Source organism: Microbulbifer maximicatervae (SeqCode) (genome assembly GCF_052466985.1).
Genome location: NZ_CP174298.1, coordinates 1,040,588 through 1,098,258 on the forward strand (window position 1 = coordinate 1,040,588; position 57,671 = coordinate 1,098,258).

Annotated in this window: 48 protein-coding genes (2 of these 48 running past the window's edge); 22 read left to right on the forward strand and 26 right to left on the reverse strand. The window is 45.0% G+C overall.

Going from position 1 to position 57,671, the window contains the following annotated elements; genetic code table 11:
- A protein-coding gene (locus tag ACJJI3_RS04605; protein WP_444941638.1) for a hypothetical protein crosses the window boundary here: on the forward strand, positions 1-676 show its 3' portion. Its footprint begins 59 nt before the window's first position; only the last 676 of its 735 coding nucleotides appear in the window; the start codon falls outside the window, past its left edge; it ends in the stop codon at positions 674-676.
- A gap of 765 nt (positions 677-1,441) precedes the next feature.
- Positions 1,442-2,323, forward strand: coding sequence for a DMT family transporter (locus ACJJI3_RS04610; protein WP_444941639.1), 882 nt, complete (start codon positions 1,442-1,444; stop codon positions 2,321-2,323).
- A 127-nt stretch (positions 2,324-2,450) separates the two neighbouring features.
- On the opposite strand, the gene ACJJI3_RS04615 is transcribed toward ACJJI3_RS04610, so the two are convergent.
- From ACJJI3_RS04615 to ACJJI3_RS04635, 5 genes are all read right to left on the reverse strand, one after another.
- Positions 2,451-3,407 carry a histone deacetylase family protein gene (locus ACJJI3_RS04615; protein ID WP_444941640.1) on the reverse strand — a complete coding sequence of 319 codons (957 nt, stop codon included), beginning with the start codon at positions 3,405-3,407 and terminating at the stop codon, positions 2,451-2,453.
- A complete protein-coding gene (locus ACJJI3_RS04620; RefSeq protein ID WP_444927951.1) occupies positions 3,404-3,907 on the reverse strand; it encodes a hypothetical protein in 504 nt (167 codons plus the stop codon). Before ACJJI3_RS04620 ends, ACJJI3_RS04615 begins: the two co-directional genes overlap by 4 nt.
- A gap of 353 nt (positions 3,908-4,260) precedes the next feature.
- Entirely contained in the window at positions 4,261-6,456 is a 2,196-nt protein-coding gene (locus ACJJI3_RS04625; protein WP_444941641.1) for a hypothetical protein, read from the reverse strand.
- 741 nt (positions 6,457-7,197) lie between these two features.
- A complete protein-coding gene (locus ACJJI3_RS04630) occupies positions 7,198-8,181 on the reverse strand; it encodes a right-handed parallel beta-helix repeat-containing protein (RefSeq protein ID WP_444941642.1) in 984 nt (327 codons plus the stop codon).
- Positions 8,182-9,080: 899 nt separating this feature from the next.
- Positions 9,081-9,911, reverse strand: coding sequence for a sulfite exporter TauE/SafE family protein (locus ACJJI3_RS04635; RefSeq protein WP_444941643.1), 831 nt, complete (start codon positions 9,909-9,911; stop codon positions 9,081-9,083).
- 618 nt (positions 9,912-10,529) lie between these two features.
- Here ACJJI3_RS04635 and ACJJI3_RS04640 point away from each other — a divergent pair.
- Positions 10,530-11,219, forward strand: coding sequence for a YopT-type cysteine protease domain-containing protein (locus ACJJI3_RS04640; RefSeq protein WP_444941644.1), 690 nt, complete (start codon positions 10,530-10,532; stop codon positions 11,217-11,219).
- Positions 11,220-11,913: 694 nt separating this feature from the next.
- Positions 11,914-13,059, forward strand: a complete 1,146-nt coding sequence (locus ACJJI3_RS04645) for a hypothetical protein (protein ID WP_444941645.1) — start codon at positions 11,914-11,916, stop codon at positions 13,057-13,059.
- A 63-nt stretch (positions 13,060-13,122) separates the two neighbouring features.
- On the opposite strand, the gene ACJJI3_RS04650 is transcribed toward ACJJI3_RS04645, so the two are convergent.
- The gene (locus ACJJI3_RS04650) at positions 13,123-13,995 is read right to left on the reverse strand and encodes a glycosyltransferase family 2 protein (RefSeq protein ID WP_444941646.1); all 873 of its coding nucleotides are present in this window, start codon (positions 13,993-13,995) and stop codon (positions 13,123-13,125) included.
- 547 nt (positions 13,996-14,542) lie between these two features.
- Between ACJJI3_RS04650 and ACJJI3_RS04655 the strand changes: the two genes are divergently transcribed.
- A complete protein-coding gene (locus ACJJI3_RS04655; protein WP_444941647.1) occupies positions 14,543-15,388 on the forward strand; it encodes an alpha/beta hydrolase family protein in 846 nt (281 codons plus the stop codon).
- Between the two features lie 74 nt (positions 15,389-15,462).
- Positions 15,463-16,350, forward strand: coding sequence for an SMP-30/gluconolactonase/LRE family protein (locus ACJJI3_RS04660; protein ID WP_444941648.1), 888 nt, complete (start codon positions 15,463-15,465; stop codon positions 16,348-16,350).
- Between the two features lie 59 nt (positions 16,351-16,409).
- Here the strand turns inward: ACJJI3_RS04660 and ACJJI3_RS04665 are convergent, their stop codons facing one another.
- Positions 16,410-16,802, reverse strand: coding sequence for an allophanate hydrolase-related protein (locus tag ACJJI3_RS04665; protein ID WP_444913137.1), 393 nt, complete (start codon positions 16,800-16,802; stop codon positions 16,410-16,412).
- Between the two features lie 34 nt (positions 16,803-16,836).
- Entirely contained in the window at positions 16,837-17,304 is a 468-nt protein-coding gene (locus ACJJI3_RS04670) for an allophanate hydrolase-related protein (RefSeq protein WP_444941649.1), read from the reverse strand.
- A 148-nt stretch (positions 17,305-17,452) separates the two neighbouring features.
- On the opposite strand from ACJJI3_RS04670, the gene ACJJI3_RS04675 reads away from it, so the two are divergent.
- The 6 genes from ACJJI3_RS04675 (at position 17,453) to ACJJI3_RS04700 (ending at position 25,339) form a co-directional block, all read left to right on the forward strand.
- On the forward strand, positions 17,453-18,019 hold the full coding sequence (locus ACJJI3_RS04675; protein WP_444941650.1) for a DUF1993 domain-containing protein: 567 nt from the start codon (positions 17,453-17,455) through the stop codon (positions 18,017-18,019).
- A 214-nt stretch (positions 18,020-18,233) separates the two neighbouring features.
- Positions 18,234-19,943, forward strand: coding sequence for an alkaline phosphatase D family protein (locus ACJJI3_RS04680; protein WP_444941651.1), 1,710 nt, complete (start codon positions 18,234-18,236; stop codon positions 19,941-19,943).
- A 252-nt stretch (positions 19,944-20,195) separates the two neighbouring features.
- Positions 20,196-21,626, forward strand: coding sequence for an aldehyde dehydrogenase family protein (locus tag ACJJI3_RS04685; protein ID WP_444941652.1), 1,431 nt, complete (start codon positions 20,196-20,198; stop codon positions 21,624-21,626).
- Between the two features lie 255 nt (positions 21,627-21,881).
- Positions 21,882-23,075 (forward strand): DUF3592 domain-containing protein, encoded by a 1,194-nt coding sequence (locus ACJJI3_RS04690; protein ID WP_444941653.1) that lies wholly within the window; start codon positions 21,882-21,884, stop codon positions 23,073-23,075.
- Positions 23,076-23,358: 283 nt separating this feature from the next.
- Complete coding sequence (locus ACJJI3_RS04695; RefSeq protein WP_444941654.1) at positions 23,359-23,730, forward strand: BlaI/MecI/CopY family transcriptional regulator; 372 nt, start codon at positions 23,359-23,361, stop codon at positions 23,728-23,730.
- A complete protein-coding gene (locus tag ACJJI3_RS04700; RefSeq protein ID WP_444941655.1) occupies positions 23,723-25,339 on the forward strand; it encodes a M56 family metallopeptidase in 1,617 nt (538 codons plus the stop codon). Before ACJJI3_RS04695 ends, ACJJI3_RS04700 begins: the two co-directional genes overlap by 8 nt.
- 126 nt (positions 25,340-25,465) lie before the next feature.
- Here ACJJI3_RS04700 and fghA read toward each other — a convergent pair whose 3' ends face one another.
- Together fghA and ACJJI3_RS04710 are read right to left on the reverse strand one after the other, a co-directional pair.
- Positions 25,466-26,317 carry an S-formylglutathione hydrolase gene (gene fghA / locus ACJJI3_RS04705; RefSeq protein WP_444941656.1) on the reverse strand — a complete coding sequence of 284 codons (852 nt, stop codon included), beginning with the start codon at positions 26,315-26,317 and terminating at the stop codon, positions 25,466-25,468.
- Between the two features lie 56 nt (positions 26,318-26,373).
- Complete coding sequence (locus tag ACJJI3_RS04710) at positions 26,374-27,504, reverse strand: S-(hydroxymethyl)glutathione dehydrogenase/class III alcohol dehydrogenase (protein ID WP_444941657.1); 1,131 nt, start codon at positions 27,502-27,504, stop codon at positions 26,374-26,376.
- Positions 27,505-27,644: 140 nt separating this feature from the next.
- Between ACJJI3_RS04710 and ACJJI3_RS04715 the strand changes: the two genes are divergently transcribed.
- Complete coding sequence (locus ACJJI3_RS04715) at positions 27,645-28,514, forward strand: LysR family transcriptional regulator (protein WP_444941658.1); 870 nt, start codon at positions 27,645-27,647, stop codon at positions 28,512-28,514.
- 43 nt (positions 28,515-28,557) lie between these two features.
- Here the strand turns inward: ACJJI3_RS04715 and ACJJI3_RS04720 are convergent, their stop codons facing one another.
- Positions 28,558-29,358, reverse strand: a complete 801-nt coding sequence (locus tag ACJJI3_RS04720; RefSeq protein ID WP_444941659.1) for an alpha/beta hydrolase — start codon at positions 29,356-29,358, stop codon at positions 28,558-28,560.
- Between the two features lie 28 nt (positions 29,359-29,386).
- Positions 29,387-29,689 (reverse strand): putative quinol monooxygenase, encoded by a 303-nt coding sequence (locus tag ACJJI3_RS04725; protein WP_444908198.1) that lies wholly within the window; start codon positions 29,687-29,689, stop codon positions 29,387-29,389.
- 108 nt (positions 29,690-29,797) lie between these two features.
- Between ACJJI3_RS04725 and ACJJI3_RS04730 the strand changes: the two genes are divergently transcribed.
- Both ACJJI3_RS04730 and ACJJI3_RS04735 read left to right on the forward strand, forming a co-directional pair.
- Positions 29,798-30,796, forward strand: coding sequence for a GlxA family transcriptional regulator (locus ACJJI3_RS04730; protein ID WP_444941660.1), 999 nt, complete (start codon positions 29,798-29,800; stop codon positions 30,794-30,796).
- A gap of 127 nt (positions 30,797-30,923) precedes the next feature.
- On the forward strand, positions 30,924-31,619 hold the full coding sequence (locus ACJJI3_RS04735) for a hypothetical protein (RefSeq protein ID WP_444941661.1): 696 nt from the start codon (positions 30,924-30,926) through the stop codon (positions 31,617-31,619).
- A 194-nt stretch (positions 31,620-31,813) separates the two neighbouring features.
- Here ACJJI3_RS04735 and ACJJI3_RS04740 read toward each other — a convergent pair whose 3' ends face one another.
- From ACJJI3_RS04740 to ACJJI3_RS04785, 10 genes are all read right to left on the reverse strand, one after another.
- Entirely contained in the window at positions 31,814-32,383 is a 570-nt protein-coding gene (locus ACJJI3_RS04740; RefSeq protein ID WP_444941662.1) for a DJ-1 family glyoxalase III, read from the reverse strand.
- A 674-nt stretch (positions 32,384-33,057) separates the two neighbouring features.
- Positions 33,058-33,942 carry a homocysteine S-methyltransferase family protein gene (locus ACJJI3_RS04745; protein ID WP_444941663.1) on the reverse strand — a complete coding sequence of 295 codons (885 nt, stop codon included), beginning with the start codon at positions 33,940-33,942 and terminating at the stop codon, positions 33,058-33,060.
- A 298-nt stretch (positions 33,943-34,240) separates the two neighbouring features.
- Positions 34,241-34,699 (reverse strand): nuclear transport factor 2 family protein, encoded by a 459-nt coding sequence (locus ACJJI3_RS04750; RefSeq protein WP_444941664.1) that lies wholly within the window; start codon positions 34,697-34,699, stop codon positions 34,241-34,243.
- A gap of 760 nt (positions 34,700-35,459) precedes the next feature.
- Positions 35,460-35,804, reverse strand: a complete 345-nt coding sequence (locus tag ACJJI3_RS04755; protein WP_444941665.1) for a hypothetical protein — start codon at positions 35,802-35,804, stop codon at positions 35,460-35,462.
- A 26-nt stretch (positions 35,805-35,830) separates the two neighbouring features.
- Positions 35,831-36,214, reverse strand: coding sequence for a hypothetical protein (locus ACJJI3_RS04760; protein WP_444941666.1), 384 nt, complete (start codon positions 36,212-36,214; stop codon positions 35,831-35,833).
- Between the two features lie 203 nt (positions 36,215-36,417).
- Entirely contained in the window at positions 36,418-36,801 is a 384-nt protein-coding gene (locus ACJJI3_RS04765; protein ID WP_444941667.1) for an SMI1/KNR4 family protein, read from the reverse strand.
- 328 nt (positions 36,802-37,129) lie between these two features.
- A complete protein-coding gene (gene dbpA / locus ACJJI3_RS04770) occupies positions 37,130-38,518 on the reverse strand; it encodes an ATP-dependent RNA helicase DbpA (RefSeq protein WP_444913898.1) in 1,389 nt (462 codons plus the stop codon).
- A 257-nt stretch (positions 38,519-38,775) separates the two neighbouring features.
- A complete protein-coding gene (locus ACJJI3_RS04775; protein WP_444941668.1) occupies positions 38,776-41,916 on the reverse strand; it encodes an efflux RND transporter permease subunit in 3,141 nt (1,046 codons plus the stop codon).
- On the reverse strand, positions 41,910-43,448 hold the full coding sequence (locus ACJJI3_RS04780) for an efflux RND transporter periplasmic adaptor subunit (protein ID WP_444927918.1): 1,539 nt from the start codon (positions 43,446-43,448) through the stop codon (positions 41,910-41,912). The genes ACJJI3_RS04775 and ACJJI3_RS04780 overlap by 7 nt, the downstream gene beginning before the upstream one ends.
- 197 nt (positions 43,449-43,645) lie before the next feature.
- Positions 43,646-44,047 (reverse strand): hypothetical protein, encoded by a 402-nt coding sequence (locus ACJJI3_RS04785; RefSeq protein WP_444941669.1) that lies wholly within the window; start codon positions 44,045-44,047, stop codon positions 43,646-43,648.
- Between the two features lie 199 nt (positions 44,048-44,246).
- Between ACJJI3_RS04785 and ACJJI3_RS04790 the strand changes: the two genes are divergently transcribed.
- The 4 genes from ACJJI3_RS04790 (at position 44,247) to ACJJI3_RS04805 (ending at position 48,380) form a co-directional block, all read left to right on the forward strand.
- Positions 44,247-45,140 carry a hypothetical protein gene (locus tag ACJJI3_RS04790; protein ID WP_444941670.1) on the forward strand — a complete coding sequence of 298 codons (894 nt, stop codon included), beginning with the start codon at positions 44,247-44,249 and terminating at the stop codon, positions 45,138-45,140.
- A gap of 73 nt (positions 45,141-45,213) precedes the next feature.
- Positions 45,214-45,771: a hypothetical protein gene (locus tag ACJJI3_RS04795; RefSeq protein ID WP_282932883.1), complete on the forward strand. Its 558-nt coding sequence runs from the start codon at positions 45,214-45,216 to the stop codon at positions 45,769-45,771.
- A 222-nt stretch (positions 45,772-45,993) separates the two neighbouring features.
- Entirely contained in the window at positions 45,994-46,821 is an 828-nt protein-coding gene (locus ACJJI3_RS04800; RefSeq protein WP_444941671.1) for an SDR family NAD(P)-dependent oxidoreductase, read from the forward strand.
- Between the two features lie 356 nt (positions 46,822-47,177).
- Positions 47,178-48,380 (forward strand): DUF418 domain-containing protein, encoded by a 1,203-nt coding sequence (locus ACJJI3_RS04805; RefSeq protein WP_444941672.1) that lies wholly within the window; start codon positions 47,178-47,180, stop codon positions 48,378-48,380.
- Between the two features lie 273 nt (positions 48,381-48,653).
- On the opposite strand, the gene ACJJI3_RS04810 is transcribed toward ACJJI3_RS04805, so the two are convergent.
- The 4 genes from ACJJI3_RS04810 to ACJJI3_RS04825 all read right to left on the reverse strand — a co-directional run bounded on the left by ACJJI3_RS04810 (position 48,654) and on the right by ACJJI3_RS04825 (position 54,029).
- A complete protein-coding gene (locus ACJJI3_RS04810) occupies positions 48,654-50,006 on the reverse strand; it encodes a lectin-like protein (protein ID WP_444941673.1) in 1,353 nt (450 codons plus the stop codon).
- Between the two features lie 463 nt (positions 50,007-50,469).
- A complete protein-coding gene (locus tag ACJJI3_RS04815; RefSeq protein ID WP_444941674.1) occupies positions 50,470-51,441 on the reverse strand; it encodes a methyltransferase in 972 nt (323 codons plus the stop codon).
- A gap of 61 nt (positions 51,442-51,502) precedes the next feature.
- Positions 51,503-52,693, reverse strand: coding sequence for an AMP-binding protein (locus ACJJI3_RS04820; protein WP_444941675.1), 1,191 nt, complete (start codon positions 52,691-52,693; stop codon positions 51,503-51,505).
- A gap of 118 nt (positions 52,694-52,811) precedes the next feature.
- Positions 52,812-54,029 carry a CaiB/BaiF CoA transferase family protein gene (locus ACJJI3_RS04825; protein ID WP_444941676.1) on the reverse strand — a complete coding sequence of 406 codons (1,218 nt, stop codon included), beginning with the start codon at positions 54,027-54,029 and terminating at the stop codon, positions 52,812-52,814.
- A gap of 323 nt (positions 54,030-54,352) precedes the next feature.
- Here ACJJI3_RS04825 and ACJJI3_RS04830 point away from each other — a divergent pair, with 323 nt between their 5' ends.
- From ACJJI3_RS04830 to ACJJI3_RS04840, 3 genes are all read left to right on the forward strand, one after another.
- Positions 54,353-55,477 (forward strand): mandelate racemase/muconate lactonizing enzyme family protein, encoded by a 1,125-nt coding sequence (locus ACJJI3_RS04830; RefSeq protein WP_444941677.1) that lies wholly within the window; start codon positions 54,353-54,355, stop codon positions 55,475-55,477.
- Between the two features lie 13 nt (positions 55,478-55,490).
- Positions 55,491-57,050: a BCCT family transporter gene (locus ACJJI3_RS04835; protein WP_444935829.1), complete on the forward strand. Its 1,560-nt coding sequence runs from the start codon at positions 55,491-55,493 to the stop codon at positions 57,048-57,050.
- A 536-nt stretch (positions 57,051-57,586) separates the two neighbouring features.
- A protein-coding gene (locus tag ACJJI3_RS04840; protein WP_444941678.1) for a hypothetical protein crosses the window boundary here: on the forward strand, positions 57,587-57,671 show its 5' end (the start). The gene runs 674 nt beyond the window's last position; 85 of the gene's 759 nt are visible here — the first part of the coding sequence; the start codon lies at positions 57,587-57,589; its stop codon lies beyond the right edge, outside the window.

The window sequence follows — 57,671 nt, forward strand, 5'->3', positions numbered from 1 at the left end:
GGTAAGCCATGCTGCTATGGATGGGCGCTCCTTATTACTCTTGGTTAGAGATTTGGATCGGTACTTGAGAGGGGGTTCAGAAGATAAACCCTCTGCTTCGATAATGCAAAAATCGGTGGTGGACTATATTGGATCAATAAAACATCTCAAAAAAACGCAGTCGGCAATTAGTAGTGATAATTGCGCTCTCCCAAAGTGGTTAGTAGAGCAGGCGGCAGATGCCTCACATCGAAAGGGATGTTCTATTTACCGAGTCCTCCCCAAGAAATTATGTGAGCAATTGTACTTGCGTTCAAAAGATAAGAATGTTCAGGTTACCTCTATCTATGATGCTGCTGCTATTATTGCTGCTCGGTCACTACCCGGTTTCTGCTCCACCACAGAGTTAATGTTGCCTATAAATGCCCAGTACTTATGTAAACACCAAATAGATCGGGATGTTATTGGAGAGTGTACAACTACATTAACTGTATCCTTGTTATCAAATGAAACTAGTCTCGCCTTGCTGAGTCTCGCGCATTTAATTCAAAAAAAGTCTATATGCAGTTTAGATGTGGAAATTTCTTTGAGCCTTCACTTGTACCCGATTACAATCTCGAAGAGATCGAACAGCTGGCTAAAGATTCTAGCTCTGCGAAAGATTACTTTCCCTCTGGAATTTGCGTATCCAATGTAGGGGATATAGGTGAGTATACGGGCCCTTTGACGTTCTTTGACTTTGGTGTGGTTATGACCGTTCAAACACATGGAGAACACCCCATAATGCTAGTGACTTGTACAATAGATGGAGAAGGGGTGTTTGTTTTTGGATATTGCGAACCGCTAGTTAGCAAAGAAAGCGCTCTAAAGTATGTAGAAAAATATATGAAGACACTAAGAGAATTTTCCGAGAGCGGTGATATTTATACAAGTTAGCGATCGGCAAGGCATAACGCGAGTTTAATAAATAGGGTGTAGGTATAATCTCCATATTCAAGCGAGCGTCTATAGATTCTTACGCTCCACCGTCAATTTGAAGTAATTTAGGGCTACCAACCAGCTTTGTGGGATAAAGCCCATAGGGTTTGATATAAACCGCAAGGAGAAGTAACGAGATATTGGGTTGGGATTAGGTCTGGTGGAAAGGAAGTGCCGACAGTCGCTTACGCTGTATATCTGTTGAGGTAGAACTGGGGACAGGATTAATACTCTTGATCTAAAAGTGGTCAAAACTCAGCTTTCATATTATGACGTTCATATTTTTTGTAACAGGGAAACTGATGCCGGCAGGCAAATAATTACTGCGCCAAAATCTTTGGTCAGCCCAATAGGAAATGAATCAATCGGAGGGCTAATGTTACATAGTGCTCTGCTCTGTAATGACCTGCCCGATGCATAAATGGAGGCATCATTATTGCCTCTCAGGCAGGTTTGACCTCTATTTGCTAAAGGTAGTGACAGTTTGCCATCTACTTATCAAAATCATTCCCTGGGTGTTGGGTTAGCTCTTCTCGGCGGAGTGTTGATGGGGTGTCTTGGTATTGCCGGTAAGCTGGGTTCTGGTGCAGGCCTTAGCCCATTTCTGCTATTGGCTGCACAGGTCATATTGCTTGCTCCATTGTCCGGTATGTTTCTTCTGATGCGACAAGGGGTGGCGGGGATAAGGCCGGTGAATCCCCAGGTCCTTATCCTTCGCTCCATATCAGGTTTTGTCTATTTTGCTGCCTTCTACTGGGCGGTCAAGGGCATACCCATCGCAGATGCCCTGGTGCTGGAAAGCACGAATCCATTCTTTGCCATGTTGATGGCCCGAGTATTCCTCGGTCACCGGGTTAGTATCGCCACTATCTTTCTTGCGATACTGGCATTCTTGGGCGTATGCCTCATTTTGATCCAGCACAGTGTTCAGGGCATTTTCAATCCCTACTCACTCCTTGCGTTGCTGGCGGGAGTAGCGCGTGCAGCGGGTAGTATCACAACCGGTGTCGCAGGCCGGACCGAGCCACCTGAGCGCATCATGTTCTATTTCGCTGTTGGGATGTTGGTCTTTAGCTTATCTATTGTATTCTGGGAGGGGGCGAAGGTAGAGACATCGTCGCTATGGATTCTCGCGATTCCCGCACTGCTGTTTGTTCCACAGAATCTTGCTTACACGATCGCTAATCGTGTTGCACCTGCTTACCTCGTTGGGGCACTGTTTTACAGTGCGATCCTCGTCGGTGTGTTAGCTGATCGTTTTATGTTTGGCACAGAATTCGGTATCCGTGGTGTGATAGGCATGGGTATTACGGTTGCCGCTGGTCTCGGGTTGGCTTGGTTGCGAGCGAAAGAGCTCAAAGAGTAACTTGGTGCTCAGTACTCCAGCGTCAATCAAGTACCTAAATACTCAAAAGTCTTTGAAAAATTTGGTGGGTTAGGGAGCGGTTGTTTACTAGGCCACTTTTCTCAATGACAGAGGCCTCTCCAGAGCTTCAACTTGTTACCTTTTTTGCCTGGTAAATCGCCAAGTCAGCTATTAGACGATAGGAGTTTTCGGAGTAGCCGCCACTGGTTACGGTGACCATAGGCACATCCAGCGATTGAATCTGGTCAACCAGCCATTGGTCCCTTTTTCTGGCCCCATCGATACTGACCTGGAGCCCCCCCAGCTTGTCCTGGGCAATAATATCTGTGCCTGCATTGTAGATAACCAATTTAGGCAGCGGACTCTGCTTAATGAAGTCCGAAAATTCCGACTCCAACCGACTGAGGTAACCTTCAGTATCTGTTCCTTGCTTTAGGGGGACTAAAAATGGCCAGCGAGATTCCTGCTCATCGGGGTGCAAGCCGGGGTAGGCTTGCATATTGTACATATCAAAGATATGTATATTGGGGTCCTCCATGGCCCAATCAGCAAACCCATTCCCTCTATGGGCATCAAGGTCAATTACCCAGATATTGTCATCTGGTGAGAGCAGGTGCTGTTCGCGGGCACGATTAATAGCAATGGCTACATCGGCGAAAGCACAGAACCCTTCACCGTGACCAGCGAATGCATGGTGATAACCTCCACCGAGATTCAAAGCAGAGGTTTTCTTGCTCAAGGCTTCCCGTACCGCCAAGCAAGTGCCTTCTGCTGCAAAGCGCATTGGCTTCATGAAATATTTATTTAATACGCCTGCGGGCAGCAAGCGCAGTAGCGGCATCTCTATAACGCGAGCCAGTGTTTTCGATTGATGCAAGCTATCTAAATAGGGTTGCGTATGTACAGATAACAGCCAGTCTTGACTAAGAGGCTCTGAAACAACTTTTAACTCAATGTTCGCTTCTGACTCGGCATTAATCAGTGCCAATGCTTTCTCATATTTACAGCCATCAAAAGGATGCAAGCTGGAAAGCAGCGGCAAGCTGATGTTGTAATTTGGCGAGTAGAATAGCGGTAGGTTCATGAGGTTATCTGGCTTCGAATTTGTAGCGCATAAGCTAACACATCATTGGGTGTCCACATATCAATATGATTACCGAAAAAGCGCAACTGGAAGAGAATACGGTGAATAGGGCTCGCTGCCCAGTCACTGATTTTGATTCCTCCTTTTCCAGGTGATGCGAACCCTGAGCCAGTCTCAAGTAGCCAGGCAACGACCGTCGAGCAATTCTGATCCTTCATATTGTAATGCTTCTGTTCGCCCTTGAAGTTTTCCCAGGCTTCAATCATTTTTGTTTCATTCAGCCCATCGATAAGAATGTTCTGATCCGCATCACCACCCTCGAGGCGCCTATCAACTCGATAACCACTTGGAAAGGAAGGGCTGTGCGATCGCCCGATTTTAAAGTCCTTTTTCCCTGCCGCTGAAGAAGGCCAGTAGCTGATATAGGTGTTATCAATGGTGATGGAAGCATGTCCGACATTCCCGGTCTTTTGCTTCCAGACATGAACAGTAATAGCCATCGCGATCTCCTTATTGCGTAGTGGCTTCTAAATTCAAAACTCAATGAAGAAAGGGCGGTTAGTTCAGAGACTAATTTTATTTAGGCGGGAGGTTAGCATACTTGTATCTGGGTACGTAGTTTCAAGCAATTACACTGAGCTGTTGCCGTATTATTCTACCGATCTAGTAGTCATTTCGTGAAGAAACAGTAGTTTTGAGTTTTTTATTCGACAAGGTTTTGCTATTGGTCGATAAATAGGTGAATAGCACTTCTTGATCTTTGTAGCTTCTGGAGATCTAACAGTTGTGTGATAAAAATAGAGAGCAAAAGCCTCTATTTTTATCACAGCTAGTTTTACTTTTTATGAATGAATCAATTAGCGCTATTTGAGTGGTAGATCATCGCTTGCCAAACGTTCTGCTTGCCGCCACCGTAACTATCAATTGTAGGGTTCTTGATATATGACCAAGCGACTTTACCGTTGCCCATGAAGACAGGTTCGTCAAGTCCGCCCCAACCAAAATTCGTCAGCTTTACAGGGCCTTCCAATACATTTAGGTCTGCATCAATTTCCATAACATAGTAGGCTTTCGGAACAAGCATCCGCATTGCCCCATTTTTAGCGGAACTCCGGTTATAAGAAAGGTTGTCGGAAATACACTGAAATTGCGCATAGCCAAATAGGTAACGTCCATTTTTCAAGTCGATAAGTTGTGGATCACTGATTTGACAGTCGGGCTCTTCTACAAGCCATTTAAAGCCTTCCCCCTCGATACTTCCTTCACCATCCACTTTAGCAATACCAATGCGAGTCAGGGATGAGGATTCCAGAGCATCCCCACTGCGTAGCCCCTGTCTTGAAATAGTTGGATTATCGCTGTTTGACATGTAGGAAAAGAAGCAGTTCGTATCATCGGATGAGCATTGCTGGTCAAAAGGCCCTTCAGTGCTGGTATCAATGCCGTATTCGCTTTGCAGGAAGCGATTCATTTCCTCATCATCAATGTACTTGGGGGAGACGATGAGAGATAAGTTAGTATCTTCATCCACAGGGACTACAGTGTGTCCACCTCCGTTAGAGAAAAATGCATTGTCGGAGGGGATCAGGTAATTGTAGTAACCTTCAAATCTACTGGTAGAAGAAATATCCTCCATCTTGATGGCAATAGTGTTTAATCCGCGCGATTGATTATATTGACCGCCATCGCTAGTGCAAATTGCTCCATATTTTTCGGTACCAGGATTATAAAATGCCCGGATATTCAAGACATGACCGTAGCCGCAAAGCCAATACCAGCCTCTGTTATTACTGCCACTCATATTTAAGGACCAGTTATCGCGATCAATAACAGTCATTCCAGCAGAATAGTGGGAGCCACCATAGCTGCTATCAAAAACCCGAGCAGTTACTGAGAAGGCGTAGCTGGTGCGGCCTTGGCTATCATTCTCGACATAGATAAGCTCTTGGGCTCCGGCGTGGCCACCACCGTGCATCTTGTTTACAACGTAGGCCGCAGGCTTCTCGCTAAGCGCTAAGTTATCCCACTCCATTAGCCAGATCTGATCATTATATTTATAGCCATTCTCGCGAATATACTCGACCATAGAGTTATAGTCGGCATCAGAGAGTTGATCGACAATGTAAGCCATCTCCTCTTGCATTTCGTTACCTTTAATTGTCTTAAAGGTCGGGGAATCGCCGAAGTCGGTCTTGGGGAAATTTTCTTTTAGCCCAGGTAGGAAGTCCTCGAACTTCAGTGTGGGATGGTCCGTAAAATAGCCAATGTACTGACTGTGATTGGTAGATATCATCAGGCCGATATCCCTTTCAATACGTCCGTCAATAGCACTGATATTATTTTCCATCTTCATCCAGTCGCTACCGTATTGCTCAACCAGATCCCCTTGTACGTCATAGCGCTCGTTTGCCTGGTATTCAGTGTTGCACAAGACGGCAACCCGTGAGCAATCAGCGCTAGCTGCGATACCATGGGCTTCATAGCATTGTTTTAGAATTGTGGTATTGCCAGTTTGGTCGAAGCTTAGAGTTTCAGGGTTATATTGCAGCTCATAAACGGTGCCATAAGTGATTTCATCTTCTCCACTACCTTCGCTAAGGGTCTTGGAAACAAACATCCGAGGTCTATCGGTGTCGGTTGCACAAGCGGTGGTGTAACTTCGCATGGGCACAGACTGTAGATTGTCATCCTGATTACTATCTGTTCTGGCTATATAGTGTGGGAGTCCATGGACTTCTTCAGCATTGGTTTGGGCATTCGGCAATGTGATATCCCGGGAAGTAATCTGGGCAAACCCCAGATCTGCCGTTTCTATATCGCCAACAGTCACAGTGCCAGGTTCGTTGTCTGGAAGGGTCCCCGATCCGCTATCCCCAGAGCCGCTACCACTACCTGAACCGCCACCATCTCCAGAGCCTTGGCCCCCGCCATTGTCGCCAGATGATTGGGCTGGGTCCGAATCTGAAGAAGAGCCTCCACCTCCTCCACATGAAGCCAGTATGACTGTAAATGCCAGTGCTAAAGTTTTCTTGCTGAATAGCTTGCTCATAAGTTTGCCCGTAAATGTGCGATTGGAATCGATTGTTATCTGTGAAATTGTCGACAAAATCTCATTTTTGAGTTATTAGAATTGGGAGCGCCATTCTAGTTCTCTCGATCTACCTTTCTGTGGGTTACTTAATAATTTCTCTAAAGGGGCATTATTTTGATAGGAAATCTTGTGAAAGCCTTCTAGTTGAACATCTTAAGAAACTCTACATGGGGTCGTTGGAATTATTGTCGAAGGCTTGAAAGGGTAATTGCTGCACCTATTAATCAGTTCAGATCTATAAATTTAATTAATGATTTTAGAAAGCTTGCTGATAAAACTCTGAAGAGAGAAAAAGAGGGGCTCAATATATTACTGGAATAATATTTGTTATACGTGGTGTGGCTGGAGATAAATGTATTAACCGGTTTGAACTTGGTTACGACTAGCGAGGGTAATTACGCTTATGGGGCAATAGCAGATTGTGTTTTTAACTGATTGGATCATTGCATGAACCAATACATCACGCTCGTATTCTACCTAGTCAATAATGATAAATGATATTGTAGTCCTCAATGAGTCATATACATCATATTAATAATTACATTTGATATGCATATGTGTAGGACGCTGTTTGGATGTAATTGCCCCCGATGATATTGTCGGGGGCATGCCAATCACAGCTTCTATTGATACTCCTTTGTTGGTTATATAAGGCGTATAGGTTATTGTCACACCTAAAATTTTAGCCAGCAATTCCCTTCAATCCAGGCAAGCAGGGCTAGAAGTGTCATGGATATTTGCCACCCACTGATTGTCTGAGCTGCAATCACCAGAATCAAAAACGTCCCAAAGATCAAAATCCGTATTCCCGGTAACTGTATTTGAAAGGATCTGATTTCTACTGCTGAACTCCCCGCTGATTACAATTCCACCAGGATTGTCTGAAATACCGAAGCCACCATTATTTAATATAGAGTTCTGGCTGACTATATTGTCGTTTCCTGAGCGGATCTCGACACCTCCATCTCCATTTCCGGTAATATTATTCTGTATTATCAACCCAAAACTACCGGTTGTTGCGATACCAAAAAAAGAATTATTCTCTAAGTGATTGTTGGAGATTGTAGTGAAGTTTCCAGAGTTAAAAATTCCCAGGTCATCAACCATTGCTACTTGATTAAGTGTGACATTTATAAAGTCTCCGCCGATCTCCATTCCTCCATCGCCTACACCTTCGACGTAATTTTGGATTATAGTGGTGCCATCTCCATTGGAGTCAATTCCATCACCTACAGTGGTGCCAGGAAGCCCAATGACCATATTTTCAGAGATAATGTTGTAATTACTGTCAATTTCTATTCCGTCAAGCCTAAAATCGCGAACTTCCATTTCTGATATTGTATGCGACCCATTACCCTGGACGAGAATACCCTCTGGGCAGTTATTGACTTCACCACCTGAAATTCTGGAGGCAATGCCTTCCACCAATATACCTGGATTACCTCCGGCACTAGAGATGCAAGATACCGTATATCCATTTAAAATTAGGTTTCCTGACGGTCCAACGACAGTAAGCGCTGGTGGGTTTCCATCGGATACATCACATAAAAGATCTTGGTCGAGTGTAACTGACGTAACGATTACTTCACCGCATTCTACTGCGCCTACCGGTGGAGTATACATACTTGCTGAAATGAGAATAGTAATCGGTGTAAAAGCTAATCCGAGAATTTTTTTAGACACAAAACACCTCAAATTAAAAAGGGAAGTAATTTGGTTCCTAGAAGACTAGCCCAAATATATTGTGGCCAAATGCTGAAGTTATAAATTTGGGGGATAATTCAACAATTAGTAAATTTGCTATCACACCGGATAAATCTTAATGTTCATCAGCTTCGATATGAGTGCGCGCTTTACTTCACTTAAGTAAACAACTGAATCATAGCCTTATTTGATCCTTCATTTCTGGGCTTACTGTCGGTGCCAAGCCGCATGTAGTCCTACGTACACTTGCGCGCTCTGGGTATTCCAATACAGGATACCTTTGCGAGCTTATCGCTATTGAATAACCTCTTGATAGGTAACGCCTTACTTTAACCGAGTATGTTATTGTACATATAAAGTACAATCTTCCGTCCAGATAACATAAGTTCATGTAAGATTGGCGGGTGTGTATAAAATGGGTTAGACGGCAAATCTAAATCTTCTCATGTCTCAGTGATTTTAATCCGCAAACTACGCTCTAGCGATTTCAGGGTACCAAAGGATAGGAGAGCGGCCTAAAAGCACAGTCAAACATTTCAATTTTTTTAGTTAGAACTCCATGACTTTGGCAGGGGCTATTAGTAGTTTTGAAAAAGGATGGAATTTATCGAGGTGCATTGGAGAGAGGTCATTAAATCTAACCCGCGCTATATACAGCCTTTGTTGGGTTGCGTATAGATTGTTTTGTACTGTTCTACTATTTAACCAAGCCTTCAAAGGAATCTCCCAAACTCTGGGCTAATACTCACCAAGATCAACAAAAACGAGTCAATTGTGTGGTTTTTAATCAGAGCGGCAAGTATAAAAGTCTGATAGTTGATGTCTGGGTGAATTGTATGTTTACTTCTGGTCCATTAGATACGATCCAAAAAGTAGTCTTAGCTTAGCTCAACTAGCAGGTTGATGTTTTGCCAAATAAAACGAACCCCGATAATACAAAGCAGTAAGGCAAAATACAGCTTTAAGCGCTTAGCAGATATCCGGTGAGCAACACTGGCACCAAGCCTGGCAAAGAGCACGCTGGTAAGTACAATTCCCAGAAAAGCCGGCCAGTAAATATAACCACTGCTCCACTTCGGTAGTAACTGATTGTCCCACCCTTGCACGGCAAAGCTGATTGAACCAGAAATAGCGATTGGCAGACCAAAGGCAGCAGAGGTTCCGACAGCGCGCTGCATTTTTGTACCGAAGTGCGATAAGTAGGGAACCACCAAGGCCCCTCCACCAATACCAAAGATCGCTGCGAGCCAGCCGATTACTCCTCCGGAACAGATCAAGGGTACTGCTCCGGGTAAGTGATCGCCATTTTCTTGCGAGGTTGCCGAAGCCAATCCACCTAAGCCCATGCGCACTGCCATAAATATGGCAAACACGCCAATCAATAGCTGCAGCCAAGCACCAGGTAACAAGTCTGCTGTCACGCCGCCCAGCCAAGACCCTAAAAGTATCCCTGGAGTCATAATCCAAAATAGGTTCCAGTTAACGGCACCTTTTGCGTTATGTGCCCAGACCGAACTGATTGAAGTCACGATAATGGTTGCCAACGAAGTCCCCACCGCCATATGGGTCAGTACCTGCGGGGAGATACCAATGGCAGAAAAAATCAACACCAAAGCAGGCACGATGATTAAGCCTCCGCCAATCCCCAAGAGGCCTGCCGCTGTACCTGCAATGGCGCCTAGTAGAATGTAAACAGATAGCATTTCCATAGTGCATTAGTTTAGTCACTCCTGAAGGTAATCAAATACACCGAATCGGGCCGTTTGATATATTAAATTGCTCCTTAGAATTTTTGTGCTCCAGTTAATTGACTTTCAAAAAAATATTCGAAAGACCATAAAATGGAGAAGGGTGCCTAGCTAGGAATTTCACCCATCAAGTTTGGGCTCTAGACGAGGTTTATATTGGATCGTATAGGGGGGAGTTAACGCTTGAGTTAGGTAAGCAAGCTATTTGCTCATATTCCATCCTTACTACTACTAACCAGTGTTACAGCCTCTATAGGTATTGAAGCAGCTGGCTATTTTTGGCCTTTGATGAAAGCAAACTTGCTTATATATTTGTGCGGTTAGGTCTGAGAAAGTGTAGGAATCAGAGCAATGAGTATTTTACCAAGATCAAAATATATACTTATCTGACCAGACTAAAAGGAGCTTGAAGCTTCTTTATCTGCGAAATTCCAGATGGGCTTCAGTACAGGGCAAGAGTGACTTTTTGCATTAAATAATGATTACTTTGGATATTGCAAAAACTAGCGTTCATATTTTTTGCACAGTGTGTAAATAGAATCAGCAACTTAATATGTAATATTATGGTAATAAAAAAGTATGCCAAATGATGATGGAGCCTCCAATTTTGGTGGTCAGAAAACGTGGAAATTCAGCCAGGGAAATTACAGTAAAATACTCAAAAAGCACCCAAATTCTAAAGATGGAATTTGTGAAGCCTTGGCAGTGAGTTGGATTAGTAAGGGGCTTCAATCCGGTCTTCAGGATGCACTATCGACGGGAGGTGATATCGACAAAACGAAGGTGGCAGTAGTTGCCCAGCGTTTTGCCTCTATGTATCGATTTAAGTTTAAAGATGGAAGTGAGGGCGACCCAATGAAGTCTTATCAAATGATTCAAGAATCCCAAAAATATTTAGAATCCCAAGGTTTTAAACACATAACTCATTTAGGAACTGCATCAAGGCAAAAAACGGGAAACCCTCCCTTGGATGAACAATTCACCATAGTGTTTGATGGTATTGAGGCTGAACAGTGTTTCACGCAGCAAACGCAAACAATTTATAGTATGTTAAGGTTTTCTGGGGTTAAATGGGCACATGCAACAGCATTTAGGATTGAGCCCACTGCAGATAAAGCTACTTATTATTTTGACCCGAATGCGGGAGAGTACAAATTCCTAAAATTTGCACAGTTTCGAAAGTGGTATGAAAACTACCATAGGAGCTCCAGGTTATATCGGACATCCGAAACAATAGGGTTTCAATTGCTTACTCATAATGATCGCTAACTTGCGCAATTGGTCTTTTCAATAAGGCTGACTAGTATAGCAACTAATAACTACCAATAGCTCAAGAATTGATTACACTTCACCTTGATATTCTGCACCTCCGAGTACTTTAGTATCTACTAAATAGATGTGTGTTTTTAGTCATCTTTTAGTTTTCTTTGTGGGGGTAGTGCTGATTGTCAAGGTGGATAAAGGTTGGCCGCTAATACTTGGCAATCTCAGCTTACGTTGCTACTAGAGTGAAAGTGATGAAAAACATGAACGCTCGGCAATCAGTATTGAAGCATTAAGCTGTAGCTATCGTATATCTTTTATTGTCATTATCTAACCATTTTGTAGATGGCGACAGTAAGAGGTGCTAATTTGACTTCGGGTGTATAGTGGCTCGTATCATCGTACAAGGGATCCGTAAGCGATAAGCAGAAGAAATAGACTTGATTATATATGTGTCTCGCGATGACCCAATCAAGAATCCATGGGCGTGTAGTTTCTCTAAGTGATATTTGGATGCAGATTCCTGAGCGTATACAGTTGCGTTAGTAAACTCTATTTGTCTTATATTTTGCCTCATACGATTTATGCTAAGTTACTCAAATGAAACTTTCGGAGTAATTGTTGCCATAAGGGTAGTTGACTAAATTTATATGGTATGTGATCAAATTAAGTGGCAATCCCTCCCTTGTAAGGTGGTATCGTGGCCGACAAATCCAACTTTCTGTCCAGATTATTCACGCCGATAGAAGCGCCAGAGAGCTTTGTCCAGCAGCACTTAAAAGGTTATGGCTGTGTATCTACTCTGCTTATAAATGTTGTCACTAGAAGTAACCAAGATGAAATTACTGATTGTCTAGATAAGCTCTATGACTTAGTTGCATTGACTACCGCGCCTCACCCAAAACGCTTTTACTTAGAAAAGATAGAGGCGCTGAGGAAAGAGCTGACAGGTGTCGTTGGAAGGAAGGCCTTATATAAGAGGTTGGAGGTTGAAAAGATCCCCTTCTACATCCACTTTGATAGCACGTCTGTATGCTTTATAGCAAATCATGATTTTTTTTCCGGTTACACTGGTCTGCTCTTTTCTAAATATGCCAATTGCTTGTTGAAGAAAGATCAGGAAAAGTCAGATGCATATTGCTCTTCAATAATGCATATATACAAGGGGAATGGGCAATACTCAAATTTTCACCGAGTTATAGGGCTGGCTCAAGCTATATTTATAGGTTTAAGTCTGAGAATGTTTAATAGGAAGGAGAATAAGCCAAATCCATTTCTCTTGGAGGAAAAGGGTTGTATAAAAGGAGATCTAGATGACATCGTATTGGTGTCAGCTAAAGTTGAATCTAGCGAGATATCTTTCGAAAATGTTTTGAAATCTTTTATAGATAATTTTGTCAGTACTTTCGAAAGGCAGCGAGCAAACATATTGATTACCCAAGAGTTTATTCACAACATTCCGGATCAGGGTGAAAGACTGGCCGGGGTAGGAAATACGGCGTCTGGTTTCTATTTTTCTCTAAATAAACTCTCTAGGTATCAAATATACCTATTAAAAAGGTACCATATTGCATATTATGCAATGGTACTCCTCAACATGTTAAAAGTTGAGAAACAAGTTACATCAAGTATCAACGAAGACTTTACATTTAGTTATTTGCCTGCTCGAGAGGTCGACTGTATCGCGACCTATTCAATCACAAGAGATGCATTGGTCTTTGTTATTAGTAAAGCTTCCGATGGTTATCATATTGAGGTTGCTGTTAATGAGGCTATTTTCTCTCTTGATAAGGTTGTTCTGTTTCTGAAATCTTTCTCTAGTGAGATTGAACTATCAGATATCTGATAGATGCTTGAAAAATGTATATCAATATTTAGGCGCGTTTAAGTTGGTCACTCAGGTCAATTGTTAGCTTGCAGTAGTTGTTAGCCCAAATCGTTTGAATTCGCGATTACTAAACTCATAATACCCGGAAATTCTCTTGCAGATATATTGATAGTTTGGGTTGCTCAAATCTTTAATTTTGTTCTTCTTGCCATTGATTGTCTCTGTTAAATTTATGTTGTCTTGGTGGTAGACAATGGCTTCTTTCATAAAAATTGGCTGTGCTTTGAGTTCATTGATAACTCGATAAGCCAGGTCTATGTCATCGTAACCCCAGGTTCCATCGTATTTTTCATCAAAAAAACCAACTTTAATGACATCCTCCCTTTTAAATACCATATTACAGCCATAAAAGTGCCCCCAGGGGTGTTCTGTATTCGGTAATTGCTCTATTTTCCCTAGGCGCCTATCTTTACTGAGTCCATAATTTGATGGGCTATTAAATCTAGGGCATGCGTCAAGGTATTTGCCGCCGCCGTCCATTTCTGCTGGGACAATATCTTTAGAGTGAATAAACTCCCTTATCCCGGTCATGCAGATACTAGGCCCATAATCATTGATTGTTTTTTGAATCTCTGCCAGATAGTTCGGGGCAGGGATACAGTCACTATCTGTAAATACACACCACTCGTGTTTAGCAATCTTTACCCCTAAGTTTCGCGCCGAGTTAAGTGCGAATGGGTCTGGTAATTGAGGTCTGAATAGTAAAGTTAAAGTAAGGTGGTGCTTAAACTGGTTGTAACATGGCAGGATGTTGGGGTCTTTAGAATTGTTATCGATAATAATAATTTCAAAATTTTCCTTTGGAAAGGTTTGTAAAGTGTAGCCTTGTAATAGGTTATACAGAAGGTCAGAATCGTTGTAGCATGGCATAATAATACTGAATCGATCGGACATGCACCTAAACTTCCTGTTGTCTATAGATCAAAATCATTTTAAGTGAATCAGGTGAAATATAAGATAAGCGATAAATCAAATCTCTTAACTTGGCGACTGGATTGATCGGCTATCAAACCTGCCCCTTGCATTTTAGAGTACCTAGAAGTTTTAGCACTTTTGATAGTGAATATGAGGATTATTAGCAGGGTATATTTTTGTGCAGCTCACTTGGACATTTGCAGGTGAAATAGTGGAAAGCTAGAACAATTGTCTGCCATGTTATTTGACTTTTTGGTAAAGCTACCTCCTTTCAATTCATAAACTGGAACATCAAATCTAATTATATAGGGCTATATAATTAAGGCTTTTAACTTGCTCTAGTCTTTAGGGGGTGGTAAATGTCGAGAAGTGAATATTCAAGTCAATTTACTGCTCTTGGAAGGAGGAAATACCTGTTAGGGATCAACTTGTTAATTACCTCTCATGCGATAGACCGGAAGTATTGGGCGGAATTTTAACTTACCCAATAGTTTGTGTTGAATTACACGGGGGAACCTTTGAATAGATGATTGAGGCACAGCAAATCCCCACTAACGATGGGATAGTGCTTGGTGCAAGGCTATTCTCGCCGAGTGAGGTGCCCAAAGCCGGCATCATTATTAATTCTGCTATGGCGGTTAAGCAGAGCTACTATCGGGATTTTGCTTGTTTCTTAGCCCGGAATGGCTATTTGGTTCTTACTTATGATTACCGAGGTATCGGTAAGTCCGCTATCGAGAATCACAGGGACAAACGGCTGACCTTAAGAGCCTGGGGGGAGAGAGATTTGGTGGCAGTGATTGACTGGTGTAGCAAACGAGCTAAAAGCTTGGAGTGGCACTGCATTTGCCATAGTGTCGGTGGTCAAATTGTAGGTCTTGCGTCAAATAATACCCGATTTGCGAGTGTGTATTGTGTTTCTTCTCAGAGCGGCTATTGGGGGCATTGGGATGCAAGGTATCAGCCAAAGCTATTATTCGGATGGTACTGCGCATTTCCTTTGCTATCGAATGTTTTGGGATGGGTGCCTGGAGTTCTTTGGGGTGGAGAGAACCTACCTGCAGGAATAGCTCGTGAATGGGCTTACTGGGCTCGACATAAGGATTACGTTGTCGATCAGCATAGTCGGCCGATTCGTGAGGGATTCGAGCGTTTGCAGTGTGATATGAAGTTCCTGCTAATAGATGACGATAAGGACTTTGCACCAGAGAAGGCTGTTTGTGCATTGCGAGATTTTTACTGCAATGCGAATACAGATATTGAGGTTATTCAAACCAGCTCTATTGGAAATACATCAATAGGCCACTTTGGGTTTTTCCGAAAGGAGTTCAAGGAGAGTCTTTGGCGGAACGTATTAGGTTGGCTGGACTAGTCCCACCTGGCGTTGATACGCCCTTGTATCACATATGATGCCTTTTTAACCGACTCGAGTCTGTGGTCGTTAGCATGGAAAGACAAGTACTGTGTAGAGGCTTACAAGAACCAGAAGGGCCCGTCTGTCTGCCTGATGGCCGCATTTATGTCACTGAAATGGCAGCTGGCCGGAACTGTATAAGCCGTATTGATTTGCGTGGGCAATACCAACAGATAGGGTATCCTGCTCGGCGACCTAATGGCATGGCAATCGATGGGTATGACAATTTATGGATTGCAGATGGAGGGGGTAAGCAGCTTGTTCGCATGGGGCTAAATGGGGATCTTATTGAAGCTTATGACGGACCAGAAGATCAGCCCTACTTATGGCCCAATGATCTGGTTTTTGGTGATAATGGCTTACTTTACATAACAGACTCCGGGATTGACCCGGATATTTTTGTTCAGGGGCAGGTGATTCGAGCTGATTGCCGATCTTGTCGCTACTATGGACAGGTATTAGAGATAGATCCTCGCAATGGAGATGTGTTGCGACAGCTTGATTCCGGATTGCGTTTTCCCAACGGTATTGCCATTGATGATCGGGGCCAGCTGTATGTAGGGGAGACTATTAGCGGCAATATCTACCGCTACGATCTCGCTTCGTTAATGCTTCCCAAACGGGAGCTTTTTGGCAATGTGGTTATTGGGGCGCCAGAGGGATTTGTAGGGCCAGATGGGATGGCTTTCGGTAGTGACGGTCGATTATATTGTGCAGTGTTTGGTCAAGGTGACGTGACCGTTCTTGATGGTGAGGGAAGGGTGGCCGAACGTATACCCACCTGTGGTAAACGACCCACGAATATAGCCTTTTGCGAAGACCCGAGAGGTGGGGCGGTAGTAACGATTCTGGATGCAGGGTGCTTAGAGTGGGTGGGAATACCGTGCCGTGGTAGGCAGCTATATCGCCCAAAGATATAGACTGAGTAGATTGTCTACCTAATGATATTGTTTAGGGCCAAATAATAGCAGCTTCAACGTCAGTTTTTAGATTTCTGTTGTATATAGTTGCGCCATCCATGAAATCGGGAAATATCTTCTTGTTGCTGAGTCAAATAGTTTTCTCCTAATATCCCTAAAACTTGCCCGCCATTTTCTAAGACTACTTTACCCAAAGTTAGTCCCGCCGCTTCTAAATTAAGTACTTCAATTAAGTTGGCCTTGGGTAAGGACCAAATTTCAACGTTGAACCATGTTCCACCTGTGCGCACTCTCTGCATGGAAGGATATTCGCCTTTGATTGCCCACATCCGGTAAATGGCTTCTGTTTTAGCCTCCCTAACAAATGTTGCATTGTTTTGTATTAAGTTTTTATCTAACGCCAGGCCACGCATCAATGGTCCATTTACCGCGACTTCTGTATGTGTACTCATTTCGATTGTCTAAATCAAATATTTGATATTAGTGCTACTGACCGGTTTTATTACTACTCATACCCATACTCTCCGCATAGGCTCGCCAGCCATGCCACTTGGATATATCTTTCTGGTTTTGGACAATATAGTTTTCACCCAGTATGCCTAATACCTGTGTTCCATCCGCTAAAGCAACTTTACCTAAAACTAACCCTTTGGCCTCCTCCTCTAATAGATTGACCAAGTTGGCTTGCGGAATCGACCAGATCTCCAGTGTAATCCATGTGCCGCCGTTGAGAACTCTTTCCATTGCAGGGTATTTGTCTCCAATTGACCACATGCGATAGATCGACGCCGTTTTAGACTCTCGTACAAAAGTGGCATGGTTTTTAAGCATATGTTTTTCGAGGGCGAATCCACGCATTAGCGTGCCATTAACTGCGACGTCAATAGATTCAGCATTCGCTAGTGACACCAATACCATTAAACTAGCAGCAATATATCTGAGTATCCTGAGCATTTATTTATCTCGAGTCGACGCCTTATGAATTTAGCTTAGATATGGAGGCAAGAAGACACTAAATGATGCTTGTGCCTCCCTTATTATTTTAGAATGGTACCAGAGATATATTTTGTCGCTTATCAATAAAAATTAGTGGAAACATATTATGAACCTGACTGATTTTTTGTTACCTACGTATATACAACTATTGGAAGCACTTTCTAGTTGGTTGGATAAGGCAAAAACAGAATTTCCAGAAGATGAGTCTGAAGCCCTCCTTAAAGCGAGGCTTGCACCAGATATGTTTCCCTTATCATCCCAAGTTCGGTTTAGTTGCTTACAGGCGCAAGAGGCAATATTTCGATTGGGGCGGCGTGCGCTTCCAGATTTTCTGGAGCAGTTGGCTCGTGAAGGGCAGGGAGCTGGTGAAAACCCCGGATCTATTTCCGAAGCTCAAGAGCGAATTCAAGAGGCACTGGCATTTTTAAGAAGCGTTACGCCAGAAGCAGTGATGATAGCAGTGGATGAGCCTGTGACGATTAAGCTCCCGAATGGGATGACTTTCGATATGACTAATGAGCAATATGCCAGGGACTGGGCGCTACCTCAATTTTATTTCCATATCAACACGGCCTATGCAATCTTGAGAGCTCAAGGTGTTTCCTTAGGAAAAGCCGACTATGTACAGCACGCTTTTGCTTATCTCAGACCAGAGATGATTTCAGATTGCTAATGGTTAACAAGGCTAAGTTTTTCAAGTTTATAGGTGATGGAGAGGGGGACTTTGCTTCTCTCCATCTGACTTTTGTGTATTAACTCCATAAGTGTGAATTTCGAGAGAAAAAGAGATTACTAGATAAAAAGTCAAACTTCTTTGTTGGTACGTTCTTCTATAGAATCCGCTCCCTTTCCGATTCTTCATGCGTACGATAACAGGAAGTTTATTTATGACCATCTCCCGCCGAACCTTTGTCCAGGCTATGGGTGTTGTACTTTTGACCCCCTTTACGGTCCGTTCTCTCGCGGACACTGATAGTGAAACCTATGCACGTTTTGTACTTGGCGGCACTACATTTGCTGATCAAATTGATAACGACGGAATTGTTTTTGATTTATCAGTAGCCTCGGGAGATCCCAGTCAAACTGGAGTGGTCCTTTGGACGCATATTAACCCTGATTCTTATATCGCGGGTCAGTCTTTGTATGTAGATGTCGCACTGGATGAGGAATTTACCCAGCCAATTCTAAGTGCTGAGATTAATGCTAGTGATATCACTGCAGACCGTGATTACACAGTTAGCATCGACCTGGAAGGCTACTTATCTTCTGACCAACGTTACTATTACCGCTTCAAATACGGGACTGTCAGTAGCCGTGTTGGGCGTTGTCACACACTACCTACCGGTAGCCTAGAGAATCTAAAGATGGCTGTGGTTACCTGTCAGGATTACACCACCGGTTATTACAACGCCTACAACCATATCGCGGACGAAGATGTACATTGCGTACTGCATTTGGGTGACTTTATCTATGAATATGCCCAGTACGAAGGCTTTGAAAGCTCGATAGTGCATTCACTCTCCCTGCCTTCTGGCGGCTCTGTTGCGATGGATCTTGAGGACTATCGTCATATTTACAGAGAGTATCGCAAGGACAAGAACCTGCAGCGAGCGATGGAAATGCACTCATTTATCATCACCTGGGATGATCATGAAACTGCAGACAATGCTTACTGGGATTACGAGCGGGATACTCTGGGTGTGCCATCTCATCCCTACCAGACCGGCGATAATAACCCTGACCAGCTGCGCCAGTTGCGTCGCGATGCTCAGCAGGCCTGGATCGAATATGTCCCTGCACGGGTAAAAGTCGATGAATCCGCAAGCCACGCTTTTGACTACTTACAGATTTATCGTTCTTTCCAGTTCGGTGACTTGGTTGATCTGTATATGACAGATAGCCGCACCTATAGAACCAAGGAGCCGTGCAAGGATGGTACAGCTTGGGAAAACTACTGGTGCACAGATTATGAAGAAGATACCCAAACCATGCTGGGTAAGACTCAGCGGGATTGGCTGATTGATGGAGTTGTTAACTCCAATGCCCGCTGGAAAGTGTGGGGCAACCAGACTTTGCTGGCACAATTGGCTGGTACTATTTTGGGGCGCTCGCTGGTGTACGCCAATTATGATGCCTGGGATGGTTACCAGTGGGAGCGGGAAAAGATCCTGTCATCTGTTAAGGACAGCAATGTCGATAACTTTGTAGTGCTGACAGGGGATCTCCACTCCAGTATCGCTTCATACCTGAAAGTTGATTTCAGCAAAATTAGCAACTGGGACTACGACAACCTGGTTGGCGTTGAGCTGATGACCCCTTCCATATCTTCTCCCAATATGAACGATACGATTGAGAAAGGTATTGATGTTGGCAGTGTGTTTACATCATTGCTAAATGGCGGGGTTCAGGTCAATAACCCACATATCAAAGATTTTGTTAGTAATATCTATGGATATGCAGTGATTGAATTCAATGTCAATGAATTGAACTGGACCGTATACAACATCGATAAGAAGAGTGATAACCCGGATACCGAAAAAGCGGTATATAAGAAGTTTAATTATGAGCCTGTTGGCATGTGGTTAACCGAAAAGTAGCTGGCTCCCAGTCAATATGAAGTTGTGGGGCGCTTGCCCCCAACTTCACAAGATTCCACTATTTCTATCCCTTCTTCATCATATTTAGCTTGAACGAGTAAGAAAGTCCTTCCCTGATAGCAAAACTAATAAGCCAATGAACACGCATTTGATATATGCCTGCGGGTCATCTATACCCGACGATGGGCACAATGCTGTATCTGGCGTTGGCGCACTCTTGATAGATCAGACATCAAGTAAAAGGATATTACTTTGCTGCAAGAATCTTACCCTTACTACCTGGCCAATGAAGCAGTGCATGCCAACACCGATCTGGAAGTTACTGACAAGTATTCAGGGAAAGTAGCTACCCGTGTTGCAATGGCTGATGCCAAGGTTATTGACAGTGCCATCGACTGGGCGCTTCTGGCAGAAAAGCCGATGGCTAATTTGCCGTCTTACACCCGCCAGGAAGTTTTACAGCATTGTGTTGTACGTTTTCGTGAAAGGTTTGAAGAGCTGGCCGAAGCGCTGTGCATTGAAGCTGGTAAGCCGATTCATGATTCGCGGGGCGAGGTACTGCGTTTAATCGATACATTTCATGTGGCTGCGGAAGAGGCAGTGCGTATCAATGGTGAGATTATCAATCTTGAGATATCCAAGCGCTCACGGGGCTATCGCGGATATATCAGGCGAGTACCGGTAGGCGCATGTTCATTTATATCGCCGTTCAATTTCCCTTTGAACCTTGCTGCTCACAAGGTGGCACCTGCCATCGCTGCCGGATGTCCCTTTGTACTAAAACCCGCTAGCCGCACGCCCATAGGGGCATTGATTATCGCTGAAGTTCTGGCCGAAACACAGCTGCCGAAAGGTGCTTTTTCTGTATTACCTTGCCATAGAGAGGGAGCAGAGCTGTTTACAGTGGATGATCGATTTAAGCTGCTGAGCTTTACCGGCTCACCGGCGGTCGGCTGGGACCTAAAGGCCAGGGCGGGACGAAAGAAAGTGGTTTTGGAGTTGGGAGGTAATGCAGCCTGCGTTATCGATCGGGATACAGATCTTGATGATGCTGTAGAGAGGCTGATTTTCGGTGCTTTCTATCAGTCGGGTCAAAGCTGTATCGGCGTCCAGAGGATCTATGGGCATTGCAGTCTATATGAAGATTTGAAGCGACGACTGGTTGAGCGTACCAAAAAGCTTAAGAAAGGCGATCCTCGATCAGAAGATACATTTATTGGCCCAATGATTTCTGAGGGAGAGGCCACCCGTTTACATACCTGGGTGGAAGAGGGGGTTCAAGCCGGGGGAACCCTGCTTTGTGGAGGTACACGAGATGGCGCCATGCTTGATCCAACGCTATTGGAAAATGTGCCTAATGAGTGCTCTATTGTTCAGCAGGAAGCTTTTGGGCCGGTTGCAGTTCTAGAGCCTTTCGATAGTTTCGATGATGTTTTAGACAAGGTGAATGACAGTGCCTTTGGTCTGCAGGCTGGCATATTCACTCGTGACCTTTACAAAGCCCAGCAAGCCTGGGATACCTTGGAAGTGGGTGGTGTAGTTATTGGTGATGTACCCAGCTGGCGGGTAGATAATATGCCCTATGGTGGTGTTAAGGATTCGGGTCTTGGTCGGGAGGGGGTACGTTGGGCTATTGCCGATATGACCGAGGAGAGGCTGATGGTGGTGCGAACTCCAGGGTAGGACCTAAGAATTTTTTAAATTGAGATGTTACTCACAGAGGAAAGCGATAAGTTGGACCTCATATCTGACGTGTCTTGATTGTGATACTATACAGCAATTATTTTTGTATATAATAATTAATCCGCTGTTTATGTTTAGACTCAGCCTTTATTATTTTGCTAATTATTTCGCTCTTTTTTAAGTTTCTTTTACGGCACTAGATAAATTGAGTTGACGGCCTCCAGTAGTGATTGAAGTTGTTTTAGGTGTTTTTTCATGGATGACCGGATAAAAAATAAAGCTAAGATATCACCGAAGTCTTTATTATATTTTATTACCTATCAAACTCTATGTTGTGCCTGTTTATATCTATGGGTGCTTTCACCAATAGTTGACAAAATTAGGATGTCAACCTGGTTTCCGATGGACGCTCAAATTCTTGATATAGATTTAGAGGTTTATCAGGATGGGCACAGTACCTATCGCCAGGTTGTTGCCAGTTATGAGTATTATATAAACGGTAAAACCTACTGGGGCAATCGAGTTGATATACATTCAGAGTCTGATGATTCTGCAGGAGGTTACTACCATGAAATCATGTATGACAAACTTCAGAAGTATAAGAAGCAGAAACGCACGTTTAGTGGCTGGTATAACCCAAATGATCCCTATGACTCTGTGTTGGACAGGGGGTTGCGATGGTCAGAGGTTATTGTTCCAGGATCAGTGTGCTTTATCTTTATTCTTATCGGAGTAGTTGTTCTTAGAATATATACTCTTCAGGAGCAAGAGCAGAATCCTAAGTTAATTGAGAGAAAACCATGGTTGGCAAAAAACAAGTGGAGTTCTGAAGGTATAATATCTGAAACCAGAGTAATCCTTAAAAAACAACTGTGGGGCGGAGTATTAGTATTCTTGCTTGGGTTGATCTTTATTTTTATAGGGTTGACGTTTCTATCGAACTGGAATTCTGACGGGCTAATAGCTTTGATATTAGGTGTTGTCAGTTGCTTATTTATAATTGTGCCAATCATTAATTGGTCTAGATATAAGGCAATTGGAAGGGTGCCTATTGTTATGCGGCCATTTCCTGGCCGTATAGGAGGTAAGGTTTCCGGGTATATCCAATTTCCTCCACTACTAGAGCTAACCGATAAATCTATTCGTATCAAATTAAAGCAGTTCGCGTGTGTAACAGAGGGGAGGGGAAAAGATGCTAGAAAACGTGAGTATGTGAGTTGGGAAAAAATGATACAGGGTAATCTAAAGGCTTCTGCTGTGGGGAATAGGATCTATTTTAGTTTTGATATCCCAGAGGGCTTACCTGAATCTAGTACCAGTGTTTATTGTGGGGATGGAGAATATTGGTACCTAAATATCAGCGGGGAAATCCGTGGCGACTACTTTGAAAGGGAATATGAGCTTCCAGTTTTCAAATTTGCGTCCTCTGAACATGGTGCAACTATTTAGAGGGAATTAAGCGACACCAGAGAGCCGTTACTATCAATGGCTAGATACATCAAGGGGGGAAAACTCAATAATTTTATATGACCTCACACCTATTTGGCCCCAATGTAGAAATTCACCTTTGTTGTCCTTAGGCAGTTATTAGGATAAATATTTCGTTTAATAGAAAGTTAAGTTTAACTTTGTGTGATCTTTGGGAATTATTTTCAAAAGATCGCTTTACAGGGTTCGAGCACTTAGATTACATTTGTAGTCACTGGACTACAAATGTAATCAAGGAGCGTAAATGGAGATTACCGATGCTGAGTTCGAAGTTATGGAGGCGATGTGGCAAGGGGCGCCTGCTACGGCGCGTGAGCTGTATCAGAGGTTGCATTGGCGCAAGTCATGGCAAGAGAAAACGGTTAGGTCTTTAATCGGCCGTTTAGTTAAGAAAGGCGCCCTTTCTTTTGAAAAAGCAGATAGAGGTTATTTGTATTCACCTTGTATTGAGAGGGGGGAGTATCAGTTAAAGCAAGGGCGGAGTATTCTGGACCGCTTGTTTGAAGGGCGGGTATCTCTTTTCTTTTCTGGATTTGCCTCCAGTGGTGAACTTAAACGAGATGATATTGAAGAATTAAAGGAGTTAATTAGAAACTGGGAGCAGGAAAATGAGTAGCTGGGTGTTTCAGCAGCAACTTTTTTTCTCTTTTCTAGCAATTCTAGTGTTACTTGGTGATCAGTTTCTTAGTAAACGTCTTGGTTCTATTTTTGTATACAAGCTGTATTTGCTGATCCCAGTATGCTTAGTGTTAGCCAATTTGTCAGCCTCTGATACTTTTAATTTAGAGTTCGAGCAAGCGACACCAACAATTCAAGCCGTCAGCAGTGGTTATAGTAATGTCACTGACTCAGTGTCTGAGGTGTTGAACCCGGTATCTGAAGCTCGCTCGTTTGATTGGATAGGCACTGTCTGGTGGTCTGGGTTTGTATTTCTTTTGTTCATACTGGTAATAAGCTTTCTGAAAGTTAGCTTTTTACCCTTGGCGCCACGCTCAGGCTTTTCTTCTGAAGAAAATTGTAGAGAAAAATTTTTCACATCCAGGAATATATCAAGTCCTATCTTGATTGGTTTTGTTTCACCGAAAATAGTGCTGCCTGAGAACTATGATCAAATTTACAGTAATAGGCAGTTGTCATTAATTTTTTCACACGAGGAGGTGCATGCAAAAAGATACGACAACTTATGGAATTTGTTAGCTTTAATTGTGGTTATTACATTTTGGATAAATCCGCTGGCATGGGTTCTGCTATATAGATTTCGCTTATTTAAAGAGTGTTCATGTGACGAGATTGTGCTTGCGAATGCAGTAAAATCTGACCGTTTGGAATATGCCAAAACTATGGTGATAACCAATGAGTTGAAGACTGATTTTGGTATTCTTCAGTCACATTATGGAGATAAAAGAACAATGATTACAAGGATTGAAAGAATGAAGAACAAGTTTATACCTTCTAAAATACTCAATATTACAACTAAGGGATTTTGTCTGTTGGTCGGGTGCTTGTCGATAGTCTGGGGGCAAGCTGTGGCGGGAGAGAAATCAAGTTTGCAGAGTTTGGGAACCTTTTCCTCACTATATCGCCAGCCCCCACGTCAAGCATTCTTTGCGGGAGTACAGGGGGAAGTATTACTGCAATTTAATGTAGCCGAGGATGGGGAAGTTTCGAATATTAAAGCTTTGCAGGTTGTGACTTCCGGGGGATTTGAGGATCAGTTTGTTGAAAATGCAACCTTCCTCGTTAAGAATGCAGCATTCCAGACAAAGGGTAAGCTTGTCGAAGATGTTAAATACATTGTTCGTTATCACTATGCAGGCGTCGGTACATCTGCTGAGGCTCGTGATGAAGCCCTAAAGAAGATGCCGAAAAGAGATATAAAATTACTGCCTTACTCTATTCCTGACTCCGAGGCAACGCATAGCTTTAATATTGACCAGTCTTTATATGCGATTAAATCCCATTTTCCCCGCTACCCTTCTAAGGAGTTGGAAATGATGGGTGTGAGTGCGGAAGCGACCGTGGAGTTTGATGTTAATTCCAATGGAATTCCATTTAATGTCCGGGTCATTGACTTGGAAGTTCAGGACCAATACAGAGATTTATTTATGGAGGAAGCTCAGCAGGCCTCTGAGCTCTATGTCTTCAGAAATCAAACATCTTCAACTGTTGAAGGAGTTAGAGTAAAGCTCAAGTGGCAGCCCTCAATTCAGATGGTGCAGAGATAGGGTTTGTCACTTTGTAGTTTGGTGGCGAAACCTAAATGTTTAACTGCAGATGGGCCCATTGTGGCCCATTTGTAGTTCGAGTTCTCCTCCAGACAGCCGCATCAGGTTTCTAAAGGGCATCAAATATTATCTTTTGAGTGCTTGATTGAAAAAGCTGCCATGAAACCGAAGATGTTCCTCAATAAAGCTGGCGATAAAGTAATAGCTGTGGTCATAACCGGAATGGCGGCGAAGTTGGAGCGGGTAGTTACTTGCTTTGGCAGCCGCTTCGAGCATCTCGGGTTTCAGCTGTTCAACAAGAAAGCTATCGGCTTCCCCTTGATCCACCAACATCGGCACAGGCTTCTCGACACTTTTGAGTAGTTCGCTGCTGTCGTAGCCGCGCCAACTATCCCGATCTTTGCCCAAATAGGTTTCAAAGGCTTTTTGCCCCCATGGACACTGAGAAGGATTGCTAATGGGGCTGAAGGCTGATGCGGAAACATAACTTGTCGGATTGCGTAGGGCGATTATCAGTGCGCCATGGCCCCCCATTGAATGTCCTGCAATGGCCCGCTGTGTTGTCACAGGGAAGGTGCTCTCGATAAGTGCCGGCAGTTCTTCCACCACATAATCATACATGTGGTAGTGGCGACTCCAGGGCGCTTGGGTGGCGTTGATATAAAATCCAGCACCTTGCCCCAGATCATAGGCTTCATCATCGGCAACAGATTCTCCACGGGGACTGGTGTCGGGAGCAACGATGGCTATCCCTAGTTCGGAGGCAATCCGCTGGGCTCCTGCCTTTTGCATAAAATTCTCATCGGTACAGGTCAGACCTGACAGCCAGTAGAGCACCGGAACCTTGTGCATTTGTGAAGCTTGCGGTGGCAAATAAATAGCAAAACGCATTTTGCAGTTAAGTGACTGAGAGTCGTGAAGGTATTGCTTGTGCCTGCCGCCAAAACTCCGGTTGGCACTGATATTTTCAATAGACATGATGGATAGCCCTAATTGGACCACCTCCAAGGGATGGCCCAATTGATCATTGCTGGTTATTGATCGAAGTGAATGACGGTGCGGATACTTTCGCCTTTATGTAACAGATCGAAAGATTTATTGATGTCATCCAGGCTCATGGTGTGGGTGATAAAGTCGTTGAGCTGGAATTCGCCATTCAGGTAGCGCTCTACGTAGTCTGGTAATTCGGAGCGTCCTTTAACGCCGCCGAATGCGGACCCGCGCCAGACTCGGCCTGTTACCAGCTGGAAGGGACGGGTGGAGATCTCCTGGCCGGCACCAGCTACACCGATAATGACCGATTCACCCCAGCCCTTGTGGCAGCACTCCAGAGCGGAGCGCATCACATTGACGTTGCCGATGCATTCGAAGGAGTAATCCACACCGCCCTCGGTGAGTTCGACAATGACTTCCTGAATTGGCTTATCGTAGTTGTTGGGGTTGATGCAGTCCGTCGCCCCCAGTTTGCGGGCTATTTCAAACTTGCTTTCATTGATATCGATGGCAATGATTCGCGAGGCCTTTGTCATGGTAGCGCCGATAATCGCCGAAAGGCCAATGCCCCCAAGGCCAAAAATCGCAACAGTATCGCCTTCTTGAACTTTGGCGGTGTTCATCACAGCGCCCATACCAGTAGTGACACCACAACCCAGCAGGCAGACTTCCTCTAACGGTGCAGCCGGATTTACTTTTGCCAGTGAAATCTCTGGCAGTACGGTGTACTCCGAAAATGTCGAGCAGCCCATATAGTGGTAGATGGGCTTGCCATCTTTATAGAAGCGTGTGGTGCCGTCGGGCATCAGGCCTTGCCCCTGAGTTTCACGGATCTTTTGGCAGAGGTTCGTCTTGCCGGACTTGCAGAATTTACACTCGCCACATTCTGGGGTGTACAGGGGGATCACATGATCACCCTCTTTGACACTGGTAACCCCTTCACCGACCTGCACGACGATACCGCCACCTTCATGGCCCAAAATACAGGGGAATTTGCCTTCCGGGTCGTCGCCAGACAAGGTGAAAGCATCGGTGTGACACACTCCCGATGCAATGACCTTGATCAATACTTCACCAGCCTTTGGCAGCATGACATCCACTTCTTCGACCGATAACGGTTGGCCAGGCGCCCAAGCGATGGCGGCCTTCGACTTGATAAATTGTTCAGACATAAGATTACTCGCTGTTAAATCATGTCATTCAGGGCCTGGAGTTGGTTGGCCCCGCTGTGACGACTGGGGAGCCATTATATTGATTACAGAATTGATTATAATTGGGTGTTTTTGAAACTTACTTTTACATATTTGCAATAATGAAAGACTGGGAAGGTATTACAGAGTTTGTTTATGTCGCTGAAAGCGAGAGCTTTACCCTCGCAGCGCAGAGGCTGGCTATTTCCACCGCTAAAGTCAGCCGCCAGGTCAGTGCTTTGGAGAGCCGCTTGAATGTCAAACTGCTATATCGAACCACGCGCAAGGTGTCACTGACACAAGAAGGTACGCTGTTTTACCAGCATTGCCGGGGGGTGCTCGATGGGCTGGAAGCGGCGGAACGAGCAGTAACTCAATTACAGAGCCACCCACAGGGCAAAATCAAACTGACGGCACCGGTCACTTATGCTGAAAAGAAGGTTGCACCACTGATCAATGATTTTGTGATTCAAAACCCTAAGATTGAGGTCAATGCCTATTTCACCAATCGCCAGGTTGACCTTATAGATGAGGGTTACGATATCGCCATACGCCTGGGTAAGTTGCAGGACTCAACCTTGATGGCAAGAAAGTTGGCGGACCGGCGAATTCATCTGTGCGCCTCACCGGATTATCTTGAAGAGCACGGGACCCCACACTCGTTGTCGGAATTGAACAGGCACAACTGCCTGCTGGGCACACTGGATTACTGGCGATTCAATACCAGGGAAGGAGAAAAAAACCTTAGGGTCAAAGGTAGCCTTCGCTACAACAACGGCGGGGCGCTTTTAGATGCTGCGCTTAAAGGCCTGGGGGTTGTGCAGTTGCCCGATCACTACGTCGAGCAATATATCGCTGAAGGAAAATTAATCACCCTCTTAAGTGATCTCGAAGATAGGGATGAAGGGGTATACGCAGTTTACCCCGGCAATCGATATATCGCGCCGAAAGTCAGGCTGCTGATTGATTATCTAGCCGAGTATCTCACTTGAGAAAAGGGAGGAGGCAGATTAAGGGTTTAGTGTAGTAAAGGGTTCACAGTGATTTATTGCTAGTGGAGGTGGTTTTTTGAAATTGTTGGCTTACCCACGTGCTGCAGAATTCCGCAATCCGTTTCCATTTTGGCTCCAGCATTAAATAGTGACCATAACCTTCTGCCCGGTAGAAGGTGGTATTTTTACCTTGCCGCTCCGCGATTAACTGTGCTGTGGAAGGGGGAATTGCCAGGTCATCGGTTCCCGAAACTATTAAAGTGGGGCAGTTGATTTTTTGATAGTCAATTCTGGTTGTTTTATTGCTGTCAAAAATCCAGAAGAACAATTCAAATAGGACTTGCCCAGATTCAGGACCTAATCGATCGAAGACCTTGTGCTGGTCGTCTGGATTAAGTTTATTCAACCCGAATTTCGCCATTGTCGCGAAATCCGGTAACAGGACATCATTCCAAAATTCACCCGCAGCCATAAACAGCTTGCCCAGCGCACGCTCTTCTTCTGTGGTGGGCAGTATTCCCCAGTTCACGCTTCCGTTAAGCAATACGATTGCCCGTGCCAAATCCATAGTTGCCAATTTTTGTGCAATAACACCGCCCAGGGAGTGGCCGACTACAACAGGTTTTTGATTTAAAGATTGTACAAATGCCCGGATGTCATCAACGTAGTCGGCAATACTCAGTCCTTTAAGGTGTTGCTGATTTTGTTCTGACTTTAGATCTTCATGGTAGCGGTAGCTTGGGCTGTGACAATAGAATCCTTCCTCTTCAAAATGCTGGTGGAAGTTCTCCATTGTCCAGGGGCCGGCATTGGTTCCGTGGATAAAGACGATAGGGGTATCCAAAGCCAGCTCCCGGTTTTTCAAGGCTTCCTTAGACTTTAGATGCGAGGATATCCGCAGTCATAATTTGTGGTTCTGATGCGAGCAGTTCATCCGCTTTGCCAAGCAATGCTGCAGCGATCTTGCCGTTAAGGTGTGCAGTTAAGCCGTCTTCATCGCTAAACGTGTCGAAAATAGCAAATCGCGTAGCGTTGATTTGTACGGCATACCAGCTCAGGGTTCCTTGCTCTTCCACAGCGAGCGGTTGGGCTGAGGTGAGCAGCGCCTTTACCTCATCAGCCTTATCCGCTTTGGCGTCGATCAGTGCCACGATGGCCAGCTTAGCTTCAGTCATTGTTTTCTCTCACGTTGTTTGGTGATGAGTATCCTAGGGGAAGCTCAGGCTTGACTATCAGTGTCCAAAAAGACAATGATCAGACAAAATTCGCCACTTTGAGGATTTATGGCCCAGATAGTCATCTTATCTATGCCAGGAGTTTTGCCGTCGGCTCTTGCTGGCGTTCAAGATATGTTTGCCCTGGGTGGCCTCCGCTTATCTGAAAGCCAGCACTCCCTGGACCCTGCCTATCAACAATCCTGGTCCCCCGAAATCATAGTCGCCAGTGCTGATGGCGCCGACATTGTAGACGGGCAGGGCAGGCACTTTGCTGTAGGCTATGGGGTATCACAAATATCCAGTTGCGATGCCGTGATAGTCCCCGGATTTATGCCCAACCAGTTTGGTGTGCCTTCTGAAAAGTTACTGGACCAGCCGACTTGCGAATGGTTGCGAACCCAATATAGGCGCGGGGCAATTATCGCGGGTTCTTGTAGTGGCGTTTTGGCGCTGGGTGAAGCGGGTTTGCTAAATGGACGACAATGCACAACCACCTGGTGGTTACACAATGAGTTGAAATCCCGCTTTAGCAATGCCTGCCCGCTATGGGCCAGTGGGTTATTAGTAGATCAAAATATTGTGACAGCGGGTGGCCCTTTATCTTGGGTGGATGTGACTCTACAAGTGATCAAGATGCTAGCTGGCGATGAAGTCGCTACCAAAGTTGCTGATCTCGCCGTTGTGGACTCCCCCCCGCGTTCGCAAACTTTGCATGTACCAAAAGGCTACCAGGTATCAAAAGATCAGTTTCTGGTGGAAGCTGAAAATGTGGTTCGTCAATATTTTGGTGAACAGTTAGGCAGCCAGTTGCTTGCAAAAGAACTGTCGATATCCGAGCGAACATTACACAGGCGGCTAAAACAGTTAACAGCGCAAGCACCCAAACAATTTATCGATAGCGTCCGTATGGAGTACGCTCGCAGCCTTTTACTAAACCCAGCCAATAAAGTTGCCAGTGTTGCGCAAGAATTAGGCTATTCCGATGATGCAGTATTCCGACGTGTATTTAAGTCGCATGTGGGTATGAGTCCCAGTCAATTTAGGCAGAAATATCAGAAAATCTGATTTTCTTGTAAGCATGGTGGGTATTTTTGGCGATTACCGAACTGGACTCGGTTGAAATATGGAATCCCTTTAGATAAAAAATATTGGTCTGCTAGACTTTTATTGACGCAATAAAAATTGAGAAATTATGAGAGTTATTGTTTATATATTTTTTGTTCTCGTATCCATCTTTCCGATCGCAGGTATGGGTGAATCCCAGGGGGCGTCTGCTGGAAAAATCGAAAAAAGAATTGATGGCATTATAAATGTTCTGCGTGACCCTGATATAGAGCTTGAAGAAGCCTTAAGCGCTCTTGTCAGTTTACGTTATTATCGAAGTCTTAATGATAAGCAGGTACAAGAATTAATAGAGGCGTTTGACTATAAGGGTGCGGAGGAAAACGGGTGGAATGAAGATTTAGTAAAGTCTCACGAAGTCAAGATACTCTTAGCTGAATTGATATGGAAAAAAGCCAGAGACCAGGATTATAAGTACCTAAATTATGTAAGATCAATGCTAGGCTCTAGTATAGAAATCCCAAGAGCTTATGCTGCTCTTAGCTTGGGGAAAATGAGGTCTACACAAGATATATGTCGTCTCAAAGAGATGGTTTTGGAAGATTCTGAAATGCCTGCGACAAATGCGGGCCTTAGTTTAATTTCCATGCAGACTGCGTCTGCTGAAATGGAACTAAAGTCGGCATTGTCAGTGGTGTGTACCAGGAACTATCCAAGGGACCTTAAGGTTTGCAGACCTTTGTCCGAGTATATTCGAGCATTATCGGAGAAACGCAATACACCGGATCCAGGTCTTTTGCCTGACGGTGCTGAAAGCTGTGAATAAGATGAATGCAAAACGCTCAGTTACTTGCAATTTTATACGCCTATCCAGCGTGATAGCATCACAATACTATAGGTATATTACGTTCAGATTAGTGGTATACCTTAATTAAGTCTTCTCCTCAGGCGATAGTGTTGAGGCAGTACCCGAGTATTTATTAGTTCTACAGAGTTAAATAAAGCAGGCATAAAGCTGGCTTATTTAGGCGGTAGATAAACATTCACTGTCTCCGCAATTGACTGTGATAGATCTTTCCCAAATAAGCAGGTGACGAGTTCAAAAGCGAACTCGATAGCGGTCCCGGGTGATTGGCTGGTTACTAAATTCCGGTCGACCACCACTCTCTGATCACTGGTTTCCTTCACATATTGACTAAGTTCACTGCGAAAAGTCTTGTAACAAGTGGCCTTGAAATTGGTAATTAACTCTTGCCGACCAAGAACGATTACCGGAGCGGTGCAAATTGCCCCTAGCCAGCGACCCGATTCCAATTGCTCTCGGATGAGCTTTATTAGGGCGGCTGAGTTATGCATTTGCTCGGCACCTTCCTTGCCGCCTGGCAGGGCTATTAGATCCCACGTGGAGTCCAAGCAATCCTCTATGGAGTAGGGGGCTTCAATAACAAGATTGCGTAGGGTAGTTATACGTCTACTCGGCATAATCGATGCCAGTGCCAGCTCTGCATCCGTTCGGCTCAAAATGTCGTAGATGGCAACGGTTTCTATATCCTCGTTACCATCGGCGACGGGAATTAGTATTTTGGGCACGATCGCAGCTCCAAACGATGGGGTTAACCTATTTATAGGCTTTCTGGGCTAATCCTACCTCTTTGAGCTGACCTACAACTTTGGTAGGTGAGCTAAGAGCCCCCCTGATATGTCGCACCAGATGCTCTTTCAACTTTGTGTTCTCAATGCTCTTAAGTGCTTGTACTGCCGCATTTTGCTTAATCACAACATAGGCGGTCATGTGCAGCACGTTGAACTTGCCAACATCTTTACCGTTTAACGGACGATCGCCACCTTTAGGGCACCCACGATATCCTCAGGGTGGACCTTTTGCTTCTTATCACCATCGATTTGTAGGGTGGCAATCGGTGTCTGGAAAGGGGATGCATAATTTGCTGGTCGGTGGCGTTGTATCTGGAGCGAATAGTGGGGCAGATTCACACGAAGCCGCTTGCTCAGCAGCGTAACCGCACTTAATAGCACGGCCGGTCCGGTTGGTATGTACTTCCGGACCTTTGGCGATATCCAGACTGCGAACTGTCACATCGGTGGCCACTAGAATTGAGGCGATCAGGCAATTGTGAGCCTCAGTGTTGCTCCCTTTCCCCTATTCATAATTCCAGCAGTCCTGCTAATGCCGTTTGCAATGATAGCCACTCCAAGAGAGTGGTTGCCCAGGGTAGTCGTAAGCGGAAAGAAGCGGGCTAAATTTGTTAGTTGTGATTATTTATGATGTATTCCAGGTGTCTTGAATCAGTACCGCAGCAGCCGCCCAATATATTGAATCCGTGATTCTGATTTAAGTGGAGCATATGGTTGCCCCATTCCGATATGCTGTCGGAGTGCGTTGTTTTGCTGTTTTCTAGTTCATTGTGCGTTAGTGATGAAGCATTGGCTTGTATGCCGATTAGTCTGTCAGGTAATTGACTTGAAGCGTTTAGAAAAGAAGGATGAGAACAATTAATAAAGTACCCAGAAGGTTTAGGCGAAACCTGGTGATCAATATGTGAAATTGCTTCTTGAATGGTATGGCCATCTAAAAGGCGACCATCTGAGCCAATGACAAAGCTAATAAAATATGGCTTAGAGTGCTTTGACATTAGAGATGCAATGCCAAGTGCTTCTGGTATAGCTGGTAGGGTTACTCCCATGAGGTAGTCAGCATTAGAGGCTCCGAGCTTATCAATTTGCCAACGATGATAAGAAAGAGATTCTTTGTAAGTTAGGCCTTGTTCTGGTTTGTAGCAGTCATTTTTACAGCCGACTAGGCCTCCTACATATACATTTCCTTCTTTTGGCAAGATATTCGAAAGAAAATTAACAGCGTCTTCATTGATAGACGTAGGTGCCTTGGCTAGAGAAACTCTCTCTGAGCTGGCCCTCCATGTGGGAGTTGCAAGCAAAAGAGGGAGTTTTGCATCAATTGCAAGCTTTATGTATTCACTGTAGATTCGTTTAAGGCTTTCAGCACCAGCTTTGCTATAGATTAATTTAGCATGGTCGACATGGCTGCAAAGGCTTATATCTTTGTTACGCCTGACTCTTTCGAGTATGGCCGCTTCAGTGAGAATCAATTTTTCTGAAAGAATTCCTTGCAAGGTGCTCTCCGATGTAAGCCGTCGGGCGCTGAAGTTGAGCACCCAGTTATAAGTTTAAACCTTATACTGCCGCCATTAAAATTGCCATGCAAGAAAGACTAGGGTTAAAACCCAGCTGCTGACAAAGTATACCCATTGAGCCATAAAGTGTACAAAACACACATTAGTTTTCTACAGCCAGAACCACTGGATAAGGCACGCCGTACCAACGCACTAGTTTTATGTTAACTTGCAAAGTCGGTGAGCAACCCAAAAGCGAAGTAGAAATGTAGGCGTTGCCCCTCATTCATTATGTTTTTCAGCGCATCTCTAGATATGCAATCGACGCCGGAACCCTCTTGGGTTCAACGTGTGTAGAATGCATTTGCTGTAGAACCCATTTACCACCTTCCTTGACCACCACAACACTTTCCAGCCATATAACGTCCCGCGTACCCTCTTCAGAGGAAAACACAGCTTTATTCCAGTAATTTATAAGGGCAATATCCTCTCTCACATCAGTAGAGATAAGGCTGTAGTAGTTCTCCCTCTTGTATTCAGCAGGGGGGACAGCGGCGATAAGTTCATCAATGCCCCAAACTTCTCCATTCTCAAGAAGCTCAAATTTGTCTGTTACAGACCTCTTCATAGCAGAATGATCAAACTTAGAGATAGCTGAAAAGAGTGCAATAACTGGTTCAAATGCTGGATCTGATCCTGCTACAGCAGGTCCAGAGAACAGTGACAAAACCAATGCAATTTTTCTTAGTGTTTTCATGGTTCCCTCCTAAAAAATAACGTTGCTAGCAAGAGCAGCCGAAGTGCCGCGTAGCTTTTCAAGCCCTGCCGCCGCCCGCTAAATTCACAGGGAAAAATATCATACTTTCCCCATCAAATAACTATCTGATTGGATCTCCACATTGTGGAGCTGGCTTACAGGACTAGTTAACTTAAAACGAGGATGCTCAAATGAAACGGTGATACTAGTTTTAGGAGGGGCCTTTGGGTAGTTGCGCTTATGTGTAACATGGTGCTTGCTGAAACTAAAGGGTTTTTATTTGTTTGGGTAAAGCTTGCCTGGCATGATAAGTCTCTGCTCCAATTTAAATGCCACTCTCATCAGATTACTGACCGATCCCGTGATATTTCGCTCGAAAAGATACTGAAAGAGCTTGTCGTGTTTCCCTGTGGTTGGATCAATTGTTTTGGTATAGCCCAAGGCTATGAAAAATGTATTGATCTTGACTGTTGGAAGAACTGGCGCAGGGTTAGAATGAAAGTCTGAAACTTACTGCACATGAGTGTAAGTGAATCGCTGGCAGTAACTTGTGCTTCGTCCGTCACAAGTTACTGGTGAAGTGCAAAAACTGAGAATGTTCATATCACTCTCAACAATGAGTTTTCGAAAAGATAGGTTTAATTTCGTTATGTGATCGCTGGGTAGATATTCATTACTGGTAGAGAGCGCCCATTGCAGTACCGCATGGTGGGTGGTGTGGGGCCGGTAGCTAGAAACTACTGGCTGCCCGATTAATATGTTATAGTCCTTGCCAACGCCAATTGTATATGTAGCCTTCTGGATTAACATAAAACATGCGGGTTCGTTGATAGCCATTTTGCTGTGGTACGGTATATGTAGTATTTCCCCAGTAATCCGTCTGGACTCTTCCAGGAGTTTGCCCCAAATTTACGTAGCTGTTATAAATCAGAATTTCCCCTCCGCGACCATCATCGGCCACTTGATTTGGCGGCCCCCAGCTTGTAATTAGATCAGCCTTGTGATGCCCAACCCACGATTGCATAACTTTATTGACTTGAGACGCACAACCACCGGCTAAAAGCGTACTCAGTAAAAGAAATAATATAATGGTAATTTTTTTCATCGTAGCCTCGTATCACATATAACCTCTCAAGAAGAGGTGCGGTTTACGGTGTCCTTCTTGATTGATTTGTTATGCACTGACCTAATTGAAAAAAATATCAATTGAGCGCAGGCAATTAGTTGTATTAACGGAATATACCAATAATTTGTGCCGAATTCATTAAGATAGCTGTTGTAATCAGGGCCACATAAATGGTTGCCGCTAATAGTAGTGTTTACCAAAAGCAAAGACCATATATATCCTATAAATAAACACGGTATTACTATTAAGCTGGCTGAGATGTTTTCAAAGTATATGTTTGCTGGCTTGGCCTTAAAAATAATGAAGGAAGCAAGTAATGCAAAAGGAACAGCTAGAATGACACTCCCAACGTAACCACCTGTATCCCCCATAGTACAAGTTTCAGCCATAGGGCCGATCCACGATAGCAAACAAAAAAGTAGCGCAGAAAATACCGCAATTGTCCGTGCAAAAATATTTATAGTTTCACTCCATTTGGATCACAACGCCGCAATAAACGGATGCCGGAGCAACGCATAGGCATTCCGGTGGAGGCTGTTTCTTGGTTAGAACGTACTTAATGACTTTGTTAAATGTTTTCGGTTAAAATTTTCTACTCTTCAAGACAGTCATTGATATATTCTTCAATGTTTGAAGCCAGCTCCATATTTGAAATTTCTTTGTGATTAAAATCTTCTTCATGGTCTGCAATATATATAGAGGTATCTTCTTGGCTTAAATTGATAAAATAATAATTTCCGAAGCCATCGAAGCCTATTGCAAAAAAGTGACTTGGCCAATGATCTTGATAACAAAAACCATCTTCACGAAGCTTCCGATTAGTTTTTATAAGCCAGTCTAAGTCTTTTACAAGTTCACCCTCAATCCGGTCTGGATCATCAGATTGTGGGAATGGATAATTTATAAGAGTATCGGTATAGAAAGATGGTAACTCAATGTCAAAGGCATTGTTAATTGTATTAATTGTATTTTTCATGTATTTGTGTATTGCCCACGTATAGCATTTATATAGTAATCATACGGATCACTATTATCCTGATTACTATTTCAGAATCAATTTCTTCGCTAAAACGAAAATATTGTTATAAAGTCATTGGATTAAATTTAGTTGTCACGGCCGTGCAAACTGCAAAAAGGATCACTTTGACTACTACCACATTTCTTATGTCACTCTGTAACTCTTTGATTCATAGTTGATTATTATATTTTTCGTCAGCTCTCGAAATAACAGTCAGGATAACCATGAACCCGAAGCGAGCGCAAAAGGGCAATCCCCCGGCGTCGCCAGGGGATATTCACATAGTTTACCCTCGAATACGCCGCACCCGAAATTTGCGCCCTTTCAACTTGCCGTTTTCTATTTTCTTAAGTGCTTGTGATGCCACATTGCGTTTAATCGCAACATAGGCGGTCATGTCCAGTACGTTGATCTTGCCAACATCTTTCCCGTTAATCGGGCGATCGCCGCCGGTTAGGGCACCCAGGATATCGCCGGGGCGGACCTTTTGCTTCTTGCCGCCATCGATTTGCAGGGTAGCCATCGGTGCCTGGAAAGGGGGTTCGCTTAATATGCTGGCTGGTGGCGGTGTATCTGGGTCGGATAGTGGGTCCTGGGTTAGGTCCATACGAACCAGTTTGTGGCCTTCCTTCTCGGCAAAAAAGGAGTAAGCGCAACCGCGCTCACCGGCGCGGCCTGTCCGCCCTATACGATGGGTATGAACTTCCGGATCTTTGGCGATATGGAAGTTGATAACCGCATCCAGCTTGTCGATATCAAGACCGCGTGCCGCTACATCGGTGGCCACCAGAATTGAAGCGCTGCCATTGGCAAATCGAATCAGGGTTTCATTGCGCTGGCGCTGCTCCATATCACCATGCAGGGCGAGGACATTGAAGCCAGCCTGTTTCAGATCATCGGCCACCTCATCGGTTTCGCGTTTGGTGTTGCAGAAAACCAGGGTATTGACGGGTTTGTCATTGAGCAGAACACGCCGTGTCATCTCCAGGCGATCCTCGAAACTCTCAGTTCTGTAAAAGCGTTGTTCGATCACCTCGTCACTATGGGCAGAGTCAATTTTAACCATCACCGGTTTTTGCATCACTCGGGTGCTGAGCTTTTCAATTTCATCGGGATAGGTCGCGCTGAATAGTAACGACTGTCGCCCAGTTGGAACCTGCGCCAGAATAGTGTCGATAACGTCCTGGAATCCCATATCGAGCATTCGGTCGGCTTCGTCAAAGACCAGCGTATCGACATGCTCTAAGGAGAGTGTTCCTTTGCGCAGGTGTTCTTCGATGCGTCCTGGAGTACCAACGATGATATGGGCACCATGGGCCAGGGAGCCGATCTGCGGGCCGAAAGGCATGCCGCCGCAGAGAGTCAGAATCTTTATGTTGTGAATTGCCCGGGCCAGTCGGCGCAGTTCCTGCGCAACCTGGTCTGCCAATTCCCGTGTTGGGCACAGAATCAGCGATTGAATCCGAAAGCGGCTGACATTGAGCCGGTGCAGCACCCCCAAACCGAAGGCGGCCGTTTTACCGGAACCGGTTTTTGCCTTGGCGATAACGTCCTTGCCGTCAAGAATGATAGGAAGCGTTTTGGCCTGAACCTCGGTCATGGACTTGTAGTTGAGTGACGCCAGGTTTTTCAGCAGGGCGGGGTTTAGGGGGAGATCGGAAAAAGGTGCAGTCAAGGTGAATCCTGGAGTCGTTAAATGTCAAATACGCGTATTACACAAGCAGTAGGGAAAGTGATCGTCACCTACTTAGCCTTTGTGAACGCTGCAATTTTGCAGTTTGTGCAATACAAAATTTGTATGGAATTTTAACAGTTAACCCTGAAGAAACCTATGAATCACCTTGTTCCCGTAAAAGTCTCTTCTATCCAGATTATCTTCTTGTGAAATGAGAACTGGGGCACTGGGTAGCGTAAACCCGATGCCCCAATTTACTAACGTGAGCTTTGCTTACCTTTGCGGGCTTTCCATTGATAGAAAACCCCGGGCATCACTAACAACACAAACAGCAGTGTGGTTATGGTGCCGCCCACCATTGGTGCTGCGATCCGTTTCATAACATCTGCGCCGGTGCCATCGGAAACCATGACTGGTATCAATGAAATTAGCAGTGTCAGGCTGGTCATTAGCATCGGGCGAATACGGCCAGCTGCCGCTTGGGCAACAGTCGCAGTATTGCCGCGATCAGAGTTATTTCCGGCGGCAGATAAGTAATGCAGCATTAACAACCCCATCTCAGCGGCGAGACCAGCCATGGCAATCATACCGACCCATACAGCAACGCTCAGTTTGTAGTCGAGCAGGTATAACAGCCAGAAGGCGCCGATCAGTGCCATTGGCATGGCGGTGAGTACAAACAGGGTGTCGGATAGCCTGCCTCGATGCAGATACAGGAGGAAGCACACAGCCAACAAGGTCAGGGGCACTAACCATTGCAGGCGGGACTTGGCGCGCTCCAGGTACTGGTATTGGCCGGCCCAGGCGATACGTTGCCCGGGAATCAGATTAACCTGATCGGCAACAACCTGCTTTGCGCGATTAACATAATCTGCAACGCCGATATCGCCCTTCAAGTCGACAAATACCAAGCCCACCAACTGCCCATCCTCATTGCGGATCATGGGCGGGCCAGTGCGGAAGTCCAGATCAGCCAGTTGGTTCAGGGGCACTTGGGAACCATCAGAGGCGGGGACCAGGATTTGTTCGAGCTGTTCAGGAGTATCCCGGTAGTCGCGGGCATAGCGCACTAACACATCGTAACGTTCGCGGCCTTCGATGGTCTGGGTTGCGGCCAGGCCACCAGCCGCTGCGGCGATCACATCTTCGATATCCTGTACATTCAAGCCGTGGCGAGAGGCTCGTGCGCGATCGATATCAAAGTCCAGGAAGTAACCGCCGGTTAGGCGCTCGGCGAAGACGCTTCGGGTTTGTTCCGCAGTGCGTTGGTCACTGCGCAATGCTTCTTCGATAGCCAAAGCGGTCTGTTCGATTTCCTTCAGGTTATCTCCAAACACTTTGATGCCGAGCTGGCTGCGAATGCCGGTGGCGAGCATCTCAGTGCGGGTTTGGATGGGCATCCACCAGATATTGGGCATGCCCGGATAGCGCAGCTTTTCATCCATTTCCGCCAGCAGGTCGTCCCAAGTCATGCCGGGGCGCCACTCACTTTTAGGTTTCAGGGTGATTACGGTTTCTACCATTGAGAGCGGTGCAGGATCGGTGGCGCTATTGGAGCGGCCAATCTTGCCAAAGACATGCTCTACTTCTGGGAAAGCTTTCAGTTCCTCGTCCATTTGTTGCAGCACCTTGCCCGCTTCGGTAACCGACATGCCGGGTAGGGCGGTAGGCATATACAGGATGCTGCCCTCATTGAGCGGTGGCATAAATTCACCACCTAGCTTGCTAATGGGGTAGGCCACAGAAACCAGAGCTAATACCGCGAGAGTGGCTACAACTTTGCGTTGCCGCACGCAGAAGTGAATCACTGGCTGTAGTGTATGGACTAAAACGCGGGAAATCGGGTTTTCCCTGTTGCGAATTTTGCCGTGCATAAGCAGTACAGCGAGCGCTGGAATCAAGGTGATTGCCAATAGGGCGGCGAAAGCCATGCTGTAGGTTTTGGTGTAGGCGAGGGGTTTGAATAATCGGCCCTCGGTAGCTTCCAGCGCGAATACCGGCAGGAATGAAACCGTGATAATAATCAGGGAGAAGAAAATACTCGGTCCGACTTCCTGCATAGCCCGAACGATTAGCGTTCTTTTCTCACCCGGAGACAATTCCTTATCGCCATTGATTGTCAGCTTTTTGTGGATGTTATCCACCATTACCACTGCCGCATCCACCATGGCACCGATGGCTACGGCAATACCTCCCAGTGACATAATGTTGGCGGTAAGCCCTTGTAGGGACAGTGGAATAAAGGCCAGTAAAACTGCAATCGGCAGAGTGACTACAGCTACCAATGCGGAGCGGGCGTGGAGTAGGAAAATAGCGATCACAGCGGCGACCACCAGCATCTCTTCAATCAGGGTGTTCTTTAGATTGTCGATCGCGCTATTAATTAATTGTGAGCGATCATAAGTTACTACCAGCTCAACGCCTTCCGGTAAGCCTGCACGGATTTGCTCGATACGCTCTTTAACTCTCTCAATAACCTTGAGGGCATTTTCACCGTAGCGCATCACTACGATGCCACCTACGGTCTGGCCCTCGCCGTCCAGCTCGGCAATACCGCGCTGCATTGCGGGCCCCAGGGTAATATCCGCTACCTGATCCAGAGTCACCGGAATCTTTGCCGCATTGACCCCGATCACCACCTCTTCGAGGTCGTCAACGCTGCGGATATAGCCCCGGCCACGCACCATATGTTCGTGGCCGGCGATCTCCAGTACCCTTCCTCCGGTGTCGTTGTTACTGCGGCGAATGGCCTCGACCACTTTGCCAAGCGGAACCTTAAACATCTGCAAGCGATGGGGGTCGATTTGGACCTGGTACTCCTTTTCGTAGCCGCCAATGGAAGCCACTTCGGCCACGCCCTCGACAGAAGTGAGCCAATAGCGCAACTTGAAATCCTGTAGCGCGCGCAGTTCTTGCAGGTCGTTATTACCGCTTCGATCAACCAGCGCGTACTGGAACACCCAGCCCACTCCGGTAGCATCCGGGCCAAGCTTTGGCTGAACACCTTCCGGGAGCTGGTCGGCTACCTGGTTGAGGTACTCCAGAACCCGTGAGCGGGCCCAGTAAATATCGGTGCCGTCTTCAAAGATGGCGTAGACAAAGCTGAGACCAAAAAAGCTCTGGCCCCGCACATATTTGACTTTGGGCAGCCCTAGCATTGCGGTGGAAAGCGGGTAGGTGATTTGATCTTCGACCAGGTCAGGGCTGCGCCCCGGCCAGTCTGTCATCACAATCACCTGGGCGTCGGACAGATCCGGAATAGCATCCAGGGGGACACTGGTAAGCGCCCGGTATCCCGCCAGGGCTGCGATCGCTACAAGAATCAAAGTGATGCCTGGCTTACCAGCGCAGGCCCCAATAATTCGGGCAATCAGCCCTTTGGGTTCGGAATTTACCACTGCTGTACCCCCGACTTCAGGCGGCTTTCCGCCGCGATCAGGAATACACCCGAGGTGACAATTTTATCTCCTGCCTGGAGGCCAGAACGGATAACAATCCTGTCGCTGTCGCCATAACCGGTGCGTACCTGCACCGGCTCCAGACGACCCTGGCCCAAGTCGCGGAAAACAATGCGTTTCTTGCCGGAGATCAATACTGAATCCCTGGGTACCACGAGGAGATTTCCCAGTTCGGCGGTTAACATGATGTCCGCAAACAGCCCCGGGCGCAGTTCACCATCGGTATTGGGCAGGGTCACACGCAGCCGTGCACTGCGGTTATTGTGATTAAGGAAGGGATCAATTTGGGTGAGGGTGGCTGGGATTTCCTCGTGGTAGACGTTGGTTAAACGCACTTTGGCCGGCATGCCTTTTTCTATCAGCGGCAACTGATCTTCGTAGGCGTGGGCTTCAATCCAAACCTGGCTGAGATCGGCTATGCGCAGCAGGTTGTCGCCCTTTTCAAACGCAGAGCCCGCGACAATATTCTTCTCAATAATCACACCGCTAGCAGGTGCAAAAATCGGGATATAGTCCTGCGCTTTTTGCTGTTCAACCAGCCAGTCGATTTGCTCTTCAGACAGGCCCCACAACAGTAGACGCCTTCGTGCTGCTTTCTCCAGGGCATCGCCACGGCGGCGGGCCTTCAGATACTCGTCTTGGACTGCGAGCAACTCCGGGCTGTAAACAGAAAACAGTACTTCGCCGCGTTTAACCTGCTTGCCTTCAAAATCTGCATCTAACTCACCAATCCAGCCGTCGAAGCGCAGGCTGATATCCCGCAAGCGGGTTTCGTCATAGGTAACCTGACCGTGCAGGTGAATGGGCAGGGCGAAAGGTTGCCGCTCAACAATGCCGGTTTTGATACCAATGGCCTGGCGTCGGCCGCTATCCACTACAATGCTGCCACTTTTCAGTTCATCGTGGCTTACAGGCTGCAGGTTCATACCGCAAATAGGGCAGCTACCGGCTTCGGCAGCTCTTACCGATGGGTGCATTGAGCAGGTGTAATAGGCGGTATCTGAGGCCTCAGGCGCAGATTTCAGGCGCAGGCCTTTGCGATTGGTGCTCATATCAAAGGCAAGATCGACATGCTTATCGTGGCCTGTCGCTACATCTACCACCATGGGCCAGGAGCCCACCATGGCCAGCTCAATTTCACCGGTGAAAATGCCGGGGCTGGATTCACTGATATCGGCGACGGCACGCATAGCTGGCATGGCGCCCATGGCGGGCATCTCGGCTACCGCGCGAACTTCGGCTCCAGATACCGGCTTATTGTCAGCATTGCGAACTTCAATTCGAATTTGGTTTTTACCCGCTTGGGGTTGCAGCGGATCGACAGACACTGCGATCTGAAAGGGGCCAGCTTGCACAAAATCAGCATTTGGAGCTTCGGCTTGTGCAGAAATTTTCTTCCAATAAAAGGCCGCGCCGGCAGCCGCTAACAGCAGGGTAAGGGCGATTAAGCTCAATGTTCTTTGCTGGCTCATAGGGCACCCTCCTGAATGAAGGAAAGGGGCATCTGCGCGCAAAGCACATTATCAATAAACGGGGCAATGAGCAGGCTAACAATGGCCGCTATAGCTTGTTGGGAAATCAAAAGGTTCACTCCTAGAACAATCTTTCTGAAGCCGCCAGCAAACATGGGCTGGGGGCATATTTCGCTAGTCAGAGAGAAAGGGAGTGATCAAATACGCAGGCGCAAAGTGGCAAGCCAGGTTCGGTTGCCGGGGTGGGATTCTGTCGCAGTAGGAGATAATTCAGGGGTACCGAAAGGCGGAGCCAGAATTTGGGGCCATTGGTAAGTTGGCGGTGGCGCCAACTGGGGAAGTTCCAGATTTAAGTATGCGGCGGTGACGGCAACTTGGTGGTCGTCTAGCGAAGTCTTCAGGGAGACTTGGGCATCATAGCCACAACAGTCATCATCTGAGTCTGACCCCTTGGCCATATCATCGCAGCAACATTCCGCTGATGGCTTGGGGTCCTCCATCATTTCACAGGCGAGCACGGTCTGTACCTGCAACATCAGCAGGAGCAGGGCCGCCATGGCTATCAGCTTGGCGCGAAATGTGGACGAATAGTTCTTCATTACTGATAAATCATACACCAGAGGCCGGTTGCTCGACAAAGGTTGCTTTCGCTATGTGACCAAGAGGTATTTCCAAGTTTTTCTTTCTTCTACTAGGGGTAATTACGGCACAGGTTAACCCTTCGGCAGAGATTTCTTGACGATAGTTAGTAGATTCACTTCGATAAATGCGACTACAACAGCACCACAAGGTGTCTCTATGAAATTAACTCCCCCGGCTTGCCTCCTTCTGATCTTCTTATTGGCGGCAACTTCTTTTGCAGATTCTAAACGCACATCTCTCGAGGAGTTATTTGCGACTACCTATAAACATAATGAAGAGATTAACAGTGAATGGGTGCTGAGTAGGGAGCGGAACTGGGCTGCCTGGCAAAGAATGAGGGCTGTTAGGGAAGCTGCTAATAGGGGGGAAGACTTGTCATACCTCAGCAAGTATGGGCTTGAGAGAAAGTCCGCGTGGTACGAGATTGATTTAGGAAAGCAACGAGCGTGGCTGACGTCATTCAGACTGCTAGGGGTACTCTCTTCTTGGTATATGTTAAAGACGAATCAGGAGGAGCTTTATGAGCTTGGTATGACTGTGGCTGAAGTGGAAAAGTTGGGTCGCTATGTTATCGCCAATGACATCAAAGAAATAAACATCCAGGCAAGATTGGATTATTTCCACAAAGAGGAAGCTGGTTACATAGGCCGGATCCTTCAAGGCGGTGAGGACTTTGCCGCTATCTATTTAGAGCTTCAAGGTAATCTTGAAGCTCTTGAACACCTCTTGGAAACTAATTGGATCATAGATCTATTCAGAAAGTTTGATAGTGAAGCTCAAGAGATATTACTGACCTATAGCTTATCGAAATATAACTCACGAGAGGGAATGGGACGTAGTAGTTACAGTCTGGATCAAGAAGCCGAAATGTTTGTCGATAAATTTCTCTCTGGAGAGATAAACGCAATGACGAAGGAGGCTTTGGAAAGGCTTCAAGAGAAAAGGCTGGGTAAAAAAGCTACCATCAATGTGGAATTTAAGCCCCCGGTTGATTCGCCCGTAAATGAGTGCAAGTGTCCTCCCGATCAATGTTCCTACAATAATTCTTGATTATACTTAATTTAATAGATTTCCCGTCATAATCGACCGCGTGGCATGGTCTTCACTTCGAGTGGTAGTTGTAATGACTGTAACAAGGATCTGTTTTTGGCTTGTCGCGCTTTTCTATTCCTTATCCCCCTTTGCAGATGAATACATAGTCCAGAGCGAGGACTACGACCCGTTTACCCAGATGACAGAACTCTGGCTAAAGGGTGAAATTTCAAATCGTCAGATAAGGGATTTGGCACTCAGAGGGCGCTATCAAAACAGCTCTGCCGCTAATAGTGCTCATGTCTCCTTCTTTCTTGATGAAATGCAGGTGATTGCGCGGGGGAACTCTGTATCGGGTCGTTCGGCCCAGATATCCGTCCAGGTTGATGAGTCAATTTTTGACTTGGATTATGACCTTGTTTCCATGCATATGATGATCAATGGTCATGGAAATGGGTTATCAAGCAAGCAGAAATTCCTTTTGGTTACTTTTATGTACCGGTTAGCAGCAGAAGGCTGGAGCAAGTCTTCTGGAGTCGATGAAATGGAGAAACATCTTATCTATCGAACTCTCGATTACTTATCTGAAATGCCTGCAGATTATAAAATGTGGGTGATTGCCAAAGAAATACAATACCCGGTTCATTAGGTTGTTAATCTATAGCTTCATTAAAGTTTAAGTGGCTTAAATGGCCACGACAGACTTTAACTGAAGGGCTAAAGGATAAGATTCCTGGCAGTTATTCAGATTATTGGTAGAGGTTCAATTTATTCAATTTTTATTGCTGTGAATAGCTATATATCAACTATTTAAGGATTTATTGAATCTAAAGTTCCTAGTCATGTTGAATATATTGTAAAAAGGAAAGTTATGGATTTATCTGATAAAGTTGCTGTTGTTACAGGAGCGGGAAGTGGACTAGGGCGGGCTTTAGCAATACGTTTAGCCGAAAAAGGAATGACGTTGGTATTAGCCGGATATACCCTAAGTCATCTCGAATCAACAGCCAAGTTGATAGCACGAAAAGGTGCTGAGTGTATATGCGTACAAGCAGATGTATCTAAACTTGGTGATGTGCAAAACATCGCCGATAGAACTTTAAAACACTTTGATAAGGTACACTTGTTCTGTAATGTGGCCGGAATAGGTCCTTTGGGGGCTATAGCAGAAACCTCTATGGATGAGTGGGAGTGGATTTTATCAGTGAATTTGTGGGGGCCTATTAACGGTATTCATGTATTTCTCCCTCATATCGAACAGAATGACGAGGGCCATATATTGTCTGTAGCATCGGAATCCGGCCTATATGGTATAGGGTACTTAGGGGCCTACAATGTTTCAAAATTTGGTGTTGTAGGTTTAATGCAAAGTTTAGAGCGGGATCTTCGTTTGGCTAACTCGCCTATAAAAACTTCTGTATTTTGTCCTGGTGCTATAAAAACTAATATTCTCGACTCTTCACGTAATAGGCCTGCAAGTGTAGCGGCAATTCACCCTGAGTCTGAAGTCGAGAAAAAAGTTAAAGCCAAAGTTGTCAAGGTGGTTTCTGAAGGTATGAAGCCAGAAAAAGCTGCTGATATCATTACTAGTGGTATAGAAAGCGGGCGGTTTTGGATTTTCTCCCATCCTTATGTACCTGAAACTGCATTTCAGCAGGCGAAGGCGATGCTAGATAGTAATACGTTAATTGATATTTAGCTTAGTTAGGGAACTTCTGATTAATTTCGAGCCAACTTGGTAGTATTCCGCTATTCGTCAAGATCTTGTACCTAGCCACCTTTGACGAAGCAGCATATAATCTGAAGCGCCATGGAACTCGCTGCGAGAAGTTTTTTCTCATATGCATGCTCTCATCCCATGGGAGTGGCTAGAAGTCCATTTATCAAAGCTTCCCTAGAAAGGTCCTAGTTGGTACCTGCGATCAGAAAAAATATAGCGATTTCTTCCTTTTTTCCTGTAATCTCCACCTCTTTATATCTGTAACGTATTTTAGTTTTAAAAGGACTTATATGCAGGATCGAATATCACAGTTGGATTTGTTGAGGGGAGTCGCTTTGTTGGGACTTCCTTTAATGAATATGATAAATTTCTCTATGCCTATGGCGGCTTATTTGAATCCAAAGGCCTATTTGCCAAATGGCCCTTTGAATGATTTTCTCTTTAGCTTTTTCCATTTGTTTGCTGATCAAAAGTTCATGGGGCTTTTTGCCATGCTTTTCGGCGCAGGCATCATACTTTTAGCTGAGAAGCGCGAGCAACAGAATAAGTCTGCTGCAAAAATTCATTACAGTCGAAATTTCTGGCTGTTATTGATAGGCCTTTGTCATGGCATCTTCATTTGGGAAGGCGACATCCTGATGATCTATGCCTTTATAGCCATGTTTGCCTATTTGTTCCGCAAGTTGCGCGGAAGCTGGCTGATTGCATTGGGGGTGATTACTCTTGCCTTGTCAGCATATAGCTCATATCTGGCAGGAGCTTTTATACAACCCCTAACAGGGGAAGCTCGATATGCAACGGCAGCCATTTTTGCCCCTGATACAGCGCAGATCCAGCAAGATATAGAAATATATCGAGGAGGGTTCTGGGATCTGGTCGGGAGTCGATTAGTTGCTGGTAATTTAGCTTCTAGTCCGGAATCAGCAATCGTTATTTCCTACTTTAGTCTCTCCATTGTTTTAAAAGCTGCCGCTATGATGTTGCTGGGAATGGGCCTGTTTAAGTTGGATATCCTACGTGGCCAAGCCAGTTCGTCTGCCTACAAAAAACTAGCTATTACTGGATTGGCTATTGGGGTGACATTGACCGGTATAGGGCTTATCTGGAACTATAGTCATGACTGGAGTATGGATGATTACTTCACCTATGGTGCCATTTTTAATTTGGTAGGGTCCACATTTACCAGTATCGGTTATATCGGCTTGATCTGCCTTTGGTTCAAATTAGGTAAACACCTATGGATCAAAGGCAAGATCCAAAGCGTTGGGCGGATGGCATTTACCAATTACTTGGCTCAATCATTTATTTGCATTTATATTTTTTATGGCTTTGGATTGGGTTTGTATGGTGAGCTAACACGTATAGAAGTACTTGGGGTCTGTGTGCTGCTGGGCCTGTTTCAGCTGGCCTATTCGGATCTTTGGCTTAAGGCATTTCGTATGGGGCCGCTAGAGTGGTTTTGGCGAACTTTAACATATTTCAGGTTTGCACCGCTGATAAAGGAAAAGGGCATACCGGCGACCGAACAGCGCTTATAGAGTTTATAGCTAAAATTAGGCGGGCTGCTGTTAAACTTGAGAATAGGAGTCGTCGGTAGCTCGTTACCTGTACCACAGATTGTATATTGCGAGGTCTTTTAAATATTTTTATAGGATGATTGGCCGTAAAGATAAGATGTTATCATATTAAAAATAGGCATGATTTGAACTTGATCTGACAGGGCTTCTTCTAAGAAGCGGGTAACTGTCAGATCAAGTTGAAAGTTAGTAGATCTCTAATTACCTTAAGACAAAGAACCCTACAATATCTTTTTAGTAATCTACAGTTGTTATTATAAAGTCACCTTCAATTGTACCTTCACTATCCTGGTCAGTATAAGCAATCCAGGCTGCTGTCTCGCTGGCAGCTGCCAGCTTACTTTTCAATGCGAGCGCTTCCATCATATTGCGAGGCACATCGAAGTGCCATTGAGTACCCAGTGCCTGACATTCACTCTCTCCATTCGACCAGGTAGACTTCCTCGTAGTCAGTGACCACATAACAGGGTAATCGATAGCGCCATCATCTTTTAAGTCGTTTACATGCAGTTCGCCATTTAATCGCCTTTTACAAGCAAATGAATAGGAGCGATCACATTGGCGGTCATTAAAGCGCCCGTCGCTTCTGATAACAGCGCAATCCTCTCCGTTACCATGATCATTGGGTTCTCCCTCTCCCCAAGACCACAGTCCTTTACTTTGAAATCTGCTGTCTGTAGCACTGACATCATAGTGTTCTACGGTGTTGATACCGTCATCCCAGTTATCCAAGGAGTCGTCATCGCCACTCTTCCAGTGCCGGTCCAGTCCTCCCCATCCATCGAATATTACATCGAATGACTCATTATCATCACCAATATCGCTGTCATTCTTTGTCCAGAAAAATACGAATCTCTTTTTTCCATTTACACCATCATGTTTACGAACTATCTCCCGCGTTAACTCTCGAGAGGGGAGTGAGGTTCGTTTATAGCTCGTGACCTCAACCCCCTTGGGAAAGTCCTCTCTATAGTCTTGGGGTGTGTAAATGTATTCCAGGCCTATCTGATCTATAAGATGATTTTGAAAAGTTACCTGGGCACCGGACGATACCGCATTTTCGATATGTACGATTACTGTACGATTAGTGCCATATTGATCCTGCTTGTAAGCCCAATCCCTCAAATCTCCCAATACAGTAGAGATAGGAACGCGTTGAGGATCAAGCCAGAAATTACAATAGAATGAGCCATGACAAAAATATTGTTCACCACTGAACTGATGCAGGTCCAGCTCAATAATTTCAGCACCAATATCAATTTGGTCTTTAACCCTGGCAGATTGTTCAGAGCCTACCCAGATAGCACCATAGGCATCAGAGTTATAACTGTTGTGTGTTGCAAGGACTTGTGTATAACGAATTGGTGTTGAGTAAGTCAGGCGCCGTTGTAGCTCGAGTGCATATTTTGCGTGGTCATTGGTACCTTGTTCTGTCTCGTAATCGTAATAGAGGTTGAATTGAACCAACATTGAATAAGGATCGGTCTCTGCAAATAGAGGCGTACTCATCAACGTTATATAACTAAATAGAGCGATACAAATCTTCTTTAGCCCTTTCGAGAGTGGCCATGAATAGTTTTTTTTCATTATTATTCCTACTGTTCGCCTGAGTTTGTTATTTTTTAAACAGATTTAATTGCGCTCTCTATTACGACTGCCGAGATAAAAGTAATCGCATGCAGCAATACTTGCGTCTCTAAACGTATGAAGTTTATTTCTACCCATCTCCCTTGTGAGGTCGGATATCAGGAACTTCAATAATCTTCAAATGTTTCAAGTATAAACCCCTGAAGGGCAATAGAGTGCGAAAGCAATGATATCGAAAAGATATAACCTGTTAGCTACTTTAAATGTATTAACGAGAAGCACCTCACAAAGTTATAGTTTTATAATGCTTAAATCAAAAACTATTTACTATTATTTAAAGGTTAAACACTTTCTAGCTAATATCCTAATAGTCAGTCGGTGACGAAATGGTAATCAAAAAACGAACTGCTCTTGGAAGTAGCGATAGATAGCATATAAGTAAAATAGGATAATAAGGGTAGGGCTAGGGTTTTCTGGCCGATAATACCGAGAAATAGCCGAGTGCCTGATATGATTGAGGATTTACAAATCCTGCTGTCTCAAGCATCCGATAAAGCTCTTTGGCTGAGTATAGTTGGGAGCCGTGGTTCATAAACAAATGAAAGCAGAACAAGCTTGGCGTTAAACGAGTATCATCGAAGAGCATATCGTGGATAAATACCTGCCCACCTTTTGGTAAAAGTGCGAAGGCTCTGTCGATTAAGATTTGGCATGTAGCATGCTGCCAATCGTGCAACACATTGCTAAAGCAAATGCCATCGAACCCCTCAGGCCATGGGTCTCTAAAGAAATCCCCTTTAACTATCTGGATTTGCTGGTCTTTCTTGAACTTATTTATATACATTGCTGCTATATCGCAAACCGGCGGCAGGTCGAAGAGCAGCGCATTGCGCTCAGGATAGGTATCGCAGAAGGCGAGAGCAATGGTTCCAGAGCCTCCACCGGCATCGAGTAGGGTTTGAGCGTTTTCAAAAATACCGCAGGAAGCAGCCTCAACTGCGGAGGCAAACCCCTGCGAATGCATCAGATGAGTAAAAGCTGCTGCTGAGTCATCGTCCATGTCATTTTTTTGCCACATGTCGGTTACAGAGCGACCTTTACATTCCAGCTCATATTCTCTTTGTAAGCTGGTGAGTATCTTTTTATCCAGGTGATTGATGTCATAGATTTGAAAAGGATCGAGTAAGACTTCCCCCCAATAGTAGTGACTACTTTTGGAGAGGTAGCATTTTCCCAGCTCTGTATTTTTCACTTGTTGTTTGTCGAAGCAGATATACCCCAAATGACTCAGAATCAGCAGAAAGAAACCCATTCCTTTATTGCTGAGCTGCAATTCCTTACTGAGTGCTTCGCAGGAATCGTAACCGCGTTCAATTAGCCCGGTGATATCCAACCTTGCAGAAACCATCAGGCAGGCAAAATTATAGTTTCCCATAAGACGGTCCCACATAGGGCCGTCGGATGCGCTAGGGGGAGTTATGCTTTGAGTTCTACCGCTATTTCCCATCGCTCATTCTCCAAATAACCCGGGGAACTTTGTTGGTGCGTTCGATACGCTTAAGTCGCTCGGCTTTTTGTACTGTGAAGGACTGAGGGTACTGTCTGACAACAGAGGCTAGGTTGTGAATGTTGTTCAAAATATGCTCACAGATACTGTTGGCACTTGCCGTGCCTGTGAACTGAACGACAATTGAATCGGCAGACTTTTTTGTTTGGGTGTCGCCGCTGAGAAGTAGTTGAACTTCTTCGACGCCTTCACATTCATAGGTGAGTTCTATGATCTTATTGAGGTCCAGAAGGGCGCTGCATAAATCGACATTGTCATCTGCTCTCCCCTGAATAGATAGGCCATTAGGACGACCACAGGGACAAGTTGCTTTTTGGATTAGGTCACCTAACCGGTAACGCACTATCGGTACCGTCCACCCTGTACCTACCCGGGTAAGCAGGGCGCCTTGATCGTCAGTTTCAATCAATTGGTCCGCTAAAAGGTGATAGATGTTCAAATCACACTCAGGGGAATTGACAGCAATGCTATTGGTTTCTACCGATCCATAGTCGCACCACAGCCCAGCATTAGGGAAAGCCTCACGTATGACCTTCAGCTTTGCTTTGGTCCAAGGTTCCCCCATCCAGATAATTGTCTCTATTGGGAGTTGGCTGCCTGAATTTAGTATACCTTCGGCAAAATCTGCCAGTCCCGTGGGTGCGCCAGCGAGTGAGTCCACATTGATGTTATGTAGAAGTTCTAGCCAATTCTCCACCTCACCAGGTATAAAGGGGCCTGTAGGTGCAATGGTGCATTTGGAAGCCTCTGCCAGTGTTTGAATAAAGTAGTGTGCACCCCATAGCCGCCCTGGATTAAAGAGATTAAGAAGAACACTTTGAGAGCTGAGCGGGCGCCACTCCTTCAGCAGTCTTTGAGTTGCCTGGTGATAAGGTGTATAGGCCAGCTTTGGCTTTCCAGTTGTGCCGCCGCTGGACATGATAATGGCTCCGTGTTCCTGCGCGGCATATTGGCTGATATGTTTAAGTTCAGCGGGGCCACTAACGGGGATGTCATCGAGACAGACGGCAGAAACAGGTATATCTGGTCCACCGTAAGGTGAAAGACTGCGGGCGTGGGCGAGAATGGCATTCCAATCCAGGTGGCCGATGTTCATAGCGTTAAGGTAGCTTCCGTTCAATCCCGTCTTCCTGGGGTTGTGAGGTATCGGATGGAACTGAGGAAATTGTAGTAACAGGGCGCCTAGGTAGAGAGTGGTCTGGTCAATTGGGAGTTATCCTCATCAGTACCGATGCATTTCAGCAGCAATAGATCACGCCAGCTTTTGCCAGGGACTCCACTTCACCTTGTGGGATACCCAAATCACCAAGGATCTCTCGAGTGTTCTCTCCGTAAAGTGGTGCTTGCTGAAAAGGCACTGGAGGAGTGTCGGGAATAGAGAAGGGGGCGTTTATATATTGTATTGAGTCGCGGCTTTTACTGCGTGTATAGGGAATCGATACAGTCTTGTCGTTATCTCGGACATAGGGGTTGTTAAGCGCCTCAGCGATATCATAGACCGGGGCACAGGGGATTTTACCCTCCATTTGAGCGCACCATTCTTTCGTTGCTCTCTTCTGGAAGTGCTGGTCTAGAGCTTCTGTCAGTTGCTCCCTGTTTTGCATCCTGTTCTCATTGGTCAAAAAGCGGGCATCAGCTTGTAAAATGTCGGAGCCTAGTTCGTGACAAAGCAATTCCCAGAATTTCTGGGTTAGACAGGCCACATAAAACCAACCATCTGCTGTCTTTACTAATTGGCAAGGTGCTTGGGATGCGTGGGCTGAGCGAGGTTGCTTCCCTGGAACTATCCCCTCGTTGAGAAACCATAACCCTTGGTAGCAGAGGCAATTTAGCGCTATATCGAATAAGTTAGTGTCAAAATCACCGCCTTTTCCTGTGACTTCGGTCCGCAGTAACCCTGAAACGGTACAGAGGGCTGAATAGACACTCCCCAGGAGATCCACTACTGACACGCCAACTTTGGTTGGGATTGACCCTGGTTCCCCAGTCACTGACATCCAACCAGTTTCTGCCTGCATAAGGAAATCATATCCTGGCCAGTGTTTTCTATTGTTGTCTCTGCCATACCCTGAGAGATGAGTACAAACTATCTTGGGGTTCGCCACTTTGAGATCAGCATAGGTAACGCCTAACTCTTCGGGCAAAGAACCTCGAAAGTTGTCGATAACAGCATGTGAGCTATTCACAAGCTTCAAGAATACCTCCCTGCCAGTGGGATCCCTGATATCCAGGGCCAAGCTCTTCTTGTTGTGGAGCGTCGATTCACTTGTCTCATTGTCTTCGCGAGCTTCATCAAGATAGATAGATCCCATTTTTCTAAGTGGATTCCCACCTTGTTTGGGATCTTCAATATTGACTACTTCTGCGCCCAGAAACGCTAGTAAAGTGCCATGAAAGGAACCTGCGCCCCAGGTTTCGAATGAAAGGATACGCTTTCCGTGGAGAGGGAGCATCATGATATACCTGATTTGCGCAAATAAAATTGATGGCCAGCCAAGTTTTGCCACTTAGTTACAAGTAGGTATTAGTTTATAGATCACTGTGTAAATCTGATGTGGGAAAAGAGAGTACGAAGTTTGCATTGGTTATTAGGATCTATTGAAGTTACGGCGGACATTGAGTGTTTAATTATTCCTTATAGGTTTGGCTGACAATAGTATCCCGATCCGAAGAATAGTTTTTACCTAGTAGTAAGTCTAAGTATGTGCCACCAACGCACAACTGGGCATTGCGAACTAGACTCCTTGAGATCCAGTTAATAGCTTTTAAGGATGTGAATATGGATCGTTTTCATATCAGCAGGGTGGAGCTATATGCGATAGCCGATAAAAATGCGCCGCCAATTTGTTGGACTGCTAATCAAACTCCATTGTTATACACCAACAACGTTATTCGCATTATAACCAGTAATGGTATCGAAGGTATTGGTGCGACATTGAGTTATACTGAGAACGGTTTTGATCGATGTATTATTGAATCCATGCGCACAATTGCACCTGGTATTTTGGGTAGAAACCCATTGAGGACAGAGGAATTATATAACTGGTTAATGGAACGGTGTACTTGGGGCGGGTTGCCTGCTAAATCGCCTTTTGATATTGCTGCATGGGACATAAAAGGCAAAAAGGCTGAGATGCCGATTTATGAACTTTTAGGTGGGGCACGCTCAAAAATACAATCTTATGCATCCTCTCCTATGTTTGACACTGTGGAGGAATACGAAACATATATCGAAGATTGTATAGCGGAGGGGTTTACAGCAATAAAATTTCATTGCTCTTGTATATATGAGAGAGATATGGAATTAGTTTCAGCAATTCAAGCACGTTTTGAAGGGAAGTGTGTGCGTTTCATGCTGGATACAGCCTCTCTATATACTCCTGCTGAAGCTATGGGCATGGCCAAGTGGTTGAGTGAAAACAACTGGGAGTGGTTTGAAGCTCCAGTTCCAGATTCTGATTGTAGGACTTATCAAGATCTTGTTAATAAATTCGATTTACGAATATTAAGTGATAGTAATTCCTTGTTAACACTACATGAGATAACCAATGCGTTGAACTTGGATACCTGGACTAGTGTTCACCTAGATGCCACTGTTTGTGGAGGAATTACGCCTTTAAATAAATGTTTTGCCATTGCGGAAGGGTTTGGTAAAACGTTAGAGATACAAAGTATGGGATTTACGCTTACACAAGCTGCGAACCTACACGTTGCCCTTGCACATAAAAATTGCAATTATTTTGAGCAGTTTTTCCCTTATGAAGGTTTTGAGCTTGCGAGCAAGGTGTCTATTCGAACCGATAAGGAGGGTTATGTCCATGCCCCTCAGGGAAATGGGTTGGGAATAGCCATGGATTGGGAAAAGGTAAAGGATAACTGTTTTTGTCAATATGTGTTTGAGTAGGGTGATCTAGACTATGCAGGAATCGGATGCCAAGAAATATATCATGGATAAGAAGTTAACACTGGTTAGTTTCTTTTTGGTTTTACTTCTTGGTGTTGTTGCAGTTATTTATCCTGAAGGTACCAAGGACTTTATGAAAGAAATGTTAGCTCTAACTATAATAGACTTAGGGGCAATATTTCTTTGGTATACCCTTTTAGGGACCTTGGCCCTTTTGTTTTTAGCCTTTTCAAAATATGGCAAGCTTCGTTTGGGAGAGGGGAAGGCAAAGTATTCTCTTGTTCAGCTTTTTTCTATGGCTCTCTGTGCAGGTATGGGAGCTTCGACGATGTATTGGGCATATATTGAAGTAATTCATTACTATATGGACCCCCAGTTCGGTATTTCTGCCGAATCAATTAAGATGGAGTACGCAACGGCTTTCAACATTTTCCACTGGGGGTCGGCAGGATGGGTTATCAATTTGATGGTGGCGATCCCTTTTTCTGTGAGTTTTCATATTAAAAAGAATCGAACCCTTAAGTTGTCCTCTGTATTAAATAATATGCTTGATGATCGTATGCCTGAGTGGTTGAAAAAAGGCGTAGATTTATTGTTCATTGTGACCACGCTTTCGGCTACGACATTAACCCTTGGCCTTGCGATTCCAATGATTTCGTATAATGTCAGCGCCTTAACGGGTATTCCGGATAGTCTTTCTACAGGAATAGCCATTATCATAGGTTTGTCTCTCCTTTTCTCATTGTCGTCATTTATTGGCATTGAGAAGGGGATGTCACGTATATCTGGGTGGACCATCTATATAGCAATATTCCTACTTTTATATACGTTTATTGTTGGGCCAAGTGCTCTTGTTGCAAATAATGTAACGAATAGTTTGGGGATATTGTTTTCTGAATATTTCCGTATGTCCTTGAGTACAGACCCATATGGAAGTACTCATTTTCCTCAGTATTGGACAATTTTCTTTTGGGCAACCTGGATATCCTATTCGCCGGGTGTAGGTGTGTTTGTTACAAAAATTTCTCAGGGGCACCGTCTGAGAGATGTGATTTTAACTTTGATCCTTGGAGGAGGGCTTAGTAGCGCATTTATCTTTGGGATAGCGGGAACTTACGCTGTAGATCTTATGAACCAAGGGGCTGTTAATGCAGTGCAAGAGCTTTCCAGTGGAGAGCCTCTACGTCTCGCCCATGATATTTTAAGTCAATTGCCGCTTCCTGAGTTGGCGATAGCCATTTTTCTACTGTCAATGATACTGTTTTGCGTGACAACCTTGGATGCAACTTCATATTCATTGACCGGGGTTGTCACAAAAAATCTTGATGCTGAGGCAAATGTTATGCCGGCATATCGAGTTTTTTGGTGCGGGTTGCTAACGGTGATACCTATTGTGTTTTTATTTATTAACGCCGATATGGATACGCTAAAAGCTTTTCCCGTTTTAATTGTAATCCCTCTCCTTCCTATATTGGTAATTCTATGTGTTAAAACAGGAGCTTATCTGTCGTCTCAATTTGGCGACATGTCTGAGGGCGAAATTGAAGTGTATAGAGCACCTGCTAAGATGTAACGTGTAGGAATTTATTGAGTTGTACCTTAATTATAGAGTGTAACTCTGTGCTAAATAGCTGGCCAAATGACATGAAAAGATAAGTGGTCGCGGAGTGTCCTGATTTTCAGCCTTCCCTCTTGAGTTGTCCGATATAAAAGTATCGGTACTATTAGAGTGTCAGTTTTGATTGTGGTTTATATCGAAACTCAGCGTGTTTAAACGGGGTGTATAAATTTAACCGCTACGCTCTTATATTGTTGGTTTATACCCGTTCATCACATTGCTAACACCTTTCGGTACCCTGGCAGTAAATTGAGCTCTGGAAGTTTGGAGTTACTGCTACTTTTAAATTCATAGGAGTATAGATTTACTTTGAATCCATTACTTTGAATCCATTACTTTTATTGCACAAGAAAGCCATTTATCGATATTAGGATGAGAGTGTTGACAAATAGTGTCTTGTTCCGCCGTAGAGGACTATTAATCATATCGATAAATCTCTGTATTGGATTCTGTGTGGGTTTTGAGTTGTGTGAAGCGACAAGGAGGTTACTATGCGCCTGCACTCAGCTGTCATTTTGGGAGCACTTATTTTTTCCATGGAGGCTATAGCCGCTGACTATAGCGGTCTAGAAAACC

What these genes read in the sequence shown, in the direction of transcription:
- ACJJI3_RS04615 (WP_444941640.1), bottom strand. Translation starts at nt 3,407, where the DNA reads ATGAACCTACCGCTATTCTACTCGCCAAATTACAACATCAGCTTGCCG.
- ACJJI3_RS04620 (WP_444927951.1), bottom strand. Translation starts at nt 3,907, where the DNA reads ATGGCTATTACTGTTCATGTCTGGAAGCAAAAGACCGGGAATGTCGGA.
- ACJJI3_RS04625 (WP_444941641.1), bottom strand. Translation starts at nt 6,456, where the DNA reads ATGAGCAAGCTATTCAGCAAGAAAACTTTAGCACTGGCATTTACAGTC.
- ACJJI3_RS04635 (WP_444941643.1), bottom strand. Translation starts at nt 9,911, where the DNA reads ATGGAAATGCTATCTGTTTACATTCTACTAGGCGCCATTGCAGGTACA.
- ACJJI3_RS04640 (WP_444941644.1), top strand. Translation starts at nt 10,530, where the DNA reads ATGCCAAATGATGATGGAGCCTCCAATTTTGGTGGTCAGAAAACGTGG.
- ACJJI3_RS04650 (WP_444941646.1), bottom strand. Translation starts at nt 13,995, where the DNA reads ATGTCCGATCGATTCAGTATTATTATGCCATGCTACAACGATTCTGAC.
- ACJJI3_RS04655 (WP_444941647.1), top strand. Translation starts at nt 14,543, where the DNA reads ATGATTGAGGCACAGCAAATCCCCACTAACGATGGGATAGTGCTTGGT.
- ACJJI3_RS04660 (WP_444941648.1), top strand. Translation starts at nt 15,463, where the DNA reads ATGGAAAGACAAGTACTGTGTAGAGGCTTACAAGAACCAGAAGGGCCC.
- ACJJI3_RS04665 (WP_444913137.1), bottom strand. Translation starts at nt 16,802, where the DNA reads ATGAGTACACATACAGAAGTCGCGGTAAATGGACCATTGATGCGTGGC.
- ACJJI3_RS04670 (WP_444941649.1), bottom strand. Translation starts at nt 17,304, where the DNA reads ATGCTCAGGATACTCAGATATATTGCTGCTAGTTTAATGGTATTGGTG.
- ACJJI3_RS04675 (WP_444941650.1), top strand. Translation starts at nt 17,453, where the DNA reads ATGAACCTGACTGATTTTTTGTTACCTACGTATATACAACTATTGGAA.
- ACJJI3_RS04680 (WP_444941651.1), top strand. Translation starts at nt 18,234, where the DNA reads ATGACCATCTCCCGCCGAACCTTTGTCCAGGCTATGGGTGTTGTACTT.
- ACJJI3_RS04690 (WP_444941653.1), top strand. Translation starts at nt 21,882, where the DNA reads ATGGATGACCGGATAAAAAATAAAGCTAAGATATCACCGAAGTCTTTA.
- ACJJI3_RS04695 (WP_444941654.1), top strand. Translation starts at nt 23,359, where the DNA reads ATGGAGATTACCGATGCTGAGTTCGAAGTTATGGAGGCGATGTGGCAA.
- ACJJI3_RS04700 (WP_444941655.1), top strand. Translation starts at nt 23,723, where the DNA reads ATGAGTAGCTGGGTGTTTCAGCAGCAACTTTTTTTCTCTTTTCTAGCA.
- fghA (WP_444941656.1), bottom strand. Translation starts at nt 26,317, where the DNA reads ATGTCTATTGAAAATATCAGTGCCAACCGGAGTTTTGGCGGCAGGCAC.
- ACJJI3_RS04710 (WP_444941657.1), bottom strand. Translation starts at nt 27,504, where the DNA reads ATGTCTGAACAATTTATCAAGTCGAAGGCCGCCATCGCTTGGGCGCCT.
- ACJJI3_RS04715 (WP_444941658.1), top strand. Translation starts at nt 27,645, where the DNA reads ATGAAAGACTGGGAAGGTATTACAGAGTTTGTTTATGTCGCTGAAAGC.
- ACJJI3_RS04725 (WP_444908198.1), bottom strand. Translation starts at nt 29,689, where the DNA reads ATGACTGAAGCTAAGCTGGCCATCGTGGCACTGATCGACGCCAAAGCG.
- ACJJI3_RS04730 (WP_444941660.1), top strand. Translation starts at nt 29,798, where the DNA reads ATGGCCCAGATAGTCATCTTATCTATGCCAGGAGTTTTGCCGTCGGCT.
- ACJJI3_RS04735 (WP_444941661.1), top strand. Translation starts at nt 30,924, where the DNA reads ATGAGAGTTATTGTTTATATATTTTTTGTTCTCGTATCCATCTTTCCG.
- ACJJI3_RS04750 (WP_444941664.1), bottom strand. Translation starts at nt 34,699, where the DNA reads ATGAAAACACTAAGAAAAATTGCATTGGTTTTGTCACTGTTCTCTGGA.
- ACJJI3_RS04755 (WP_444941665.1), bottom strand. Translation starts at nt 35,804, where the DNA reads ATGAAAAAAATTACCATTATATTATTTCTTTTACTGAGTACGCTTTTA.
- ACJJI3_RS04760 (WP_444941666.1), bottom strand. Translation starts at nt 36,214, where the DNA reads ATGGCTGAAACTTGTACTATGGGGGATACAGGTGGTTACGTTGGGAGT.
- ACJJI3_RS04765 (WP_444941667.1), bottom strand. Translation starts at nt 36,801, where the DNA reads ATGAAAAATACAATTAATACAATTAACAATGCCTTTGACATTGAGTTA.
- ACJJI3_RS04780 (WP_444927918.1), bottom strand. Translation starts at nt 43,448, where the DNA reads ATGAGCCAGCAAAGAACATTGAGCTTAATCGCCCTTACCCTGCTGTTA.
- ACJJI3_RS04785 (WP_444941669.1), bottom strand. Translation starts at nt 44,047, where the DNA reads ATGAAGAACTATTCGTCCACATTTCGCGCCAAGCTGATAGCCATGGCG.
- ACJJI3_RS04790 (WP_444941670.1), top strand. Translation starts at nt 44,247, where the DNA reads ATGAAATTAACTCCCCCGGCTTGCCTCCTTCTGATCTTCTTATTGGCG.
- ACJJI3_RS04795 (WP_282932883.1), top strand. Translation starts at nt 45,214, where the DNA reads ATGACTGTAACAAGGATCTGTTTTTGGCTTGTCGCGCTTTTCTATTCC.
- ACJJI3_RS04800 (WP_444941671.1), top strand. Translation starts at nt 45,994, where the DNA reads ATGGATTTATCTGATAAAGTTGCTGTTGTTACAGGAGCGGGAAGTGGA.
- ACJJI3_RS04810 (WP_444941673.1), bottom strand. Translation starts at nt 50,006, where the DNA reads ATGAAAAAAAACTATTCATGGCCACTCTCGAAAGGGCTAAAGAAGATT.
- ACJJI3_RS04815 (WP_444941674.1), bottom strand. Translation starts at nt 51,441, where the DNA reads ATGGGAAACTATAATTTTGCCTGCCTGATGGTTTCTGCAAGGTTGGAT.
- ACJJI3_RS04825 (WP_444941676.1), bottom strand. Translation starts at nt 54,029, where the DNA reads ATGATGCTCCCTCTCCACGGAAAGCGTATCCTTTCATTCGAAACCTGG.
- ACJJI3_RS04830 (WP_444941677.1), top strand. Translation starts at nt 54,353, where the DNA reads ATGGATCGTTTTCATATCAGCAGGGTGGAGCTATATGCGATAGCCGAT.
- ACJJI3_RS04835 (WP_444935829.1), top strand. Translation starts at nt 55,491, where the DNA reads ATGCAGGAATCGGATGCCAAGAAATATATCATGGATAAGAAGTTAACA.